At 58.1% G+C, this 57,671-nt stretch carries 51 protein-coding genes and 1 pseudogene (2 of these 52 running past the window's edge); 23 read left to right on the top strand and 29 right to left on the bottom strand.

Annotated features, from left to right (window positions below):
- The 6 genes from C8265_RS03870 to gghA all read right to left on the bottom strand — a co-directional run.
- Positions 1–802 carry the 5' portion of an ABC transporter ATP-binding protein gene (locus C8265_RS03870; RefSeq protein WP_108482670.1) on the bottom strand. 53 nt of this gene lie to the left of the window's left edge, so 802 of the gene's 855 nt are visible here — the first part of the coding sequence; its start codon is at positions 800–802; the stop codon falls past the left edge of the window.
- Positions 799–1,710, bottom strand: coding sequence for an ABC transporter permease (locus tag C8265_RS03875; RefSeq protein WP_108482671.1), 912 nt, complete (start codon positions 1,708–1,710; stop codon positions 799–801). The genes C8265_RS03870 and C8265_RS03875 overlap by 4 nt, the downstream gene beginning before the upstream one ends.
- A 9-nt stretch (positions 1,711–1,719) precedes the next feature.
- A complete protein-coding gene (locus tag C8265_RS03880) occupies positions 1,720–2,718 on the bottom strand; it encodes an ABC transporter permease (protein ID WP_108482672.1) in 999 nt (332 codons plus the stop codon).
- Between the two features lie 60 nt (positions 2,719–2,778).
- Entirely contained in the window at positions 2,779–4,377 is a 1,599-nt protein-coding gene (locus tag C8265_RS03885) for an ABC transporter substrate-binding protein (RefSeq protein ID WP_108482673.1), read from the bottom strand.
- 39 nt (positions 4,378–4,416) lie between these two features.
- Positions 4,417–5,478 (bottom strand): dipeptidase, encoded by a 1,062-nt coding sequence (locus tag C8265_RS03890; RefSeq protein WP_108482674.1) that lies wholly within the window; start codon positions 5,476–5,478, stop codon positions 4,417–4,419.
- 137 nt (positions 5,479–5,615) lie between these two features.
- Positions 5,616–7,982 (bottom strand): glucosylglycerol hydrolase, encoded by a 2,367-nt coding sequence (gene gghA, locus C8265_RS03895; protein WP_108482675.1) that lies wholly within the window; start codon positions 7,980–7,982, stop codon positions 5,616–5,618.
- A gap of 154 nt (positions 7,983–8,136) precedes the next feature.
- Here gghA and C8265_RS03900 point away from each other — a divergent pair, with 154 nt between their 5' ends.
- Positions 8,137–9,153 (top strand): hypothetical protein, encoded by a 1,017-nt coding sequence (locus tag C8265_RS03900; RefSeq protein ID WP_108482676.1) that lies wholly within the window; start codon positions 8,137–8,139, stop codon positions 9,151–9,153.
- A gap of 6 nt (positions 9,154–9,159) precedes the next feature.
- On the opposite strand, the gene C8265_RS03905 is transcribed toward C8265_RS03900, so the two are convergent.
- From C8265_RS03905 to C8265_RS03920, 4 genes are read right to left on the bottom strand one after another with little or no spacing between them, the layout of a single operon-like run.
- Entirely contained in the window at positions 9,160–9,561 is a 402-nt protein-coding gene (locus C8265_RS03905) for a DUF2177 family protein (protein WP_108482677.1), read from the bottom strand.
- A gap of 56 nt (positions 9,562–9,617) precedes the next feature.
- A complete protein-coding gene (locus C8265_RS03910) occupies positions 9,618–9,944 on the bottom strand; it encodes an arsenate reductase family protein (RefSeq protein WP_108482970.1) in 327 nt (108 codons plus the stop codon).
- 5 nt (positions 9,945–9,949) lie between these two features.
- The gene (locus C8265_RS03915) at positions 9,950–10,435 is read right to left on the bottom strand and encodes a dihydrofolate reductase (protein WP_108482678.1); all 486 of its coding nucleotides are present in this window, start codon (positions 10,433–10,435) and stop codon (positions 9,950–9,952) included.
- On the bottom strand, positions 10,432–11,223 hold the full coding sequence (locus C8265_RS03920; protein ID WP_108482679.1) for a thymidylate synthase: 792 nt from the start codon (positions 11,221–11,223) through the stop codon (positions 10,432–10,434). The genes C8265_RS03915 and C8265_RS03920 overlap by 4 nt, the downstream gene beginning before the upstream one ends.
- Positions 11,224–11,394: 171 nt before the next feature.
- Here C8265_RS03920 and C8265_RS03925 point away from each other — a divergent pair, with 171 nt between their 5' ends.
- Both C8265_RS03925 and C8265_RS03930 read left to right on the top strand, forming a co-directional pair.
- Positions 11,395–11,823, top strand: coding sequence for a VOC family protein (locus C8265_RS03925; RefSeq protein WP_108482680.1), 429 nt, complete (start codon positions 11,395–11,397; stop codon positions 11,821–11,823).
- The gene (locus C8265_RS03930) at positions 11,820–12,575 is read left to right on the top strand and encodes a DUF1194 domain-containing protein (RefSeq protein ID WP_108482681.1); all 756 of its coding nucleotides are present in this window, start codon (positions 11,820–11,822) and stop codon (positions 12,573–12,575) included. The genes C8265_RS03925 and C8265_RS03930 overlap by 4 nt, the downstream gene beginning before the upstream one ends.
- A 44-nt stretch (positions 12,576–12,619) precedes the next feature.
- Here the strand turns inward: C8265_RS03930 and C8265_RS03935 are convergent, their stop codons facing one another.
- The 3 genes from C8265_RS03935 to C8265_RS03945 form a co-directional block, all read right to left on the bottom strand.
- On the bottom strand, positions 12,620–13,117 hold the full coding sequence (locus C8265_RS03935; RefSeq protein ID WP_108482682.1) for a MarR family winged helix-turn-helix transcriptional regulator: 498 nt from the start codon (positions 13,115–13,117) through the stop codon (positions 12,620–12,622).
- Between the two features lie 82 nt (positions 13,118–13,199).
- Complete coding sequence (locus C8265_RS03940; RefSeq protein WP_206050255.1) at positions 13,200–13,478, bottom strand: FAD assembly factor SdhE; 279 nt, start codon at positions 13,476–13,478, stop codon at positions 13,200–13,202.
- Positions 13,466–13,864: a helix-turn-helix domain-containing protein gene (locus C8265_RS03945; RefSeq protein ID WP_108482971.1), complete on the bottom strand. Its 399-nt coding sequence runs from the start codon at positions 13,862–13,864 to the stop codon at positions 13,466–13,468. The genes C8265_RS03940 and C8265_RS03945 overlap by 13 nt, the downstream gene beginning before the upstream one ends.
- A gap of 97 nt (positions 13,865–13,961) precedes the next feature.
- On the opposite strand from C8265_RS03945, the gene C8265_RS03950 reads away from it, so the two are divergent.
- Both C8265_RS03950 and C8265_RS03955 read left to right on the top strand, forming a co-directional pair.
- Entirely contained in the window at positions 13,962–15,164 is a 1,203-nt protein-coding gene (locus C8265_RS03950) for a pyridoxal phosphate-dependent aminotransferase (protein ID WP_108482683.1), read from the top strand.
- The gene (locus tag C8265_RS03955) at positions 15,164–15,559 is read left to right on the top strand and encodes a hypothetical protein (RefSeq protein ID WP_108482684.1); all 396 of its coding nucleotides are present in this window, start codon (positions 15,164–15,166) and stop codon (positions 15,557–15,559) included. The genes C8265_RS03950 and C8265_RS03955 overlap by 1 nt, the downstream gene beginning before the upstream one ends.
- 178 nt (positions 15,560–15,737) lie before the next feature.
- Here the strand turns inward: C8265_RS03955 and C8265_RS03960 are convergent, their stop codons facing one another.
- A complete protein-coding gene (locus C8265_RS03960; RefSeq protein WP_108482685.1) occupies positions 15,738–16,550 on the bottom strand; it encodes a DUF4198 domain-containing protein in 813 nt (270 codons plus the stop codon).
- 118 nt (positions 16,551–16,668) lie between these two features.
- On the opposite strand from C8265_RS03960, the gene C8265_RS03965 reads away from it, so the two are divergent.
- Entirely contained in the window at positions 16,669–17,706 is a 1,038-nt protein-coding gene (locus C8265_RS03965; RefSeq protein ID WP_240610969.1) for a HupE/UreJ family protein, read from the top strand.
- Positions 17,707–17,782: 76 nt separating this feature from the next.
- On the opposite strand, the gene C8265_RS03970 is transcribed toward C8265_RS03965, so the two are convergent.
- Positions 17,783–18,907 carry a polysaccharide biosynthesis/export family protein gene (locus C8265_RS03970; protein ID WP_108482687.1) on the bottom strand — a complete coding sequence of 375 codons (1,125 nt, stop codon included), beginning with the start codon at positions 18,905–18,907 and terminating at the stop codon, positions 17,783–17,785.
- Positions 18,908–19,001: 94 nt separating this feature from the next.
- On the opposite strand from C8265_RS03970, the gene C8265_RS03975 reads away from it, so the two are divergent.
- Both C8265_RS03975 and C8265_RS03980 read left to right on the top strand, forming a co-directional pair.
- A complete protein-coding gene (locus C8265_RS03975; protein ID WP_108482688.1) occupies positions 19,002–19,871 on the top strand; it encodes an NAD-dependent epimerase/dehydratase family protein in 870 nt (289 codons plus the stop codon).
- Positions 19,868–20,479 (top strand): sugar transferase, encoded by a 612-nt coding sequence (locus tag C8265_RS03980; protein ID WP_108482973.1) that lies wholly within the window; start codon positions 19,868–19,870, stop codon positions 20,477–20,479. Before C8265_RS03975 ends, C8265_RS03980 begins: the two co-directional genes overlap by 4 nt.
- On the opposite strand, the gene C8265_RS03985 is transcribed toward C8265_RS03980, so the two are convergent.
- From C8265_RS03985 to C8265_RS04030, 9 genes are all read right to left on the bottom strand, one after another.
- Complete coding sequence (locus tag C8265_RS03985; RefSeq protein WP_108482689.1) at positions 20,457–21,227, bottom strand: YjbF family lipoprotein; 771 nt, start codon at positions 21,225–21,227, stop codon at positions 20,457–20,459. The genes C8265_RS03980 and C8265_RS03985 overlap by 23 nt on opposite strands.
- A complete protein-coding gene (locus C8265_RS03990; protein WP_108482690.1) occupies positions 21,224–23,392 on the bottom strand; it encodes a YjbH domain-containing protein in 2,169 nt (722 codons plus the stop codon). Before C8265_RS03990 ends, C8265_RS03985 begins: the two co-directional genes overlap by 4 nt.
- 131 nt (positions 23,393–23,523) lie before the next feature.
- Complete coding sequence (locus tag C8265_RS03995; RefSeq protein ID WP_108482974.1) at positions 23,524–25,416, bottom strand: polysaccharide biosynthesis protein; 1,893 nt, start codon at positions 25,414–25,416, stop codon at positions 23,524–23,526.
- Between the two features lie 644 nt (positions 25,417–26,060).
- The gene (locus tag C8265_RS04005; RefSeq protein ID WP_108482692.1) at positions 26,061–26,933 is read right to left on the bottom strand and encodes a carbohydrate kinase family protein; all 873 of its coding nucleotides are present in this window, start codon (positions 26,931–26,933) and stop codon (positions 26,061–26,063) included.
- Positions 26,933–27,979, bottom strand: a complete 1,047-nt coding sequence (locus C8265_RS04010) for an ABC transporter ATP-binding protein (RefSeq protein ID WP_108482693.1) — start codon at positions 27,977–27,979, stop codon at positions 26,933–26,935. Before C8265_RS04010 ends, C8265_RS04005 begins: the two co-directional genes overlap by 1 nt.
- A gap of 3 nt (positions 27,980–27,982) precedes the next feature.
- Positions 27,983–29,470 (bottom strand): argininosuccinate lyase, encoded by a 1,488-nt coding sequence (gene argH, locus C8265_RS04015; protein ID WP_108482694.1) that lies wholly within the window; start codon positions 29,468–29,470, stop codon positions 27,983–27,985.
- 5 nt (positions 29,471–29,475) lie between these two features.
- Positions 29,476–30,279: a carbohydrate ABC transporter permease gene (locus tag C8265_RS04020; protein WP_420818844.1), complete on the bottom strand. Its 804-nt coding sequence runs from the start codon at positions 30,277–30,279 to the stop codon at positions 29,476–29,478.
- 74 nt (positions 30,280–30,353) lie between these two features.
- The gene (locus C8265_RS04025; protein ID WP_108482696.1) at positions 30,354–31,241 is read right to left on the bottom strand and encodes a carbohydrate ABC transporter permease; all 888 of its coding nucleotides are present in this window, start codon (positions 31,239–31,241) and stop codon (positions 30,354–30,356) included.
- Positions 31,242–31,310: 69 nt separating this feature from the next.
- Positions 31,311–32,573 carry an extracellular solute-binding protein gene (locus tag C8265_RS04030; protein WP_108482697.1) on the bottom strand — a complete coding sequence of 421 codons (1,263 nt, stop codon included), beginning with the start codon at positions 32,571–32,573 and terminating at the stop codon, positions 31,311–31,313.
- A 126-nt stretch (positions 32,574–32,699) separates the two neighbouring features.
- Between C8265_RS04030 and C8265_RS04035 the strand changes: the two genes are divergently transcribed.
- From C8265_RS04035 to C8265_RS04045, 3 genes are all read left to right on the top strand, one after another.
- Positions 32,700–33,869: an ROK family transcriptional regulator gene (locus C8265_RS04035; protein ID WP_164512262.1), complete on the top strand. Its 1,170-nt coding sequence runs from the start codon at positions 32,700–32,702 to the stop codon at positions 33,867–33,869.
- An 11-nt stretch (positions 33,870–33,880) separates the two neighbouring features.
- Positions 33,881–36,244 carry a PIG-L family deacetylase gene (locus C8265_RS04040; protein ID WP_108482699.1) on the top strand — a complete coding sequence of 788 codons (2,364 nt, stop codon included), beginning with the start codon at positions 33,881–33,883 and terminating at the stop codon, positions 36,242–36,244.
- 190 nt (positions 36,245–36,434) lie between these two features.
- Complete coding sequence (locus C8265_RS04045) at positions 36,435–37,823, top strand: phosphomannomutase (RefSeq protein ID WP_108482700.1); 1,389 nt, start codon at positions 36,435–36,437, stop codon at positions 37,821–37,823.
- Here the strand turns inward: C8265_RS04045 and kdsA are convergent.
- A complete protein-coding gene (kdsA, locus tag C8265_RS04050; protein WP_206050257.1) occupies positions 37,814–38,647 on the bottom strand; it encodes a 3-deoxy-8-phosphooctulonate synthase in 834 nt (277 codons plus the stop codon). The two genes, C8265_RS04045 and kdsA, sit on opposite strands and share 10 nt — an antisense overlap.
- Complete coding sequence (locus C8265_RS04055) at positions 38,632–39,438, bottom strand: 3-deoxy-manno-octulosonate cytidylyltransferase (RefSeq protein ID WP_108482975.1); 807 nt, start codon at positions 39,436–39,438, stop codon at positions 38,632–38,634. Before C8265_RS04055 ends, kdsA begins: the two co-directional genes overlap by 16 nt.
- Positions 39,439–39,812: 374 nt before the next feature.
- Between C8265_RS04055 and dprA the strand changes: the two genes are divergently transcribed.
- From dprA to C8265_RS04105, 10 genes and pseudogenes are all read left to right on the top strand, one after another.
- Entirely contained in the window at positions 39,813–40,946 is a 1,134-nt protein-coding gene (dprA, locus tag C8265_RS04060; RefSeq protein ID WP_338065767.1) for a DNA-processing protein DprA, read from the top strand.
- A gap of 108 nt (positions 40,947–41,054) precedes the next feature.
- The gene (gene topA / locus C8265_RS04065; RefSeq protein WP_108482703.1) at positions 41,055–43,748 is read left to right on the top strand and encodes a type I DNA topoisomerase; all 2,694 of its coding nucleotides are present in this window, start codon (positions 41,055–41,057) and stop codon (positions 43,746–43,748) included.
- Between the two features lie 73 nt (positions 43,749–43,821).
- Positions 43,822–44,526 carry a CoA transferase subunit A gene (locus tag C8265_RS04070; RefSeq protein WP_108482704.1) on the top strand — a complete coding sequence of 235 codons (705 nt, stop codon included), beginning with the start codon at positions 43,822–43,824 and terminating at the stop codon, positions 44,524–44,526.
- Complete coding sequence (locus C8265_RS04075; RefSeq protein WP_108482705.1) at positions 44,526–45,149, top strand: CoA transferase subunit B; 624 nt, start codon at positions 44,526–44,528, stop codon at positions 45,147–45,149. The genes C8265_RS04070 and C8265_RS04075 overlap by 1 nt, the downstream gene beginning before the upstream one ends.
- A 119-nt stretch (positions 45,150–45,268) precedes the next feature.
- Positions 45,269–46,246, top strand: a complete 978-nt coding sequence (locus C8265_RS04080; RefSeq protein ID WP_108482706.1) for a flippase-like domain-containing protein — start codon at positions 45,269–45,271, stop codon at positions 46,244–46,246.
- A gap of 1 nt (position 46,247) precedes the next feature.
- The gene (locus C8265_RS04085) at positions 46,248–47,555 is read left to right on the top strand and encodes an FAD-binding oxidoreductase (RefSeq protein WP_108482707.1); all 1,308 of its coding nucleotides are present in this window, start codon (positions 46,248–46,250) and stop codon (positions 47,553–47,555) included.
- Position 47,556: 1 nt separating this feature from the next.
- Entirely contained in the window at positions 47,557–48,288 is a 732-nt protein-coding gene (locus C8265_RS04090) for an SDR family NAD(P)-dependent oxidoreductase (RefSeq protein WP_108482708.1), read from the top strand.
- A gap of 65 nt (positions 48,289–48,353) precedes the next feature.
- Positions 48,354–49,093 (top strand): annotated as a pseudogene (locus tag C8265_RS04095) (IS5 family transposase).
- Positions 49,094–49,168: 75 nt separating this feature from the next.
- Positions 49,169–50,431, top strand: a complete 1,263-nt coding sequence (locus tag C8265_RS04100) for a hypothetical protein (RefSeq protein ID WP_164512263.1) — start codon at positions 49,169–49,171, stop codon at positions 50,429–50,431.
- A 142-nt stretch (positions 50,432–50,573) separates the two neighbouring features.
- A complete protein-coding gene (locus C8265_RS04105; protein ID WP_108482710.1) occupies positions 50,574–51,914 on the top strand; it encodes a dicarboxylate/amino acid:cation symporter in 1,341 nt (446 codons plus the stop codon).
- A 75-nt stretch (positions 51,915–51,989) separates the two neighbouring features.
- Here the strand turns inward: C8265_RS04105 and C8265_RS04110 are convergent, their stop codons facing one another.
- From C8265_RS04110 to C8265_RS04120, 3 genes are all read right to left on the bottom strand, one after another.
- A complete protein-coding gene (locus C8265_RS04110; RefSeq protein WP_108482711.1) occupies positions 51,990–53,366 on the bottom strand; it encodes an SLC13 family permease in 1,377 nt (458 codons plus the stop codon).
- Positions 53,367–53,671: 305 nt separating this feature from the next.
- Complete coding sequence (locus C8265_RS04115; RefSeq protein ID WP_108482712.1) at positions 53,672–54,595, bottom strand: 2-hydroxyacid dehydrogenase; 924 nt, start codon at positions 54,593–54,595, stop codon at positions 53,672–53,674.
- A gap of 27 nt (positions 54,596–54,622) precedes the next feature.
- Positions 54,623–55,318: a GntR family transcriptional regulator gene (locus tag C8265_RS04120; RefSeq protein WP_164512264.1), complete on the bottom strand. Its 696-nt coding sequence runs from the start codon at positions 55,316–55,318 to the stop codon at positions 54,623–54,625.
- 138 nt (positions 55,319–55,456) lie between these two features.
- Between C8265_RS04120 and C8265_RS04125 the strand changes: the two genes are divergently transcribed.
- Both C8265_RS04125 and C8265_RS04130 read left to right on the top strand, forming a co-directional pair.
- Complete coding sequence (locus C8265_RS04125) at positions 55,457–57,019, top strand: ABC transporter substrate-binding protein (protein WP_164512265.1); 1,563 nt, start codon at positions 55,457–55,459, stop codon at positions 57,017–57,019.
- A gap of 102 nt (positions 57,020–57,121) precedes the next feature.
- Positions 57,122–57,671, top strand: the 5' portion of a protein-coding gene (locus C8265_RS04130) for an ABC transporter permease (RefSeq protein WP_108482715.1). The gene runs 413 nt beyond the window's last position; 550 of the gene's 963 nt are visible here — the first part of the coding sequence; its start codon is at positions 57,122–57,124; the stop codon falls past the right edge of the window.

The raw sequence follows: 57,671 nt of genomic DNA on the forward strand, positions 1-57,671 counted from the left end.
AGACCTCAAGTTTTTCGCGCGGTTCATTCAAACGTGGCAGAGAATTCAGCAAACCGCGGGTATAGGGGTGCTGTGCCTCGTGCAACCTGTCGGCGCGGCACACTTCGACAACGCGCCCGGCATACATGATCAGCACCCGATCACAGAAATCGGCCACCAGATTCAAATCGTGGCTGATGAAAATCAAACCCATGCCCCGCGATGTGACCAGATCATCCATGATCGACAAAACCTGCCGCTGCACGCTCACATCCAGCGCGCTGGTGGGTTCATCGGCAATCAGGATTTGTGGCGAGGGTATCAGCATCATCGCGATCATGATCCGTTGCCCCATCCCGCCTGACATTTCATGGGGATAGGCGGCCATCACCCGTCCGGGATCACGGATCGATACCGATTCCAGCGCCTCAAGCGATGCCTGTCGCGCCTCTTTGCGGCCGGATTTATTGGCCAGACGATAGGCCTCGATCAATTGTTCGCCAATGCTCATCACCGGATTAAGGGAAAATTTAGGGTCTTGCATCACCATTGAAATCTGTTGCCCACGCACGGCGCGCATGTCGCGTTCCGACAGGTCCAACAGATTGCGGTCACCCAGCCTGATATGATCGGCCTCGACAATGCCGGGGGGCCGGATCAGGCGCAAGATCGCGCGCCCGGTCATGGATTTGCCACTGCCCGATTCACCCACAATGCCCAGCCGTTCACGGCCCAGAGTGAACGAGACACCGCGCACCGCATCAAACACGCCCTGACGGGTCGGAAATTTCACCCACAGATTTTCAACATCCAAAAGCGTCATTTGCCGGCATCCTTTGGGTCAAGCACATCGCGCAGCCCGTCGCCGAGCAGGTTGAACGCAAGCGATACTGTGAAAATCGCGAGGCCCGGCATCGTAGCCACCCACCAGTGATCCAGAATAAACCGCCGCCCTTCCGATATCATTGCGCCCCATTCCGGGCTGGGCGGTTGCGCGCCAAGGCCCAAAAACCCAAGGCCCGCCGCCGCCAGAATGATACCCGCCATATCCAATGTGACCCGTACGATCAGCGATGAAATGCACAAAGGCCAAATGTGTTTGGTGATAATGCGCAACGGCCCCGCACCCTGCAGCCTGATCGCGCTGATGTAATCCGAGGCGCGAATGGTCAGGGTTTCGGCCCGCGCGATCCGCGCATAGGGCGGCCACGCGGTCAGTGAAATGGCCAAAACTGCGTTTTCGATCCCCGCGCCCAACGCGGCCACAAAAGCCAAGGCAAGAACGAGCCGTGGAAACGCCAGGAAAATATCGGTGATCCGCATCAAAATCGTATCGGTCCAACCGCCGGCAAACCCCGCCACAGTACCAATCAAAAGCCCCGCAACCGGTGCAATCAACGCCACCAGCGCCACGATATACAATGTGATCCGCGAGCCATGTATCAGCCGCGAAAGAATGTCGCGCCCCAAACTGTCGGTGCCCAAAATGTGCCCCTCGGTGCCCAAAGGCTTTAACCGATTGCCCAAATCCTGAACAAATGGATCATAGGGCGACAGCAGCGGCGCAAAGGCCGCGATCAGAAGCAAAGCAATCAGGATGCCCAGACCGATCATGGCCATGGAATTGCCCCGAAACGACAGCCAGCCTTTGTAAAACGCCGCCGCGCGGGCATGGCGGCGCGATGTTGGTGTTTCACTCAGCAACCATTGGCGCAGGGTCTGTTCGCTCATCGGGTCACCTTATTTCGCACGGGGGTCAAACACCTTATACAAAAGGTCGGAAAAGATATTCAGCAGGATAAAGATCAGGCCAACCACCACAGTGCCGCCCAATACAGCATTCATATCGGCGCTGAGCAACGCAGTGGTGATATAGCTGCCGATGCCGGGCCAGGAAAATATGATCTCGGTCAAAACCGAACCTTCCAGCAATCCGGCATAAGACAGCGCGATCACCGTGATCAATTGCACACGGATGTTGCGAAACGCATGGCGCCAGACGACATCCCATTCGCTCATCCCTTTTACACGCGCGGTGGTGACATATTCGGCACTCAGCTGTTCCAACATGAACGAACGTGTCATCCGGCTGATGTAGGCCAAGGAATAATATCCCAGCAATGAGGCGGGCAGAATCAGGTGGGAAAACGCATTTCGAAACACATCCCAATTGCCATCAATCGCCGCATCCACCAAAATCATACCGGTGATTGTCGGCACGATATCCACATAGAAGATATCCAACCGCCCCGGTCCGCCAACCCAGCCCAGAATGCCGTAAAAGATCAATAATCCGATCAATCCAAGCCAGAAAATAGGCATGGAATATCCGATAAGTGCAACAACCCGCGCAATTTGATCAATCCAGGTGCCGCGCTTTACGGCCGCCACAACACCCAAAGGCACGCCCAAAACCACGCCAAACACGACGCCAAGCGTGGCCAGTTCCAGCGTGGCGGGAAACACGCGCAAGATGTCTTCCGAGACAGGGCGCGAATTCAACGTTGAGATGCCGAAATCACCCCGCAACACATCACCGACATAGATAAAGAATTGCACGATCAGAGGCTTGTCCAATCCCAACGCCTCGTAGGTTGCGTCATAGGTCGATTGGCTGGCGCGTTCGCCGACAATGGCCAGAACCGGATCAATCGGCATGACCCGGCCAATGATGAACGTCACGAACAGCAGGCCCAACATCGTTACGGCGATGCTGGTCAGGGTGCGCAAACTGCCCATTGCGAATGCGGCGAAAGGCGCGCCAAGACGCCTTTCGCCTGTGTTGTCGCTCAGCGACACTTACTTCGTCACTTCCCAATAGGCCGCGGCGGTGATCGCCTGACCGGTTGAAAAGTTCTTCACGTTATCGCGCAGCGCCGATTGCTCGATCTGTTGAAACATGATCGCAAAGGGCGAATTTTCGCGGAAATCCGCCTGAATATCGCGATACATCTGCGCGCGTTTTTCGGTGTCGCCTTCGGTCACGGCGGCATCAACCTGCGCGCTTAACCCGCCCGTATCCCATGCGTTGCGCCAGGCCAGATATCCGGTTGCGCCTGCCTCGTCGGAATTGTCGGGGTTATAGGCGAACGTACCGGCGTTGGTCTGCGGGTCAGGATAATCAGGGCCCCATGCCCCCAGGTACATATCCAGTTCACGCGCCCGGTAACGGCCCAAAATCTGCGCCGCGGTGCCCACGGTGATGTTCATGGTGATGCCAACCTGGGCCATCGCGTTTTGCATGGTCTGGGCGATTTCAATGCGCTCTTGCGCCTCGCGCACGCCCGCCTCAATCGTCAGGCCCTCGGGCACGCCGGCCTCTTGCAACAGCGCCTTGGCTTTTTCAATGTCCAGGGTGAATGGGTTTTCCTTAACCGATCCCAGATAGGTTTGCGGCAAGAAGTTTTGGTGAATGGTGTACTGCCCGTTCAGGAAACTGTCGCGCATCCCCTCGTAATCAATCAGGTATTTCATTGCCTGGCGCACTTGCGGCTTGCTCAGCTCGGGGTGCTTTTGGTTGAACGACGCGTACATCAAACGCCCCTTCAACTCTTCAGAGATCACCACACCATCGGCATCGCGGATCCCGGCAATATCTTCGGGGTTCAGGTTGCGCGCGATGTCGATATCGCCCCGCTCAAGCAGCAACCGCTGTGAGGCGGATTCCTGCACGTGACGCACGATCACCCGCTCCATCGCGGGCGCGCCCATGTAAAAATCGGGGTTGGATGTCATCGTAACCGATTCGTTCGGTTTCCAGCTTTGAATCTGATAGGGGCCGGAACCGGCGCTGTTGGTCGACAACCAGGTGTTGCCCATATCACCGTCAACTTCGTTTTCCATTACCAGCTTTTTATCGACAATGGCGCCGATTGTGGCGGTCAGACAGTTCAGAATGAACGATGTGGCATAGCGTTTGTCGGTGGTGATGGTCAGGGTGTTGCCATCGGCCACGATGGTTTCTTCAACGTTTTCAGGGGTAAAGCCGAATTGCGTCAGAATGAAAGCGGGCGTTTTGTTCAAAATCACCGCCCGGCGCAGGGAAAATTCGGCATCTTCGGCGGTGACCGGGTTGCCCGAATGGAACGTCACGCCTTCGCGCATGGTGAAGGTGATAGTCTTGCCGTCTTCCGACACCTCCCAGCTTTCGGCCAGATCGGGCCCGTAGCCGGATTCAAGATCGGTGGCGTCGAAATTCACCAGTTTCCCATAGACATTGCGCACAACGTCGGATCCGGCAAATTCGAAACTTTGCGCCGGGTCGAGGGTGGTGATGTCATCAATCCGGTTCGCGATCACCAACATATTGGCTGGGGTTTCGGCAAAAGCGGTGCCACCGGTGACAGCCACGGCCAGGCCAATCGCAGCCCCCGAAAGCAGTTTACTGAATGCAGTCATAACATGATCCTCTCTGTTGTGTATCCGTCGCGTCGGGCGTTATTCGCCCCAGGTTTTTTCCAAAACGCGCAGCCAGTTTTCATGGCATATCTTTGCAATCAACGGCTTATCATATCCATGATCCACCATTGCCTGCCGAAGGTTGGGCAAATCGGCGACAGTGTCCAGCCCTTTTGGCACCACTGCCCCATCGTAATCCGACCCCAGGCCGACCCGATCTTCGCCCAAACGTTCGATCATATGGTCAATATGGCGCAACATTTGGGCCAAAGGCACATCGTTCAACATGCGCCCATCCTCGCGTAAAAATGCCACGGCAAAATTCACACCGACCAATCCATCGCTGTCGCGAATCGCGTCCAACTGCCGATCGGTCAGGTTGCGCGCATGGGGGCAGATGGCATGGGCGTTGGAATGTGTGGCCACCAAGGGCGCGTTGCTTTGCGCGGCCACATCCCAAAACCCGGCCTCGTTCAGATGGCTGAGATCAATCAGGATGCGCAATTCATTGCACCGTTTGACCAATCGTTTGCCCGCGTCGGTCAGCCCAGGACCAATATCAGGGGTCGCGGGATAGCGAAACGGCACACCATGGCCAAAGATCGTACTGCGGCTCCAAACCGGGCCGAGTGATCGCAGGCCCGCGTGATACAACACATCAAGATTGTGCAATTCTGGATCAATCGCTTCGGCACCTTCGATATGGAAAATCGCCGCCATTTGCCCGGCGGCCAGGGCGGCGCGAATATCGGCAGCACTGCGGCAGATGCGCAACGCGCCCTGCGCCTCAAGCGCGAACAGGATCGCGGCCTGATGCATGACCACCGGCAGGGCCTGTTCCACCGGGATCGGCGTGGGCAGCGGCAGATCATATTGCGCTTTTGACATCTCGTCGAATTTCGTCGCCAAATCCAGCGGCGACGGCACATAAAGCGCGAAAAACCCGCCACCAAACCCGCCTGCCCGCGATTTTGGCACATCAATCGCCGCATTGTACCCGTTTGAAAACTGGGCCGCGTTTGCCAACCCACCATTTTTGAACAGCTTCAAAAGCGCATCATTATGGCCATCGAAGATTGCAGGTTGTGTTGGGGTTTGCATCGGGTTCCTTTTCTTTGATTGCCGCAAGCCCACCCAAGTTCGCCGATCAGACGCGCCTTAAGTGAGCCAACTGGCGCGGGCCTTTTGCCGCAATACAACAGACCGTGGATTATCCTGCCAGTATTTAGCCATGGAAATCAACCCGTTCGGGTAAAAATCAGCCCCATGGAATCATGCAGCGCGATCGCGCCGCCCTCGTATGCCTCATCGACCAGGGGCGTTGCCAAGGCCAAGGCCCAGCCGCCGCCGGACAGGCCGGGAATATCCATCGCCAAAGGATCAATCGGATCGGTCGGTTTGCCCTCCATATGCAACAGCGCAAACACCTGTTCACCGTCCGGCCCATGGCGCAGGGCGCGGAAAGCCGTGCGCCCGGCAATCGGCGTCATATAATCAAAATGATCTTTCGCCCCAAAGGCATTGCCCAACCAGGGCCGCGCCCGGCGAAAATTACGCAACGCCAGGGTGAATTTGGTTTGCTGTGGAATCAGCGATGAAAACCGGTGGGTGACATTGCAATATTCGTGCATGTCATCCATCCAGGCACGCGCCACCTGTTTCAATGACGCAACAGACACGGGGTGCGGCCCGGCCAACGGCGGCTCGGCCGCAGTCAGCAGGCGTGCGATTTCCTCGAGATCATATTCTGTAACCTCAACCAAAGCGGGCAGAAATTCAAAAAACCGCGCCAATTCATCGCGGGTTTCAAAGCCCAGCGCCTTGAGCCGTTTGAAATTACTGCCAATGGAATAGGAATATTCATCAATCTGCCATTTCAGGCTGGTCACTTCCTCTGATACAACCTTGACGCCGTATTTATCGTCTTGGTTGCGAATAAACCCCCAATGGGCACGCGCCGTGGCGTTCAGAAAATCCATCGGCACACCGGGCAACACCCCATAGGTCAGGGCGTGTACCACCGGGTTGTCATATGCCTTTTCCAAAATCTCCATCCGGGTGGCACCAAGGCGCGTATTGATATTCATTTTCGGTGAAACTTGGGTGCCCCGGCGCAAAGTATCATGGTTGGATGTGCCAGAAATCCAGTTTTCGCCCACTTCCAACATTTCGCGGATGCGCCAGAATTTCGACAACCAATAGGTATATAAAAACGGCGTGTTATGGGCAAAGGTCAGCGGCCCCCATTGGAAGATATCGTCATCTGTCTGCCGCTCGATCACGCTGCGATAGGTGCTGGAAAGCTCCCAATCCTCGTCCGGCCAGGGGCGTCCATCCTCAAATATGAACCAGGGGCGGTATTGTGTGCCGGCCACATCTTGCACAACGTCGGCCATGGATTGCAGATAGGCATCATCATGTTCCATGGTATTCGTGGCGTGATTCCAATTCTTGAAATCCTGCGCGCCGTCCACGCGCACGCCATCGGCGCCAAAATCAACCTTGCGCCGCTGCATTTCCAACAGGATCGCGCGCACCGTCGGGTTTTGATAATCAAGGTTCTGACCATACATGTTCGGCCCGCCAAAAAACCGCGGGTTCAGCGCGTTCAATCCCTGATTGTCAGAATGGCCAAACACCACATCCAAAATCAGCTTTTTCGGCTTGGACGCGAAATTATGCAGCACACTGGCAAAATCGACCAATTCATCGGGCCGTCCGGTTTCCAACAGCACCGGGTTGACCGTGCCCATGCCGGAAATCACAATGTCATAGCCCCAGTTGGTGGTATCGGGGCGATGCAGCGTCACATCACACGCCCCCTCGCCCAAGGTATCCTGCCAGAATGACAGGCCGGTTTCATACACGGTTGTCGGCTCCACCGGCAAAAGTTGCACCGCGTCATAGCCCACGAACAACTCATCCGATGGCTCAAGAGGCAGCCCTTCGGCCACCCGATCTGACAGGCGTTTGTAATACCGTGTGAGACTGGCCAGAGTGCCGCCAGCGGTGGCCGTGGGCACGTGAATTTGCAGAATATTGACCGGTGGGCCAAATTTATGGGGCACGGCGCCCTTTACGGCGGCGAAATAGGCCGCATCGCCGCGCCCTGCCTGCATGGCCGCCACATCATACAGTTCTGCCGGGGCAAACGCGCCAAACGGCAAAGACATCGCCAAGGGGTCGTAAATCCGGTGCCAATTGCCTTCGACATCGCGCCAGATCAGGGCGTAAAAATCACCGACGCGGTCGCGCGTGCCCGCAATCGCACCGCGCACGGCGGCAAACGTGCGGGTTTCGTGACGCACCGTGGGCACCAACACCCGGTCAAACCGCACATCCTGATGGGCCAGTGTCAGATCCAGCGGTGCCTGAGGGCTGAGCAGTTCGAGAAACACGTCGCCCTCGGGGATGCGGTTTTCCAACAATTCAGGTGTCCAGAAACTGAACCGTGCGACATCGCCATCCAGGGTTGCGCCCATATCGCGGGCGATTTCCTGTTCTGCATCGAAAATTGTCGGGGCATGGGTGTAAAGATCGCTGCATTTCCCAGACAGGGTTTGGGCGGCGTCCAGATCGGGGGTGATACGGTTGGCAAGGCTCATCGATATCCCTCATGTTATTTGTTCCTAAGCTAACCGGATGACGCCGAGTGTCCAGCAGATGCCGGGCAAGCGCACCGGCACGAAACACCGACGCCGCCCTTTTCGCGCTGTCGGCGGTGCGATATACAGGCGGTATAAAAACCAAAGGCCGACCATGGCAAACACCCCCGACAGGCCCGGCAGTGCGCCACCTTTCAACATTTTCATCGTTCTGCAAAACGGGCGCATGGCCTATGAGGCGGTGCTGTTCGCCGCCTCTTTGCGCCACACAAACCCGAATTTTGCCGGGCGCCTGATCTTGGCCGAACCACAGCCCGGCCCCCTGTGGGCCGATGACCCGCGCGCATTGAACGATGATTTGCGCGCGCTTCTTACCGATCACTTCGGGGCCGAAATCGTGCCATTGCACAATCGGCATTTTGGGCAATCCTATGCCTATGGCAACAAGATCGAAGGTTTGGCATGCCTGCCCGAGGGCGAGCCATTCGTGTTTTTTGACACAGACACGCTGATCACCGGGGATTTATCACAGATCCCGTTCGATTTTTCCCGCCCCACCGCATCGATGAAACGCACCGGCACATGGCCCACGCCCGAACTTTACGGCCCGGATTACAACGGCATCTGGAAATCGCTGTATGACCGGTTCGGATTGGAGTTTGAAACGACGCTGGATCTGACCCAGCCTGATAATTATTGGCAGCGTTATCTGTATTTTAACGCGGGTTGGTTCTTTTACGACTGTCCGAAAAAATTTGGAGAGCGTTTTACAGACTATGCCGTTCGCGTGCGTAATGATCCACCGCGCGAATTGATTGGCCAATCGTTGGATCCGTGGTTGGATCAGGTGGTTCTGCCGCTGGTGATCCATTCATTCGGCGGCGGGCGCGATACCATTCCGCCCGGCATGCTGGATGGCACCCATTCGTGCCATTACCGCATGTTACCCCTCATGTATGCCCGCGAAAGTGATCATGCGATTGAGGTATTGGAAACCATCGCCGCCCCGAACAAGATAAAAAAGGCGATGAAAGGGTATCCGCCAATCTTGCGCATGGTCTATCAAAACAAGGGTGAAAAGGCCCGTGCGATGTTTGATCGTGATAATCTGCCCCGCCGCGAACAGGCCCTGCGCAACCAATTGCGCAAGGCCAATCTTTGGATGCGCTAGGCGAGATCAGGCAAAACTGCGCGCCGCCAGAACACCCGCCCAAACGCTGACACCGGTCAGAACCGTGCCCCAGATGCCGTCAACCATCACCTGTTGAAACGACCAATCGCGCATGACTGCATACGAGGTAAATTCATAGGTGCCATAGGCCATGGCGCCCAAAATTGCGCCATTGATCAATGCCTGTGTCGGATCGCCCACTTTTATCGCGGGCCACGACACCAGCCAGATCGCACCGGCAATATAGAACAGATAAAACACGGCCGCCGGGCCAAAGCGCGGCGACTCGAGCACCGCATCGCCAAGGTGTTTGACGAACAGTGGTTTCATGAAATTGGTCAACATGATCGCATCGGCAATCAGGAAAACGGCGGCGGTGACGATATAGGCGACGATGATCTGGGTCATGGGATGCTCCGAAGGTTTGCCAATGTATACGCGGCACCCCCGGTTTTGGTTGCAAATTAACCCAGCAATGCGCCTTGCACGGTATCATCCCACCCCAGATACAACACCCCATCGGCACGGATCACCGGCCGTTTCATCAGCGTTGGGTGGTTGGTCAATTGGGCATCGGCCTCTGACGCTTTCATCCAATCGGACAGCCCGCGATAGGTGGTTGATTTCTTGTTAACCAATTTGTCGCCAAATTCCGTCAACAATTCCTGCCACTGCGCGTCGCTCAGGGGATCGGCACGCATATCGTGAAATGTCACTTTATGGCCCGCAGCCTCCAGCGCCTTTGCCGCCTTTTTGCAGGTGTCGCATGTGCGAATGCCCATCAAGGTGATATCGGTCATGTCTGTGGCCCTTTTCTGAGGTATTCATGCAAAACGCAGGTCGGTTCATCCTGCAAAGGATGCCGCCCCACCAAAACCCAGTTATCCGGGTTAAAATCCGGAAAAAACGTATCGGCCCCCGGAACATCCACGGCAACCTCGGTAATCAACAGGCGATCTGCCCGGTCAATCAGCGCGCCGTAAATGTGTTCACCGCCGATACCGTAAATCCGGCGATGCCCTTCCTCAGTGGCGTGGTGCAGCGCGCCATCAACATCGCCACACACCACCGGCGCATTCAGATCCTGCGACGTCACCACGATATTAAGCCTATTTTTCAAAGGCTTGAAAGGCAGACTGTCCCAAGTGCGCCGTCCCATGATCACCGCGCCCCCCATAGTTTCGCGCTGAAAGAATTTTAAATCTTCTGGTGCGCGCCACGGGATATCCCCGTTTTTACCAATGGCCCCACCGCGCGCCCGGGCAACAATCAGGCTGATCATACCGCGACTGGCGCGCGGATCGCCGGATCAGGATCGTACCCTTCAAAGGCGAAATCGTCATAACGGAAATCGAAAATCGAATCGACATCGCGCAAAATCTTCAGCTTTGGCAGGGGTTTGGGCGTGCGCGACAATAACAAATCCACCTGCTCCACGTGGTTGGAATAAATATGCGCATCACCCATCACATGCACAAAATCCCCCGGCTCATACCCTGTCACATGGGCCAGCATGTGCAACAACAGCGCATAAGACGCGATGTTGAACGGCACGCCCAGAAACATATCCGCCGAACGTTGATAAAGCTGCAGATGCAATTTCCCATTCGAAATCCGCACCTGCCACAAGGTATGGCAGGGCGGCAACGCCATTTCGCCCACCTCGCCGGGGTTCCAGGCCGAAACAATCAAACGGCGGCTGTCGGGCGTTTTCCTGATCGCCTCAACCAGATCGGCAATCTGATCGACCGGCCCGTTTGGCCCGGGAAAACGCCGCCACTGCGCCCCGTAAACCGGCCCGAGATCGCCATTTTCATCGGCCCATTCATTCCAGATCGACACTCCGTTGTCCTGTAGGTACCGGATGTTCGTGTCACCTGACAAAAACCACAACAGTTCATGCACAATCGATTTCAGATGCAATTTCTTGGTGGTAAGCAGCGGAAATCCAGCGCCCATGGCGTACCGGCTCTGCATTCCGAAAACCGACAGCGTGCCGGTTCCGGTGCGATCACCCGACACCTCTCCGTGCTCCAGAATATGCCGAAGTGCGTCATGATATTGTTGCACGCCCTACCCCCATTTGCCCCAGAATCGGATTCAGCGGCTTATCGCACAACAGATTGACTAGTGCTAGGCGGGGCAACCTCGCCCTGCATGACGCCTGATCCGCAAGCAAAATCCCGCATTCAAACCGCCCGCACACCGTGTTAGGATGGCCCAAGCACAAGGGAGCAACCAATGAAAATCAAATATCTGCACACGATGGTTCGGGTCAAGGATCTGGAAAAATCCAAGGCGTTTTACGAGCTGCTGGGCCTGGTCGAAACCCGGCGCATGGACAATGAAAAGGGCCGTTTTTCCCTTGTTTTCATGTCTCCTCCGGGTCAGGAAGATGCCGCCGTCGAGATGACCTATAACTGGGATGGTGACGATGGGCTGCCGTCGGATAGCCGCCATTTCGGCCATCTCGCGTACCGTGTCGAAAATATCTACGACATGTGCCAGCACCTGATGGACAATGGCGTGACGATCAATCGCCCGCCGCGCGATGGCCACATGGCATTTGTGCGGTCGCCTGACAATATTTCCATCGAACTTTTGCAAGAGGGCGATCATCTGCCCCCTGCCGAGCCTTGGGCCAGCATGGAGAATACAGGACACTGGTGATCCGGGCCGCACTGGCCTTGTCTGCCATTGTTTTTGCCACACCTGGGGCCGCGACCTGTCGACAGGCGCTGGCCTTGGGTCTGGATATTTCCGGATCGGTCGATGATACCGAATATCGCCAACAGCTTGATGGGTTGGCCGCCGCGCTTATGGCACCGGCGGTGCAATCCGCGCTTTTGGCGATGCCCGGCACCTGGGTTGAAATTGCCGTATACGAATGGGCCGGGCCAGACGATCAACGCCTGCTTCTTTCGTGGTCGCCGATGACCGATGAAACAACGATCGCGCGCGCTGCCAAAACACTTACCATGATTTCTCGACGGCCCAGCGATCCGTCCACCGCCCTGGGCGCGGCCCTTGCCTTTGGCAATGGTCTGCTGGCCCAACGGCCCGATTGCTGGCGCCATGCCATCGATATATCGGGCGACGGCACATCTAATTCGGGGCCCCGGCCCCAGGACGTTCGCAAAACCTTGCCGCCGCATACCCCAACCATCAATGCGCTGATCATCGGCAGCGGCACCGCGGCCACAACAGAGCCGATGCAACCTGACATCCAAACCCTCAGCGGTTATTTTCACGCCCATGTCATTCACGGCCCCGATGCCTTTGTCGAAACGGCCAGCGGATTCAGCGAATACCGCAAGGCGATGGAACGCAAACTGCTGCGCGAATTGCAGGTGCTTGCCATTGGCCGCCTGCCCGGTTCGCAGGGGTCAGACACACCGATGCATCATGCGCCAAACAAATAATCGTGTCGCGCCAACGGCGCGCCCGTTTGGTCAGACCCCACAACCTAATAAATATAGCGGATTTGATCCGTCCAGTATCGTTCGACCCGGCGCAGCGTGGTATTGATAATCTCAACCCCGTCTGCCCCCAGAACCCCGCGCGATTGCAATCCTTCTGCGTGGCGCTCAAACAATTTGTGCACCACATCATGGACAGCCCGGCCTTTCGCAGTCAGCCGCACGCGCACGGCACGCCGATCAATACCGCAGCGCTGATGGTGCATATACCCCATCTCGACCAGTTTTTTCAGGTTATACGAAACATTCGACCCCTGATAATAGCCGCGTGATTTCAACTCGCCCGCTGTCACCTCGTTGTCACCCACGTTGAACAGCAGCAATGCTTGGACCGGGTTGATTTCCAACACGCCCACACGCTCAAACTCATCCTTCAACACGTCCAGCAAAAGGCGGTGCAAACGCTCGACCAGTGACAGGCTGTCAAGGTATTCCGCCATAAAACCGCGCTCACTGAGCCCACTCAAACGTTCATGAACACTCATCTTCTTTCTCCACCAAAGCCGCTTGTGGGGTCAGCTTTGGGGGAGAAACCCTAATTTTTTGCAAATATTTATCGAACCTGCCCTAACGGCAGCTACTAAATATCGCTATGTCATCAATCAGCGGCGCAAAATGCGCGGGGGTGGCGGTTTGGCCGGTGACCCATTGATACAAGTCATGGTCATTTTCGGACAAAAGATCATCATAAAGATCCAGCCATTCAGGCGACAGCCGTGCCAGCCCTGCATCCGCATAAGCCCCCAGAATCAAATCCATTTCCTTGATCCCACGCCGGATTGAACGCATGTACAATCGCTTGACGCGAACATCTGGCGCCTCGCCGATCGGTTTTAATTCTTCCATGATAATTTCAGCTGTTTTTCCAGCCGCCCCACTTTGTTTGCCATACGCACCAGATCACTTTGGGTCTGGCGCAATTCAGTTAGAATTTTCATGATATCTTCGGGCATTTCCACCGCGTCGCCCGGCGGGCTGAAATCTTCGCCCTCGCCGGTCAACAGCCAGCGCAGCGATACATTCAACAGGCCCGACAACATGCTTAACTTATTGGCGCGCGGTTCGGCCATGTCGTTTTCCCAATTCCTCAGGGTCGATATCTTGACCCCGACACGCCGCGCCAGATCTTCCTGGCTCATGCCCACGGCCACCCGTGCGTCGGCCAGACGGTCGCCAAAGGTGGCCGTATCGTTGGAATACCAATTGCGTTCTGTCGCCGGTTCTTCGATCATTCGCTTTCCTTTTGCCATGGGCGGCCTGCTAAAGACTTGATCCGTTTTCGCCCCGACCCTAGAACAGTCAGGCGCCTTTTTCCACCAGGAGACATCGATGGACTTTTTGTCTGCGACCTTGAACCGGGTCAAACCCAGTCCGACAATCGCCGTTACCACGAAGGCGGCAGAATTGCGCGCCGCGGGCCATGATATCATTGCTTTGGGCGCAGGCGAGCCTGATTTTGACACCCCCGACAATATCAAGGCCGCCGCCATCGCAGCCATAAACGAAGGGCACACCAAATACACGCCCGTTGACGGCATTGCGGAACTGAAATCCGCCATCGTCAAAAAGTTTCGCCGTGAAAATGGCCTGACCTATACCACCAAACAGGTCAGCGTCGGCACCGGCGGCAAGCAAATCCTGTATAACGCCCTTATGGCCACCCTGAATGAGGGCGATGAGGTGGTCATTCCCGCCCCCTATTGGGTCAGCTATCCTGATATGGTGTTGTTGGCAGGCGGCTCCCCCGTGGTGGCCGAGGCCAGCCTGCAAACCGGATTCAAATTGACCGCCGATCAGTTGGAGTCGGCGATCACACCACGCACCAAATGGTTGATTTTCAACTCACCGTCCAACCCGACCGGGGCCGGATATTCGTGGGATGAGTTGAAATCGCTCACCGATGTATTGCTGCGCCATCCCCATGTCTGGGTGATGTCGGATGATATGTACGAACACCTCACCTTTGGCGATTTCAGCTTTTGCACCCCCGCCCAGGTCGAGCCGCGCCTGTATGACCGCACCCTGACCGTGAATGGCGTATCCAAGGCTTATGCGATGACGGGATGGCGGATTGGCTATGCCGCCGGGCCGGTTAAATTGATCAACGCCATGCGCAAGGTGCAATCGCAATCCACCAGCAACCCCTGTTCCATCAGCCAATGGGCAGCAGTTGAGGCACTGAACGGCCCGCAGGAATTTCTGGCATCCAATCGCACGGTTTTTGAACGGCGCCGCGATCTGGTGGTGGCGGGGCTGAATGACTGTGCCGGCATCCGCTGCCCGGTGCCGGATGGGGCATTTTACGTCTACCCCTCCATTGCGGGGTGCATCGGCAAAACCAGCGCGGGCGGCACATTGATCGATACCGACGAAGCATTCGCCACCGCGTTGCTGGAGGAAACCGGCGTTGCGGTTGTGTTTGGCGCGGCCTTTGGCCTTTCGCCCAATTTCCGCGTCAGTTATGCCACATCCGACGCCGATCTGACCGAGGCTTGCGCGCGGATCAAATCCTTTTGCGCCGGTTTAACCTGATGGATTTACCCGATTATTATTTCCGTGTGCGCGATAATGGCGCGTTCGTGTTTCGGGTGGAAAACGATGGCCGACAGCGACGCCTGGAGTTGGATCAGATCGCGGTCGTCAATCTGAACAAGGGCGAAATCAAACCCCACGGTGATCGCGCCCTCACCGCACAAGACAGTGCCGCCATAGCCAAATGGATGGCCGAGCGCCGCGCGCTTTTGGCGCAGCGCGATCTTGATGATATTCACCGCGCCGTTGATTTTCTGAACACCACAACCCACTGGATTCAAAGCCGCGCGACCGATGAACAGGTGGATCAGGTGACCGACCGCCTGTTGTTGGCGATGCATGATTTACGCACGGTACTGGTGCGCAAACGGGCCGAACGCGGGCTGCCCGGTTAAGAGCGCCGCGCGTGCAATTTCCCAAATATTCATGGTTCCGTAACAAAACACAGGCAGATTAACCGTAAACCCGCAAAGGAGACGGTTATGAATCTACCACTCGGCCTTGATGGAATTCTTGTCGCCTGTTTGTCACTTTTTCTGATCGGCGAATTGCGCAGGGCGCTGTGGCACGCCGTTATTGCGGAACGGCGAAGGTAAGGTTGGCCCACAGGCTTTCCCAAATCGCACCGTTTTCTTTGGCCACAGGATCAATCGCCAGACGCAGCACAACCGCATCGACCATATAAGTAACACCGGGCACCACTGGCAGTATCGCGATGCCCTGCTCATCCGTTTTGTGGACTGTTATTTCGACCGTATCGTCGGGTGATTTGGCAAACAGCTCTATCTGTGTGAAACCGTGAACCGCGCCGTCGTAAAACACCTGCACAGGCAGACCCGCAGACATATCATCGGTATACGGGTTCGCCAGCGCGACAATTTCTGTCAACAGGCCATAATTCTGATCGGCCCCCGCCCCGTTGCCCACCGCAATCAAACTTTTGGTATAGCGTGAATATACTTCGCCAAAATCCGCGTTCGGGTATCCAGCCTCGGCATGGGCGGCAAGAACCCACTCGGCATCTTTATGGCGCACAAAACTGGCGAACTTTTCCAGCGTTTTATAGGTAAGGTCGTAATTCCGTGTCACATGCAGAACCACGTTCAACCCTTCGGCCAGAGGCGCCTGTTGCAACGCCGGGCGGTCGCCAAGCCGCCCCTCGACAGGCACACGGGTGTCACCCTGGGCGATTTCGAACAGGCGAAAATTGGCCGGTAAATAGGAATACGACGATCCCTTGAATGCCTCGCCCACCCGGATATCGGCCGTGATCGGCTGACCAACATCAAGAGTAAAATCAACGGGATCAATCCAAGACTCGTGGCCGTGGGCCACTGTCGTGCTAAATGCAACTGCGACAAAGCATAATTTAAGGGAATTGAACATGAAGATTGCTCCGTTGGCTGCCCCCATTAGGGGGGGCCTGTGGCACCTGGTGTCAAGCATCGTGTTACTCACGTTTCTGTGCGCCGCCCCCCTGCGCGCGCACGAGGTACAGCCAGCCGTGTCAGATGTTACAATCATTAGTGATACGTTGAGCTGGGACATCACGCTCAACCTCGAACCGCTGATTGCGGGGGCTGATCTGGACGGGCTGGAAGATACCAATGCGTCCGATCAGGCCGCCGAAATCGACCGTCTGCGCGCCCTGCCGCCGCAAGAATTGGAACAGGCGTTTCGCAATTACTGGCCTGAATTCACCCGCAATCTGACATTGAAAAGCGGCGATGCGGACCTGACTGCGCAACTTGAGGGCGTTGAAATTCCCGATGTCGGCGATGTTGACCTGGGGCGTCAATCCGTTGTGCGGATGTCGGCATCTTTGCCGGCCGGTGATGCGCCGATTATTTTGGGCTGGGTTGCCTCCTATGGTGGTCTGGTGATCCGACAGATGGACGGCGGAACCGAAGCCTATTCCGGCTACCTCACTTCAGGCGCGATGAGCGATCCGATCCCCCGGGTTGGCGTGGCAGAACAATCGCGCATGGATGTGTTTCTGGAATATATCGTGATCGGTTTTGAACACATCATTCCCAAAGGTCTGGATCATATCCTGTTCGTGCTGGGGTTGTTTTTTCTGTCGTCGGCATTGGCGCCCCTGCTGTGGCAAGTGTCGGCGTTTACCCTTGCTCACACGATTACTCTTGCTTTGGCGATCCTGGGATATGTCAGCGTACCTGCCACCATTGTCGAGCCGTTGATCGCGGCCTCTATTGTGTATGTCGGGGTTGAAAACGTGCTGTCCAAGGGGCTGTCACCGTGGCGCCCTGCGGTGGTTTTCGTGTTTGGCCTGCTGCATGGATTGGGATTTGCCAGTGTGCTGGGCGATATCGGGTTGAACCCTGCGCAATTCGTCACCGGCCTGATCGGGTTCAACATCGGCGTTGAACTGGGCCAGCTGGCCGTGATTGCGATTGCATTTCTTTTGGTTGGCCTGTGGTTTGGCAAAAAGCCGTGGTATCGCGCCTATATCGCCAATCCCGCATCCATTGCCATCGCCCTGATCGGCGCGTTCTGGGTGGTGGAACGCACGCTTCTGTGAATGTTGGATATTGAATGAAAATCGCGGGCTTTGCGCCCCAAAGCCCGCGATTATGTCAGATTTTGTAAATTCTAAATCAGTCGTTGCTGTTTGATACCGCGCCGACAAGGCCAAAGCCGGTTCCAATCAGCCCGGCAATTGTCTGAAAACGGGTGACCGCGCTTTCCGTCGCCAAAACCACATCGCCTGATTGTATCTCAAGGTTTTTGGCGCTGAACAGACCATCGGCAGATGTCATATCGATGGCAAACACCACCCGCTGGTTGCGGGGGCCCCGGGCGCCCGCAGAAAGGGCCGAGCGTGGGTATTCACGCAGAACCAGAATGCCTTTTGGATCAGCGCGGGTGTCGGCGATGCCGCCAATCATCGAAATCGCCTCAAGTGCTGTGATGTCTTCTTTATCAAACGGCACGACCGCTTCTTTCCCCGCAGCCCCGAGCGACAGGAAGAACCGTTCGTCATCTTCGACGATCACCTTGTCGCCCCCGACCAGGATCGCATCCAATCTGGGGTTGGCATACAGGCTGTCGATCGACGTGGCATAGGTTTTACCGCCACGCTGCACCTTGACCCGCGGATTGCGCATTGTCGGCGGAACGCCGCCACCCTGACTGATCAACGCCAGAACCGACAGGTTGCGATCCTCCATCGGATAACTGCCGGGGCTGGCCACGCCGCTTACCAGATCAACGGTGTTTTGCCGCCCCGCGGTCAGGGTCAGCTGGGCCTGTGCCGAGGGTGAAATCACCGACAGCCGTTCTTGCAATGCCCGGCGGGCCCTGTCCGGCCCCATTCCGGCAATCCGCACATCGCCCACATAGGGCACGAAAACCTGCCCCGAAGGCGAAACACGCATGTTGCCCAAATCGGCAACCCTCTCACCCACGGCCAAAAGCAGTGAGTTTTCCTGACTGTCCCAAATTCGGATCGTCACAGTATCACCGGCGGCAATGATCTGGCCGGTTGATCCGCTGTGCGCCGGAAACCAGCCATATGTTTGCTCGGTGTGCGTTCGCGGCCAGGTGGCGACCGTCGGCAAAAGCGCCCGGGTGACCGGATAAAACGCCACATCGCCGGCAACCGTGTTCGCCCCCTTGGTAATGTCCGAACGAAGGGCGGCACCCTGGGGCAACGTTGTACATCCGGCGATCAAGGCAAAAGCCGAAAGCGAGGCGGCCATGCAAGCGCGCGATAAGTTCATAGAATCTCCAGACACTCAGCTGTGGCGGTGGCTGCCCCACCTTGATAGATAGTTCGCAAGATGCACGATATCAGTGCCAAAGTGTTAGCCCATAATGCAAGTCATCAACAGCCGTCACACCAAAAAATGCACTGTTTTTCTTGCCGCGCGTTCGCGCGTTGCACGGCCTGTGGTGGATGAATGGCCCAAATACGCAGATATCGGCGGAAATTTGCTGACAGTCGGGCGGCAGGCCCATCCGACAATTCACACGATTTGGGATATGGCCGACCCCGCGCCAGAGTGGCACTTTGATCAGCCGCCGGTGATTGTCTGTTTTGCCGGAATCACTCCGCGCAGTGGTCAGAATCTGGATGGTAACACGGATTTGGCCTTGGCCGCACAGAGGGCTGCGGATATTTGGGGGGCGCGCCATGTGTTTCACCTGTCGTCTGCTGCGGTTTATGGCGATTGCGGCCCGGCCCCGATTTCAGAGCACCCCGATCCGACACCTCAGGGCGCCTATGGCACTGCGAAACTGGCGATGGAGCGGGCATTGATCGGCTCACACACCCCACACACGGTTTTGCGCCTTGGCAATGTCGCGGGGGCGGGCCAACCCTTTGATGCGGCGACAAACCCGACCCAGCCAAAGCTGGACCAATTTGCCGATGGCGCCGGCCCGTCGCGCAGCTATATCGGCCCGCTCAGTTTGGCGCGCGTGTTGGCGCATGTGTGTCAGGCCGCCCATGAAGGCGCGGTTTTGCCCCGGCTGTTAAACGTTGCCGCGCCGCGCCCCACGGCCATGGCTGATATTTTTTCGGCACTGGGGCGTGATTGGCAATGGATCAAGGCGCCAGACGCGGCCATTCAGATGGTGCATCTGGATACCACCCGCCTTGATGCGCTATGCCGGCTCGCGCCGGAAACCGGTTTGGCGCAAACCCTGATCAATGAAATAACGCAGGAGTGCGCGCGCCGATGACCCCCCAGAAACGTGTGTTTGACCTGGTGTTGGTCATGCTGTTGTCCGTTGTATTGACTCCGGTTCTGTTGGGTCTGATGGCTGTGATGGTTTTCACCATGGGGCGTCCGGTTTTCTATAAATCCGAACGGATGCGCGGCGTTGATCAGCCTTTCACCTTGTGGAAATTACGCACCATGCGCCAAACCACAAATCGCGAAACCGGCGTTTCGGGGGGCGATAAATCAGACCGCATTCCACCATTTGGCCGGTTCCTGCGCAAAACCCGGCTGGATGAGCTGCCGCAATTGTGGAACATCCTCAGGGGCGACATCAGCTTTGTCGGGCCACGCCCGCCCTTGCGCGAATATGTTGAACGTTTTCCCGATCTTTACGCTCAGGTCCTGAAATCCCGCCCCGGTGTGACCGGGCTGGCATCGCTCAGGTATCACCGCACCGAAGAACGTCTGTTGGCGCGATGCAGGTCTGCGCAGGAAACCGATGCCACCTATGCCCGGCGCTGCGTGCCGCGCAAGGCCGCGCTAGACCTGATATATCAGCGCAATCAGAATATCTGTTATGATGTGGTTCTGATCGTACAGACGGTCACTCGACTGATCCCGAAATAACCACCACGCCATCGCTGCCCTGAACCGATGTAACGGCCGCGGATGTTGCCGCGACCCGCGTGGTGGACGTGGTTGTGCGCGGGACAAATTCAATGATCAGCGGGCCGGTTTCGGGACCAACCCATTGGCTGGATTTAACAATCCCGCCGGAATTGTTGAACCAGTACCGGTTTTCAAATGTGTCTTTTTCGCCCGAACAGGTTTCAACCACCAAAGTGGTTGCCACCGACACCCCCACAAGGTTGATCGTGGGCGCGCCACCGGCCCGAAAATCGCAGAAATACGCAAAACGGCGGATCACTTCGTCACCGCCAAGGTAATAATGTTCGCGCAACACGTCGGTTTCGCCAGGCTGCACCGTTGGCACCCGCGCCGATGAAAGATCGTTGCCAAACCCCTTGGTGGAAATCAGCAAGCCATTGAACAATGTGATTGTCTTGCCATCGGTGGACCGCCAGATCACCGGCGCACCTTTGTCATCCTGCTTTATCAGGCCTGCCGACACCCCTTGCCGCGCCCGGGTCACTTTAAGAACCGGTTGGCCATAGGCCCGCAACCGCGCGTCGCTCAAGCTCAGGTTTTGGGCCCCCAAGACCCCCCGATCCGATCCGACACCACGCACAGCGCCCAGTGTTTTTTGGCCGATATTGAACAAACCACCGCGTTCGGCATCTGTGCCACAGCCCGCCATCAGCGCCAGCGCGCAGCACGCCGCAAGCGCGCGCCGGGGTTTGAGAAACCTGATCATTGCCACACCCGACCCCACTGATTTTCTAACGTGGGCCGCTGATAATGGCGCACCTGGTCATACAAACGCCCACTTACATTCAGGCGCGCGCCGCCATCGCGGGTGATCGGGCGAACCGTCGTTCCCATTTTATATGTATTCGGCGTTCCCAAGAACCACGACACCGGAATCTCAAGGGTGATCCCCTTGTCAAACGACCCTTCGCCAAAATCTGCGGCTGAAACATCAGTCAGCGTGGCAAAGGCACCAATTCTCCAGCCATTGGTGAACTCGCGATCAATCTTCAGGGTTGCCCCCAGATCGCCTGCCAGATACCGCCCCACATCCAATTGCGCGTGAAACCCGTTATCCATTTGATAATAGGCCGAAACATGCCCGGTTACGACATCGTAATCCTGAAACCCGAATCTAAGATCGAAATCACGTTTCTTGGCATAATTCAGCTCTGCACCCAGAGCAAAACGGCTGCCTGCCGGACGCCAAAGAACTTCGCCAGACAGCCCGCCAAACATCCGCTCTAAATAGCCACCGGTCACCCGGGCATACAGATCTTCGCCGGGTTTGAAATAATATGCCGCTGTCAGGGTTTCCAATGCCGGATCGCCCTGTTTGTCGTACAACACGCCATCGGTGCGCACATGTGGCAGAACCGAATTTGACAACCGCCTGCTGTTTTCCAGATTGCCAACCGCCGCCTTGGTGATCGATCCGGATAAAATCAAACCTGGTGTCGGCTCATAGCTGGCCTTCAACCGCGCGCCCGCCTCAAACCGGAACGGATTGTCGGGGTCGAAATAGCTTTGGCGAATATAGGGGCCAAGGCTCCATTGGAATTTTGGAAAGTAATCGGCGTTGCGCGCCGCCTCGGCGGGAATAGCGGCCGGTGCGTTGGCAAACCCGGTCACGGCCAAAAGGCGCGCAGCCCCGTTTGGTGAATGCTCCAACGCCTCAACATCCGAGCGGCGCACAGTCACCGTTGATGCCCCCACACCGCTGGCCGACGGGATGACATGAAAGGTTTCCACCGAGGCCGGCATGACCGCCGTCAACCCGCGCAATACCCGGCCAATCATCTGCGGCCCATAGTCAAATTGGTTTGTGCGCACGGTCACTTGCACGCTGTCACCCGTGGCCGCCAATGTTTCGATGATGATGCCCTGGGGTTCCATCTGTCGGTGCAAGGCCGCCAAAAGCCGGTCATTGGCTGTACTGCCCAACGCCCATTCTTCGGCCCAGGCGCCGGGGCTTTGGCTGCGCGACGGGCGCAGAACCACCGGTTGCGGCGATACGCCGCCAGTGCCACGTGCAGGCGGCGCGTTGGGGTTTAACGATATGTTCAGGTTCACACCCAAAGTATCGCCGTACATGTAATACGCGCCCAGGTTCACCGCGCTGTTGATCTTGTAATCGACACCGAAATTCAGCGGCGATTTACGATCAAACATCGGCGTTGTCGGGACATTGCTTTTGTTGGTTTCCGTCTCATAATTGTCTGAGGAATATTCCGCCAACAGCGTGATTTTATCGGTCGCCTTATAGGTGATGCTGGCAAAGGGCGCGACCGGGCCGCGAAACCACTGATCGGTATTGGCCTTGCCACCGGTGCCGACCACGACATTGGGCCGATCGCCAAAGGGCGATCCAAGGTCATTATAGCTGGCCAATCGCCCCCAGCCCAAACCACCCGAAACGGTCAGCCGATCCCCGTATGTTTTGGTCGCAACCACGTATTCGGCCGCTGACAATCCGGTGCCGATGAAATCCTGCAGCCCAATCTTCAGGGCCGGGAGATAACGGGATTCATCTAGGATACGCAGCGAGATATCGAAACTGCGGTCGTAGTAATCGTTGAAGGTCTGAAAGTTCAGATCCGCGAATTTGGTATAGCGAAAGCTGCCCTCGACGCGCGGAAATATCTGAAATGTCAGAGTGCTGCGGGTGATACCGGCAAAATGCGACACGGTCGTGGACAATTGCCCATCGGGTTGCGACAGCGCGGTGGGCGTGTCAATCGCACCGGTCACACCGTAAAAGTTCAACGTGGGGCGGTTTTCTACCGCCTCGCTCATGTCTTGCGAATGGGCGATGCTGGCCATGGCCAGCCACGACACGCCCACCCATGCCAGTGAAACTTTGCGTTGGGTCTTGTGGGGTGATCCGCGCATGTTCTGCCCTGCTTGCCTGTTGGTGGCTGAGCCCACCCTTGGATCACGTTATCTGCATCCAAGGCGCGCCTGTAAATAGCGGCGGCCCATCTATAAGGAAATGTGACCGATTTCCAACGAAGGCATAGCGATCAATTCGCATTTCCCGCAGCCAAAGCCATCGCCGGATGATATCCTTCGACGAACCGTTCGGCCACGGCCAGCGCGGCCTTTTCATTGCCGGTTGCCAATGCTTCGCGCAGCGACCGAATCGCCGATGCGACCTCAATCTCGGACAGCTTCGCCTCATGCGCGGCAAAGATTTTCTCGTGCGCTGTGGTCACGTGCCCTTCGCCGATCAACAACTCTTCATGCAGTTTCTCACCGGGTCGCAGGCCGATATCCTTGATTTCGATGTCCCCGTCGGGGTTATTTTCATCCCGCACGGTGTATCCCGCATCTTCGATCACCTGGCGGGCCATGTCCCAGATCCGCCGGGTTTTCCCCATATCCAGCACAAAGACTTCACCGCCGCGGGCAAAGGAACCGGCCATCAACACAAGGCTTACGGCCTCTTCGACGGTCATGAAAAACCGGGTTACATCGCGGTGGGTCACGGTCACCGGGCCACCGCGCAGGATCTGTTCCTGAAACAATGGCACAACCGACCCGGATGAGCCCAGAACATTCCCGAACCGCACCATCGTGAACACCGTGTGGGGCGAACGTTCGGCCAAATCCTGTACAACAAATTCGGCCAACCGTTTGGATGCGCCCATCACATTGGTCGGGCGCACGGCCTTGTCGGATGAAATAAGTACAAACCGCTCCACCCCGGCCTCGCGCGCTTCGCGCCCCAGGGTCCAGGTACCCAAAACGTTATTTGCCAACCCGACCAATGGGTTCTGCTCAACCATCGGCACATGTTTATAGGCGGCGGCATGCAAGACCAAATCAACCTTGTGATCCTGCAGGGCGCGACGCACCAATCGCGCCTCGGTGACCGACCCCAGGATCGTCACCAGTTCGGCGCCGACTTCACTGGCCAAAAGCCGCAAACTGCGCTCGGCCTCGTAAAGTGCGATCTCGCTCAGATCGAACACGACCAGCTTGGCGGGTTTGCACCCCAACACCTGACGGCACAGCTCAGATCCGATCGACCCGCCGCCACCGCTGACCATGACCGACCGGCCAACAATATGAGAACAGCCAAAATCAAGCGACCGGTCAAACGCCTTGCGGCCCAAAAATTGCGACGGCATGATCGGCACCAGTTTTTCAACCAGAGTTTTCTCTTCGCCGATCAGTTGCGCAAAGCTCGGCAGGGCCTGCACCTCAAGCCCTGATTTTTCCAACCGGCGGGCAATCTGCATCTGTTTCGGGTGCGATTGTGACGGCATCGCCAACAAGACCCGATCAACCTGTTTTTCTTTCACGATCCTGGAAATTTCGGTGGGGCGCATCACCGGCAATCCCGAAATCGTCAAACCCTGCAAGGCCGTGTTATCATCGACAAAGGCCACAGCCTCGATGGTTTCATGGGCAGAAAGGGCCTGTACCAACTGCGTTCCGGTGGTGCCGGCGCCGTAAATCAACACCCGACAGCGTGGATTGATCCGGCGGTACATCGCGCTCAGCACCTCTAACAGCACCACGCGGCTGGCGGCAGCGATCAGGAAATAAACGATGCCGAACATGACATAGCTGCCTGCGGCCAGCCCGGTACCCGCAACCTGATGCAGCGCGGCCGAAACCACCGCAAGCGCGCCAGACATCGCCGCAATCCGCCCCATACCCGAAATGTCATATGATTTCAGCCGGATATTGGGGATTTTCATCAAAGTGGAAATTGCCGCCGCAACCACCATCAACAGCGCCAAAACCAATGGCCCCGGACCAAACGACAGGTAGTCGGCCGGGGCCTCTTGTTGCACAAGCAGAGTAAATCCATAGGCAAGCGGCACAAGTGCGACATCGACGCCCAACAGGATTGCGCGCTTTTTCTGTCGGGAAAGAGAAGTGAAGTACCGAATGAGTTCTTGCATCTGCCACATCCAAATTCGGCGTAAAATAAATATACGTCTTAAAACCGCCCCGAAGGGGCATTAAAATAGCTCGAATACGAGACGTTCAATGGTCACAAGTAAAAAATCTCAGTTCTGCATATAACATAGTCGGCGTGGTTTTCATCACACAAGTCGTTTTCTCTGCGTGTGCGAAATATCGCCGAATGGGCCACTGCCCGCGCTGACCAAGGCAGATTATCACGCAAAACACCCAAGTTTTTGAGAAATATGCCCGATTTTTCCTCTGTTCGCCTCGGCCTCGCCCTTTTTTCAATCGTCATGCGGTTGGTCCGGCGGGCCGGGATGAAAGTTGTGGTTCCCATGGTTTGGGGCGAAACAGCCTGTGTTTGTCCGCTTCGGAACCGATCCGCGCGATTTCAACGAATCAGAATCGCTTGCCAGACGCATGATCACACCGGCGCGTCTTACATCCACCAGATACCAACACCAATGATTCGTGCATCTGATTAACGGGCGCAATCTATAGGAGCATTGACAAGCCGAGGTTTCAACCGCGCCGATCCGCGATACCACAATCGCCGAACGGACAGATGCCATGCCTGCGTTCCGGTCTGGCGCCGGACGGATCGCCGAAAACACCCGCCCTATTGCAAAACCGTTTCTCAAACTGTTGAAGCATTGACGCCGCGGGAAAATCCGCCCACCTGCTGCACCGCCCGCGCGCCTTGGGCATTGCCAGCGGCCAAACATTCAGGGATCGCCGCGCCGTTCAGCCAGGAGTTCAAAAACCCGGCGTTAAACGCATCGCCCGCGCCGGTGGTATCCACCACATCAACCCGCTGCGCCGCCACAGAATGGCTGCCACAGGGCGCGTGGGCGGTGGCCCCGTTTTGCCCCAATTTTACAACCGTCAGCGGGGCATACGGCGGCGCGAGGCCCAGTTGCTCCAACTGCGCCACCTCGGCCTCGTTGGGGAAAAACACATCAACCGCACGGATCAGCGGTGCCGCCTTTGCCGTGGTCGCATCATCCCAACTGCAATCAAGCGATACCGTGGCCCCAACCGCCCGCGCCAAGCCAATCAGGCCGGGCACTTCGATCAATGTGGCCAGTTCGCCAATGTGAATATGCCCGATATTCAGCGCCTTCAATTGCGCCGGTGTCAGGCGCGGCACCGCCGGGCCAACCCGGCGGGTCAGAAATGCGCGATCCGTTGCCCCTGAAATCGCCACTGTGATTTGTGGCTCATGCCCAAGGCTGGGTTGGCACAGGCTGTGGCCGATCTGCGCGCCGCTGACATCGGCGGTAATCTTACCCTCAAACGGATCGGCAGGCCAATAGGCGGCCAAATGCGCCGCCCGGCCCAGCGCCGCCAGATGCGCCGCTGTAATCACCGCGCCCCCACCCGCATGCAGGCTGAGCGCACCGGCATACACCTCTTGCCCCATGGCAGGCAGGCGCGGCACATCGCCAAACACCAGGTCGCAATACAACCGCCCGATACATAAAATGCCCGCCCCCCGCGCATCACTCATCAGATCGCCAGGCCCGTTTTGGCATCAAACAGATGCAGGTTTTCAGGCGCAGCGCGCAATGTCACCTCGGCCCCGACTTCGGGCGGGGTGCGGCCATCGGCCTTGGCAATCACCTCACCCCCCGCACCCGTATCGACATAAATCAGGGTTTCTGGCCCCAAAGGTTCGCGCACCGTGACCCGGCCCGCAATGATCGGCACACCGTCGCCGAGGCCCAGATCATCAGGGCGCACACCCACGGTTACCGGGCCATCAGTGCTCGCCATCGGCACGCCGAATCCGTTGTCCAACTGTACCGTGCCGTCCTTGGCCGTTGCGGGCAGCATATTCATCGACGGCGCCCCGATGAACCGCGCCACGAACGTGTTGGCCGGGCTGTGATAGACATCGGACGGTGTGCCAACCTGTTGAATATGGCCATCTTTCATGATCACGATCCGGTCGGCCATCGTCATTGCTTCAACCTGATCATGGGTGACAAACACAATCGTGTTGCCCACCCGTTGGTGCAGTTTCTTGATCTCAAGCCGCATTTGCGTGCGCAATTGCGCATCAAGGTTTGACAGGGGTTCATCAAACAAGAACACCGCCGGATCACGCACCATCGCCCGGCCAATCGCCACCCGTTGGCGTTGCCCCCCCGAAAGCTGGTTAGGCTTGCGATCCAACAGCGCGGTCATGTCGAGAATGCCCGCCACTTCATCAATCCGCGCCTCTTTGTCGGCTTTGCTCATCTTGGCGGTGCGCAGGCCAAAGCCGATGTTTTTACGCACCGACATATGCGGATAAATCGCATAGTTCTGAAACACCATGGCGATGTCGCGCTCTTTTGGCTCTAGGTTGTTCACCACCCGCCCACCGATTTCGATTGTGCCGCCGGTCACTTCCTCAAGCCCGGCAATCATCCGCAGGGTGGTGGATTTTCCGCATCCCGACGGGCCGACAAACACCACAAATTCGCCATCCCCCACGTCCAGGTTGATGCCGTGCAACACCTCGACTTTGCCATAAGCTTTCACCAGATCGCGAAGGGTCAGGGTGGCCAAGGTTTAATCCTCCAACAGGGCGGCAAAGGCCGTATTCAGGGTGTCGGCAGCGGCGGCAACCCGCTCTTGGCGGTGGGCAACTGCGGGGCGCAGATGATTGGCCAATGTCGCCTCGGCGTCAGACAGGGCCGCGTCCAGCGCCCCAGGGGCCGGGCCGCCGAACCGATCGCGCCGCGCAACAAAGGTTTCGGGCGCGACCGCATCGCAAAACGCAGCGCGGCCCAACGGTTCCGCCCCACCCTGCCCGGCGCGAAAGGCTGTGGCGAACCCGTCATAACCGGCCGACAATGGCACGCCGCGCGCAATCACATCGCGGGCGGTGGCGGCGGCAATTTCGTGGGCTTGGCGAAATGTCAGCCCCGCGTCGCGCACCAAAGTATCGGCCAATTCGGTGATCGTGATACAGGCCGCATCGGTATTGGCGCGCACGCGATCGCGGTTGATTGACGTGGCAGGCAGGAAGGCGGTCAGCAGGTCAATCATCCGCCCGCCGCTGTCAAAGGCGGCATATCCGGCCTGCTGCACTTCGCCCTCGCTGTCGTTCATATCGGTGAAGGGCGTGTTATGCATGGTGTTGATGATGGTATCGCAACGGCCCAATGTCACGCTGGCCAAATGGCGCATATGTTCAATCGGCACCGGATTGCGTTTTTGCGGCATGATGCTGGACACTTGCACAAAACTGTTGGGCACATACAGTTGCCCGACTTCAAACGCCGACCAGAATTGAAAATCCTGGATCAGCCGGCCAAGGTGCAAAAACACCAGTTTAATGGCCGAATATAGCCCGGTAATATAATCGACACTGGCAATGCAGCCATAGGAGTTTTGCAGCGGCGCGCGAAACCCCAACAGATCGGCCATGCGGTGACGATCAATCGGAAACCCGCTGGTGGTGATCGCCGCCGCGCCCATCGGGCACATTTCCACCGTTTCCAGCGCACTGATCAAACGCTGGCAATCGCGGCTGGCCACCTCAATCGCGGCGGCCAGATAATGACCATAGGTGGTGGGCTGTGCCGGTTGGCCATGGGTATAGGCCACGATCAACGTGTCGGATTCGCGGCGTGCCGTTTCAATCATCGCGCCAATCAGCGCGACCATCTGATGGGCAAGGGCGGTACCGCGCGCCATCAATTGCAGTTTGAACAGCGTGTGATCCATATCGTTGCGCGACCGGGCCGTGTGCAGCGCCCCACCCAAATCGCCCAACCGCTGTTTCAACGCGGCCTCGACGAAAAAGAAGTAATCCTCATGTTCGCCGGTATAGTGGAGGCTGGCGATGTCGGTTTCCGCCTCGATATCGCGCAGGGTGCGGGCGATGGTGCGGGCATCATCGCGCCCCAGAATGCCGGTTTCATGCAGCATCACCAGATGGGCGCGGTTGATCCGGGCCATATCAGCGGCATGGTGGGTTTTCACGCCTTCAAACAGCGGCGCCAGCACCGTGTCATGATAGGCCGGATCGGGAAAAACCGAGGTGTCGTTCATATCATTCATCCCTTCAACCCCGCCATCACCACGCCGCGAATGATGAAACGTTGGAAAATCAGGAACACGACAAGCGTGGGAATGGTGGAAATCGCCGCCCCTGTCATGATCAATTCCCACGCCACATCGGCCTCGTCCCCGAACGACGACAGGCCCACGGGCAGAGTGTACATTTCAACCGAATTGGTCACGATCAGCGGCCAGATGAACGCGGTCCAATTGCCCAGGAATACGAATATCGCCAGCGCCGCCAGCGCGGGTTTGACCAATGGCATCGCCACAGTCCACCAAATTTGCAGCTCGTTCAGCCCATCAATCCGCGCCGCTTCGATGAAATCATCGGGCACGGTTTCAAAGAATTGCTTCATCAAAAACGTGCCAAAGGCGGTCATCAGGCCGGGAAACATGATGCCCCAATAACTGTCGAGCCAGCCGAATTGTTGGCTCATCAGATACCACGGAATCACCAGCATTTCGGTAGGAATCATCAGCGTGCTCAGGATCGCGATGAAAATGATATAGCGGCCTGGAAAGCGGAATTTGCACAGGGTATAGCCAACCAGACTGTCAAACAGCAGATTACAGATCGTGGTGATCGTGGCGATGATGATCGAGTTGACGAACCACAGATAAAACCGCCCATCTTCAAGAACATAGGTGTAATTCTCAATCGTTGGCTCATCCGGGATCAGGTTGACGTTATACACCTCGTGGGGCCATTTCAGCGATGTCGAGATCATATAGGCAATCGGCATCACCATCAAAACGCCGCCCAGAAACAACACCGTCCAACGGATGATCTGCCCCATATTCGCGGGCTTTTTCGGCGCGGTGTTTTTCAACAACGCGTCACTGCTGGGGCGGATGGGTTCGACCACGGCCATCAGCGATCCCTCAGAATACGCAGCTGTAGCAGGCTGACCGTCAGCAAAACCAAAAACAGAACCACGGTTTGCGCCGCCGCATAACCCATATCATAGCCGGTGAATGCGGTGTCATAAATCATCAGTACCAAAGGTTTGGTCGAATTCAGCGGCCCGCCGGGGTTATTCGTGGTCATGTTGAACACATGATCGAAGATGCGCAAAAATCCGATGCTGCTGAATACGACGATGAATACGATGGTGGGTTTCAACAGTGGCAGGGTGATTTCCCACAGGATGGTCCACCAGCCGACGCCATCAATGCGCGCCGCCTCGTAATATGATTTCGGGATCGCGCGCAGCCCGGCCATGAAGATGATGATCTGAAATCCAAGCCCCGCCCAAACCGCCGGGGCCAAAACCGCGGGCAAGGCATTGGTGGTTGAGTTCAGGAAATTGATTTGTGAAACGCCCATTTGTGCGAGGAAATTGTTAAACAGCCCCGTCGGCACCGGTTGGTAAAACCACCGCCAGACCCAGGCCATGGCAACCGCGCTGGTCATGAACGGCAGGAAATACAGCATCCGCAAAAACCCGTGCAGGAAGCGCAATTGATCCAGGTGGTAGGCAATGATGAACGAGAGCACCAAAGAGATCGGCGTGCCCAGCAGCAGGTAAATAAAGGTGTTGGCGAACACCTTCCAAAATACCGGATCGTTCCAAAGCTTGATATAGTTTTCCAAACCGGCCCAGGTACGATCTCCCAAAAGATTCCAGTTTTGAAACGAGATCAGGATCGCATTGCCCGTGGGGTAAAACCGGATGATCCCGTAAAACAAAAGCGGCAGCGCCAAAAAACCATAGGCCCAGACGATCTGTTTTTGGCGGATGGAAAGAGTGCGATACATACGGCCCCGTTTCGCGCCCACCCCCGGTTTGGGGGGTGGGAGTTGTGTCAGATATGTGCCCCAAACGGGTTACTTTTTGTAATACTCATCCAGTATTTTCTGTTCGGCCTCGGCGGCGATGGTCAGGCTTTCGGCCAGGGGCATGTCTTGCAATGCCATACGTTCCACCGCTTCAACCATAAGTTGGCGCTGTGCGCTTTCGTTGACGAATTTGGTGGTGTGGGCATATTCCAGGCCACGAATGAACGGGCCGAACACCGGATCCTGGGCATTCGTCTCGGTCATGCCGACGCTGGGTTTGGCGGGCAATTCACCAACCACGTCCAGCCAAAGCTGCATCGCCTCATCGCTGGTGATATATTCCATGAATTTCACGGCGGCATCGTATTTTTCGCCCTGCGCCTTGGAGGTGATCGCATTCACCCAATAAGACGCATAGTTTGAGCGCACACCGTCAATCCCGGCGGGCAGTTCCGTCACCCCCCATTTCAAACCCCGCGTCCCTTCAAGCGCGCCGATACGGAACGATCCGTCAATATGCAGCCCCGCGCGCCCGGCCTTGAACGCGGCCTGGGGTTCATCCATGAACCCGATGGCCGATACCGCGTCATCGCCCGAAAACAGACCCGCATAATATTCAAGTGCGGCCCGTCCGGCATCGGTGTTGTAATTCACCGTCTTGTAGTCATCCAGATAGGGTTCGCCACCGAATTGGCGCACCAGACCTTCGCGCCACCAATGGTGGTCTTGCGCGGTCATGCCCGCTGTCATGCCAACCTGGGTGATGTTGCCCGCGCCGTCGCGCTTGGTCATGGCGCGGGCGGCTTCCATCAATTCATCCAAGGTTTCGGGCGGGCTGTCCACTCCGGCCTCTTCCATCAGGCGTTCGTTGTAAAACAGCGCCAGCGAACGCACGGCCGTGGGCAACGCCCAATACTGATCGCCCTCACGCATGGCGGCAACCATGGGGAAAAACTCGGCCTCAATCTTATCGGCCGGGAATGTTTCGGCAGGCAGAGGTTGGATCAACTGTGCCTCTTTATAGTCATTCAACCAGCCGTAAAACAGTTGCACCACATCCGGCCCCGCCCCCGCAGGAATGGCGGCTGCCACCTTGGTGCGGTAATCGGCATAGGGGAAATGGGTCATCTTGACGGTGATATCGGGATTGGCCGCCTCGAATTTCTCGATCAACTGGCCCATCGCATCGACACGGGCATCAAAGAAATACTGCCAATATTCGATTTCAACCGCATAGGCCGCGCTGCCCATCAGGGTGGCAATGCCTGTCACACTGGCCAGGGCAAAACCCCGGATTGCTTTGATATCCATAGTATTCTCCCGGTTGGCCCGCTGTTGCGCGGATAGAGTTGAAATGCAGGTCTGTGCCCGACTTATCCCCCATTAACTCAATTCAGTTGAATTAACAAGGATTTTAGGTTAGGTCAGGCTATGGTTGTGAAATTCGATCAAATAATCGGCGCCAATGCCGAACGTTCGCGCACCCACAACCGCCAGCTGGTTCTGGGCCAGGTGCGCCGTGGCGGCACCATGGGGCGGGCCGAAGTGGCGCGCGCCTCGGGGCTGAGCATTCAGGCGGTGTCAAACATCATTGCCGATCTTGAACGCGATGGATTGCTTGAAGAGCAGGGAAAATCCAGCGGAGGGCGCGGCCTTCCTGCGATTCAATATGCAATCAACCCGGCAGGTGGATTTGCCTTTGGCGTTGAAATCCGCCCCGGCGCAGTGTTTGCCATCATGCTGGATCTGGCCGGACGCGCGGTGTTTTCCTGCCGCTGCACGCTTGAGCGCAGCGATCCGTTGACCGCAACCGCCAGGGTTCTGGCCCTGCGCGACCGGGCCGTGGCCGATTTGGGCATACCGAAAACGCGAATCATGGGGGCGGGCGTGGTGGTGCCCGGCCCGTTCGGGCCAACCGGGCTGTCCAATTCCGCCACCGAATTGCCCAACTGGGATGGCATCGACCGCGCCGCATGGTTCAGCGAGGCATTTGGCGTCCCGACCATGGTTGAAAACGACGCCAACGCCGCCGCCATGGCCGAACACGTATCGGGCCGCGCGCGCGAATTGCAACATTACGCCTTCCTGTATTTCGGCACCGGTCTTGGTCTGGGGCTGATTTCAGAAGGTCGGTTGGTGCGGGGGGCCTTTGGCAACGCCGGAGAAATCGGCCACATTGCCGTACCTGGCCCCGATGGGCCAGTCCTGCTGGAACAGGCGGTCAGCCGGTTATCGGTCGAACATTATCTGACAAAACATGGAATCACCGCCCCCAACAGCAGCGCCCTGGCCGATCTTTATGCCGCGCAAAATACCGCACTGGGCGATTGGCTGAACGGGTCTCTCGTGCCTCTGGCCCATGCAATCACCCTGATCGAAAATATTTTCGATCCACAGGCAATCATTCTGGGCGGTGCAATGCCCGATACGATCATCGACCATCTGATCGCCCATGTGCCGTTGAACCAACGCTCGGTCGCGCACCGGCCCGACCGCACAGGCCCGCGCCTGATCCGTGGCGCATCGGGGCGGATGACGGCGGCTTTGGGCGCGGCATCCCTTGTCATCAACAACTCATTCACACCGCAACTGGCCGTTGTGGTGTAAGGAACCCTGCCATGCCCCTGTCCGATCGCGCCCGCATCGCCGCCCAACACCCCCATATCCTGCAATTGCATACGGCACTTTTGCCTTTGGGCAGTATTGTCAGTTTCATGAACACCGGCGCGCACCCCGATGACGAAACATCGGCGATGCTGGCCGCGCTGCGCGCACGCGGGCTTGATTTGTCCTATGCGTGCTCGACCCGGGGCGAAGGCGGGCAAAACGACATCGGAACGGAAAGCGGCGCCGATCTGGGCGCCCTGCGCACCGCCGAGATGGAGCGCGCGGCACAGGCCCTGTCGCTGCGCCTGTATTGGCTGGGCGACAGTGCCGATGACCCGATTACCGATTTCGGGTTTTCAAAATCCGGCGTCGAAACCCTGGGCAAATGGGGGCGGGAGCGTACATTGTCACGGTTCGTTCATATCTTGCGGCGCGAGCGGCCCGATATCATTTGTCCCACCTTTTTGGATATTCCCGGTCAACATGGCCATCATCGCGCCATGACCGAGGCGGCGCATCTGGTGATGGATCTGGCCGCCGATCCGGCGTTTTCGGGGTGCGATCTGCCCCCTTGGCAGGTGAAAAAACTGTTTCTGCCGGCCTGGTCGGGGGCCGGACAGGCGTATGACGATGATCTGCCGCCGCCCCCCGCCACCACGGTGGTGCCCGCAAAAGGCCGCGATCCGATCACCGGCTGGAGTTTTGAGCAGATCGGCCAACAGTCGCGCGTCTTTCATGCGACCCAGGCGATGGGGCGATGGGTGCCGCCGGGGGCCGAGCGGGATTGGCCGCTGCACCTGGCCGACAGCCGCATTGCCAACGATGATGGGTCGCTCACATATGGGTTGGCGACAACACTGGCCGATCTGGCGGCTTGGGCCGATGCGCCCGAACTGACCGTTGATCTGGCCGCGGCCCAGCGCGAAATCACATCGGTTCTGGCCGCATTTCCGGCCACCGATGCCCAGACACCGCACCGTTTGGCCCGTGCATTGCACCACATCCGGCAGGCGCAGTCCAAATGCCCCGACCCCGCCAAGCCCGAGGTTTTGCACCGTCTGGCGCGCAAGGAACAGCAGTTGGCGCAGGCGCTCCGCCTTGCCTGTCACGTCACCGCCGAGGGATATCTTGGCGCTGATTTCCTGCGCCCTGGCGACAGGGTGGCGGCCAGTATCGAACATCAACAGGGGGCGGCCGACAACCTGATCATCGAATGGGCGCTGCCGGTTGGATGGCACCACAGCGGCGATCACATAACCGTGGCCGCCGATGCACCGCCCCACGATCCCTATCGTGATACCTGGCTGGCCGACGCGCCGGATCTGCCGGCATTGCGGGTCACCACCACGGTGGGGGATGTGTCGGGCACGGTGATGTTGCCGCTGTTGGTGCCGCCGGTTGTTTTGCCGCCGCTGTCTTGTGATCTGACGCCCGACCGGGCCATCATCATCAACCGCCGCATGGCGGGGCGCGACGTGGCGCTGACCCTGGCCAATACGCACCCCCAGGGCGCGCGGCCCGATCTGACCTTGCCTGATGGTTGGACGGCCCGGCGCACCGATGCCGGGTTTGACGTGACCGCACCCCGGGATGTCGCGCCGGGGGCCTATGACATCGCGCTCACCCTAAACGGCGCGTCGGCCATGTCCGTACACCGGATCACCCAGCCCCATATCGCCCCCACTGCCCGCGCAACCCCGGCGGCGGCGATGGTGCGGGTTGTCGATGTGGCGCTGCCCGATGTGCGCCTTGGCTATATCGGCGGCGGTCATGACCGGGTTGATCATTGGTTGGGCGCGCTGGGTTTTGATGTGGCAACACCCGACCCCGAAACCATATCCGACGCTGAATTGGCCGGGCTTGATACCATCGTGATTGGCATCTTTGCGTTGAAATTTCGCGCCGGGCTGGCCGCGCTGATGCCACGACTGCATGAATGGGTTGCCCATGGCGGCACATTGCTGACCCTGTATCACCGCCCATGGGATGACTGGAATCCGGAACAGACGCCGCCAAGACGGTTGGAAATCGGCCAACCCTCGCTGCGCTGGCGGGTGACCGATGAAACCGCCCGGGTGACGCATCTGCATCCCGATCATCCGCTGTTGAACACCCCCAACCGGATCGGGCCTGACACCTGGGCCGATTGGCACAAGGAACGCGGCCTGTATTTTGCCAAAAGCTGGGATGGCGCATATATTCCGCTACTGGAAATGGCCGATCCGGGCGAGGCCTCGTTGCAAGGCGCCCTTTTGGCCGCCGATATCGGCAAGGGGCGGCACATTCACACATCGCTGATCCTGCACCACCAGATGGCCCATCTGACGCCCGGTGCCTTTGCCCTGATGGCCAATCTTTGTGCCAAACGCGGCTGACCCCTTGCCGCCTCGCGACGATTCGATGCTTGGCTGTCTTTCGCTGATTTTTCGGGCTGGTCGGGTATTTCGTGTCTGACGAAACGGCGGCGCCCGCCTTTGCGCTTGGGGCCGCTGTGGTTGTTGCTGCAGCGTTAAGCGTGGGGTACGGTGCACGGCGCCCGCCCACCCCCGCTAAGGAGAATTCGCAATGGCCCCCAAATTCGGCACCAGCGGCCTGCGCGGTCTGGTGGCAGAGCTGACCGATACGCTGTGCGCGCGCTATACCTTGGCATTCCTCGGTGGCACCGCCCCTTCCGGCACGGTGTTGTTAGGCGGCGATCTGCGCCCGTCGACCCGGCAACATCTGCGCGCCGTCGCGGCGGGGGCCCGCGCGGCAGGGGTGACACCGGTTGATTGCGGCGCCGTTCCCACACCGGCCCTTGCCCTTGAGGCACTGCGCCAGGGCGCACCGGCCATCATGATAACCGGCAGCCACATTCCCGCAGATCGCAACGGTTTGAAATTCTACACGAAAACCGGAGAGATCACCAAGGCCGATGAAACCGCGATCAATGATCGACTGGCCGACTGGCACGGGCCGCTTGACCTGTCCGAACCTGCGCCGATTGACGGTGTGGCCGACAGATACATCGCGCGGTTTACCGATTTTTTCGGCCCGCACGCGTTGCAAGATCGCCGTATTGGTGTGTACGAACATTCGGCCGTGGGGCGCGATCATCTGGGCACGGTATTGCGCGCCTTGGGGGCAACGGTAACATCGCTGGGCCGGTCCGATCACTTTATTCCCGTCGATACCGAAGCCGTGGACGATGCCACGCGATGCCAGTTGCGCGCATGGGCAAAGGCCGACGATCTGGACGCCATCGTGTCACTGGATGGCGATTCCGACCGACCCTTGGTAAGTGATGCAAATGGCCGGGTGATCGTGGGTGATGTGATCGGCGCGCTGAGCGCGCGATATCTGGGCGCACGGGTGATTGTGACCCCAGTTTCATCGAACACGATGATCGAGACGATGGATTTTGACCGGATCATCCGCACGCGCATCGGATCGCCCTTTGTGATCGAAGGGATCGAACAGGCGCTTGCCGATGACGCCGCCACACGCGTGGTCGGGTATGAGGCAAATGGCGGGTTTCTGACCGGCACACCGATTGACGGCGCAAATCGCAGGCTGTCGCCCCTGATGACCCGAGATGCATTTTTGCCAATAATCTGTGCCTTGGCGGGGATTGGCGACCATGGGCCACTGGCCGATCAACTGGTCGCCCTGCCCGCCCGCCGCACCGCCGCCGACCGCCTGGTCGGGCTGCCCACCGAAACCTCGGCGGCTTTGGTCGCGGGATTGGTTGAAAACCCTGAAAAACGGGCAACCCTTTTCGCGCACTTGGGCGCGGAAACTGAACTGGACCTTACCGATGGGGTGCGGGTGCGTTTTGCATCGGGCGATATCGTGCATCTGCGCCCGTCGGGCAATGCCCCCGAACTGCGCTGTTACGCCGAGGCGACGACCCAGCAGCGCGCCGACGATATCGTGCGCACCATCCTGGGCGATATCGCCGCGCGCTATGCCTGATCGGGGCCCGATTTGCGCAGATCGTCATAACGGCGCAGATCGGCCAGCAGCGCGCCCAATTGCGCAAGGGGAATCATGTTTGGCCCATCGCTGGGCGCTGTATCCGGATCCTCGTGGGTTTCGATGAACAAACCGTCAATCCCGACCGCACAGGCGGCACGCGCCAGCGTTGGCACGAACTGACGCTGGCCACCGCTGGTCGCGCCGTGCCCGCCCGGCTGTTGCACCGAATGGGTGGCGTCAAACACCACCGGATATCCGGTTTGCGCCATCACCGGCAGGCCGCGAAAATCACTGACCAAGGTGTTATATCCAAAGGATGTGCCACGTTCGCACAGCATGATGTTTTCATTGCCGGTGCTTGCCACTTTTGCGGCCACATGGGCCATATCCCAAGGCGCCAGAAACTGACCCTTCTTTATGTTTATGGCCCGCCCCGTGGCCCCGGCCGCCAGCAACAAATCAGTCTGTCGGCACAAGAACGCAGGAATCTGCAGCACATCCAACACATCGCCCGCCGCACCCGCCTGTGCCACATCATGCACATCCGACAACACCGGACAGCCAAATTCACCACGCACCCGCGCCAGAATCTCTAACCCCTCGTGCATCCCCACACCCCGGGCCGAACCCAGGGATGACCTGTTGGCCTTGTCAAAACTGGCCTTGAAAATGAAAGGATGTTCACCGCTGGCCCGGGCAATCCCCTGGGCCATGAACAGCGCGTGATCCAGCGATTCAAGCTGGCACGGACCCGCGATCAGGGCAAACGGCCCCCCGCCGCCCACCGCCACATCGCCAATCCGGATCATCCGACCGGGCATGCCAGCTCTTGCAAAACCTGTTCAACACGCGCCACGTCTTCGGGGTTGTTGACCTCCCAGAATACACGGCCCTTGGCATCGACGATGACACAGCGCACCGCGTGACCGTTTTCCAAAAACCGCAACTGTTCCAGTCCCTCCAACCGCTCTAAACGGCCTGTTGGCCAGCGGGTATAAGCCGCCAACGCCGACGGGCGATAGGCATAAACCCCCACGTGGTGATACACCGGAACGTCGCGCACAAATGTCTTTTTCGGATCGATATAGGGCAACACCTCTTTGCTGAAATACAGCGCGTGCTGCCGGGCATCAAATACCGCTGTGGTGCCGCCCACACGCCCCGCCTGCCGATCCGCCATGAAATGCCCATAGGTCAGCGGATCGCACTGAACCACCGGCGTTGCCACCTGCGCCGCCGCATCATCCCGCATTGCCGCAATCAGATCTTCGACAAACCATGGCGGCGTGAGCGGGGCATCGCCCTGCACATTCACGATAAGATCGGCATCAATCCCGTGGCGCGCCACCGCCTCGGCGCAGCGCGCGGTGCCGTTTTCACAGTCATGCGATGTCATCAACACCGACGCGCCAAATTCTGCCGCGGCATCCGCGATCCGGGTGTCATCCGTCACCACATGCACAGCATCGACACCGCGCACCTGCATCGCTGCCTCCCATGTCAGATGGATCAGGCTTTTGTGTCCACCACCCGGCACCCGGAGCGGCGCCAGAGGTTTGCCAACAAACCGTGTCGACGCATGCCGCGCCGGGATCATCACCACGGTATTCAACTTCTGAGCAGACCGGGCGCGCACATTGGTGAGGGCATTCATTCCAAACATCCTTGCATCAAGATGGGCCCACCACACCAGAAAACCATGCCATTTTTACGGCATTGCGATGATTTTGCGGCCCGCGCCCCAAATCTGTCAACCTTATCATCTGGTTTTGATGCCCGCGATCTTTGGGGCCAAGGCACCATTTGCGGCAGATGATTCTCGTATCTGCGCCCATAGCGGCACTGCTCCAATCGTCGGGGAAGAGCTTATATCCTATTCAAAACAAGGGCTTGAAATAAACCGACGAATGACTGGAATTCATTCACACACTCTTAACCATTCTGCCTGCATCTTGTTGGTGTAAGCAGATGAAGACAGGTTGACCGGTGGATCTTTTCCCTTCCCTCACCCCCCTCACCCCACCCCACTCCGAGGAAGCTCGGTTAAGCTGGCTTCGTCTCTTACGCTCTCGGCGGGTTGGTGTGGCCACGTTTTTCCGCCTGATGGCCGAACATGGCTGCGCCGATGCAGCCCTTGATGAATTGCCAAAAATCGCCGCTGCTGCGGGTGTATCAGATTACAAACCCTGCCCCGTTGGCGTGGCACAGGCGGAACTGAAGGCCGGGCGTCTTGCGGGCGCAAGATTGATCGCCCATGGTGAACCGGACTATCCGCTGCCACTTTATGATCTGGCCGACGCGCCCCCATTGCTTTGGGTCTTGGGCGACATAAAGCTTTTATCGCGGCCGTCGATTGCGATCGTGGGCGCGCGCAATGCCTCATCCCTGGGCACGCGGATGGCGCGCAAACTGGCCGATGATCTGGGCCAGGCCGGCCATGTGATCGTGTCGGGTCTGGCGCGGGGCATTGATACGGCGGCCCATGTCGCCGCACTTCCCCATGGCACGGTGGCGGTGATGGCCGGGGGTGTTGATATTGTATATCCCGCCGAAAACGCAGTTTTGGCGCAGGAAATCGGTGAAAAGGGGCTTCGCGTCTCAGAGCAGCCCATGGGTTTGCAACCACAGGCGCGCCACTTTCCCCGCCGCAACCGGATCATTTCGGGTTTGGTGCGCGGTGTTGTCGTGGTCGAAGCCGCGGCGCGATCGGGCAGTTTGATCACGGCGCGCGATGCCTTGGATCAGGGGCGCGATGTGTTGGCGGTGCCGGGCCATCCGTTTGATGCCCGCGCTTCGGGCTGCAACATGTTGTTGCGCGATGGCGCGACACTGGTGCGCAATGCCGAAGATGTCATTGCCGCGCTTGGCCCTGCGGTGGAAGACCACGCACCCCCGGACCCCCCCGCGGCACCGGCACCCACATCGCCAAAACGCGGGTTGCGTGAAACACATACACTTCACCAGCAGATTCTTGATCGTCTGGGGCCAAGCCCTCTGGCCGAAGATCAGTTGATCCGCGATCTTTCACTTTCGGCTGGGGAAATCGCGCCACAATTGATCAGCCTGGAACTGGACGGGAGAATCACCCGTCAACCCGGTGGTTTGGTGGCCAAAATCTGATCCTGGCCTATATTCGCCCAACCGACTTGGCCGGCCCCGATTGACAAGCCCGCCCGCAACCCCACATCTAACGGCGGTGCCGCCAAGGCCCGAGTCGGAAGGAAGCGTATGCCCGTCGTTGTTGTTGAATCGCCCGCCAAGGCCAAGACAATCAATAAGTATCTTGGTTCAGATTATGTCGTTCTGGCATCTTATGGACATGTGCGTGATTTGCCCGCCAAGAACGGTTCGGTCGATCCCGACAATGATTTCGACATGTCCTGGGAGGTTGCCAGCGACAGCAAAAAACACGTCAAGGCAATTGCCGATGCTCTGGCCAAGGACAATGCGCTGATCCTCGCCACTGACCCCGACCGCGAAGGCGAGGCGATTTCATGGCACCTTGAGGAAACCCTGCGCAAACGCAAATCAATCAAGAAAGACACGCCTGTCAGCCGTGTGGTATTCAACGCGATCACCAAATCCGCCGTCACCGAGGCAATGAAAAATCCCCGTCAGGTGGATGGCCCGTTGGTTGAGGCCTATCTGGCGCGCCGGGCGTTGGATTATCTGGTTGGTTTCAACCTGTCACCGGTCTTGTGGCGCAAATTGCCCGGGGCGCGGTCGGCCGGGCGGGTGCAATCGGTCTGCCTGCGCCTGATTGTTGAGCGTGAGATGGAGATCGAAGCGTTTCGCGCCCGGGAATATTGGACGGTCAAGGCCGTATTGCAAACGCCGGGCGGCCAGACCTATGAGGCGCGGCTGACGGTTCTGGGCGGTGACAAGCTGGATAAATTCAGCATTGAAAATCAGGCCGCGGCGGATCTGGCTGTCAAAGCCATCGAAACCCGCGATCTGCATGTCGCATCGGTTGAGGCAAAACCAGGCAGCCGCAACCCCAGCCCGCCCTTCATGACCTCGACATTGCAGCAAGAGGCCAGTCGCAAATTCGGCATGGGCGCGCGCCAGACCATGAGCAACGCACAGCGTCTGTATGAGGCGGGGCATATTACCTATATGCGGACCGACGGCATCGACATGGCGCCCGAGGCAGTAACCGCCGCGCGCGACGCGATCAAAGACCGCTACGGCAGCGAATATGTGCCAAAAAGCCCGCGCATTTATAAAAACAAGGCGAAAAACGCCCAAGAGGCGCACGAATGTATCCGCCCCACCGAAATGGCGATGGATGCCGCCGCGCTGCGCATCACCGATCCGGATCAGCGCAAATTATACGATCTGATCTGGAAACGCACCCTGGCCAGCCAGATGGAGGCGGCCCGGCTTGAGCGTACAACCGTGGAAATCGCCAGCAAAGATGGCCAGGTGGGCTTGCGCGCGACGGGTCAGGTGATGCTGTTTGACGGTTTCATGAAGATATACGAAGAAGGTCGTGATGACGCCGTTGTCGATGAGGACGACAAGCGTTTGCCACAGATCAGCCAGGGCGAAGCGGCGAAAAAGGATTCTGTCACACCGGAACAGCATTTCACCCAGCCCCCGCCGCGCTATACCGAAGCGACATTGGTAAAACGGATGGAGGAATTGGGCATCGGGCGCCCCTCGACCTATGCCAGCATCGTCACCACGATTCAGGATCGTGAATATGTGCGCAAAGATGGCAACCGCCTGTTCCCCGAGGATAAAGGCCGGTTGGTCACCGCATTCCTGACCAATTATTTTCAGCGATATATAGAGTATGATTTCACCGCCGATCTTGAGGGGCAGTTGGATGATGTGTCGGCCGGTGAGCGGGACTATAAAGAAGTGCTCAGCCGGTTCTGGAAGGATTTTTCCGCCGCCATCGCCGAAACCGCCGATTTGCGGATTGGTGAAGTTCTGGACAAGATCAACGAGGTGCTTGAGCCTCATCTGTTTCCAGCCAAGGAAGACGGCAGCGATCCGCGCCTGTGCCCCCATTGTGGCGCCGGACGGCTTTCGATGCGCACGGCCCGGTCGGGCGGTGCCTTCATTGGCTGTTCGAACTATCCCGATTGTAAATACACCCGCGCGTTTGGCCCCCCTTCCGAAGATGGCGAAGACCTCAGCGGGATACCGCCCGAGGGCAAAGAACTGGGCCTTGACGCGGGCGACAAGATTTTCGCATTCAAGGGCCGGTTTGGCCCCTATGTGCAGCGCGGCGAAGTGACCGAAGACAATAAAAAACCGCCGCGCCAATCCATCCCCAAGGAATGGCCCCCCGAAGAGGTGGATCTGCCTCAGGCGTTGAAATTATTGTCTTTGCCGCGCCAGATTGGCGAACATCCCGAAGATGGGATCATGGTTTGGGCCAATATCGGGCGCTATGGCCCGTATATCAAACACGCCCCCTCGACCAGTGATCGGGGCGGCACCAACGCCAATCTGGAAAGCATAGATGAGGTGTTCACAGTCGGCATGAACCGCGCGGTGCAATTGCTGGCCGAAAAGGTGGCCAGCCGGGGCGCGCGGCGCGGCGTCGCCAAAATCCTGCGCGCAGTCGGAGAGCACCCTGATGGCGGCGCAATCGATATCATGGAGGGGAAATATGGCCCCTATGTGAAATGGGAAAAGGTAAACGCCACACTGCCCAAAGACAGCGATGTCGAGCAGGTTACGATTGAGCAGGCACTGGAGCTGATCAACGAAAAGGCCGCGAAAAAAGGCACGCGTCGCAAAGCCGCGCCCAAAAAGGCAACGACCAAAGCCACGACGGCGAAGAAACCAGCGGCAAAAAAACCGGCAGCGAAAAAAACCACAGCCAAGAAACCCGCCGCGAAAAAGAAACCGGCGGCAAAGTCGGCGGCAAAAGACACGGATACCGATGGCGACGTGATCGAATGATTGCGCCACCATCGTTGACACCGCGCACGACGCGGCCCAGAACCAACGTAACGGTAATTGCGGGGACGTACCCATGAAAAAAATCTATGGCTCAGCTGCGGAAGCGTTGGATGGCCTGTTATTCGACGGAATGTTCATTGCTGCGGGGGGATTTGGCCTGTGCGGGATTCCGGAATTGTTGCTTGAGGCCATCAAGAACGCCGGCACAAAGGATCTGACCTTTGCGTCCAATAACGCGGGTGTCGATGATTTTGGCATTGGTATCCTTTTGCAAACCCGGCAAGTGAAAAAGATGATCAGCTCATATGTGGGCGAAAATGCCGAATTCATGCGCCAATATCTGTCGGGCGAGTTGGAGTTGGAGTTCAACCCCCAAGGCACCTTGGCCGAACGGATGCGCGCCGGTGGGGCCGGCATTCCCGGATTTTACACCAAAACCGGCGTTGGCACGGTGATTGCCGAGGGCAAGGAGGTGAAGAATTTCGATGGTCAGGATTACATCCTGGAACGGGGAATTGTTGCCGATCTGGCCATCGTCAAAGCGTGGAAAGCCGATGAAACCGGCAATCTGATGTTCCGCAAAACGGCGCGCAATTTCAATCCGCCCGCCGCCATGTGTGGCAAGGTTTGCGTTGTCGAAGTAGAAGAAATCGTTCCAACCGGCAGCCTTGATCCCGACGCCATTCACCTGCCCGGTATTTACGTGCATCGCATCGTGCAAGGCACCCACGAAAAACGCATCGAACAGCGCACGACGCGCAAAAAGGAGGCCGTGTAATGCCCTGGGATCGCAATCAGATGGCCGCACGCGCGGCTGAAGAACTGGAAGACGGCATGTATGTCAACCTCGGCATCGGCATCCCGACGCTTGTGGCGAACTATGTCGGCGACAAGGATATCACGCTGCAATCGGAAAACGGCATGTTGGGCATGGGCCCTTTCCCGTTTGAGGGCGAAGAAGACCCCGATTTGATCAATGCCGGCAAACAAACCATCACAGAACTGAAACGCACCGCTTATTTCGATTCGGCCACATCGTTCGGAATGATACGCGGCGGCAAGATTGCCGCAGCGATCCTGGGCGCGATGGAAGTGGCCGAAAACGGTGATTTGGCCAACTGGATGATTCCAGGCAAATTGGTCAAAGGCATGGGCGGCGCCATGGATCTGGTGGCCGGGGTGGGCCGCGTGATCGTGGTGATGGATCACACCAACAAACATGGTGAATCCAAGGTGTTGAAAGCCTGCACCCTGCCTCTGACCGGCAAAAATGTGGTGGATCGGATTATCACCAACCTGGGTGTTCTGGATGTGGTCGAGGGCGGCCTGAAGATTGTGGAATGCGCCGACGGCGTCACCGAAGATGAGCTGCGCGCCGCCACGGAAGCAAAAATCGTCTGATTTCGAAAGGCGGGCGCCATTGGCCCCGCCTTTTCATTTCGTTGAAAATTTCATGAATCTGTTCCGAATTGGGAAACAACACCATAGTGTTGCCCCATTCCGTTGCTAATCAGCGGGCAATGAGCATGATCAGCCCCCCCCAAGCGCATCGCGCCCCCCTTACCCGAGATCGCCTGATCTTTGGTGGTTTTCTGGCGCTTCTTGTTATGGGTCTTGTCGGGCTGGTGGCCGGCACCGGATGGGATGAGATTAAGTCGCAAATCGCCCGTATCGCCGTTTGGCAAATTGCCGTGCTTCTGGCGCTGAGCTTGGTGAACTATCTGTTTCGCGCTTTGCGCTGGCACATTTTTGCCCGCCGATTGGGGTTGGGCACCACGTTTGATCGCAATATTCTGCATTTTTTGGGCGGTTTTGCCATGTCGGTCACCCCCGGGCGTGTGGGTGAATTGGTGCGCATGCGGTGGTTGCATCGTGAAACCGGTTGGCAATTTGAACGCACCGCGCCCTTGGCCCTGATTGACCGCGCCTCGGATCTGGCCGCCATGGGGGTTTTGTTGGCGATTGCCCTGTCCCTGTCCACAACGGGTATTGCCGGGGGGCTGCCGGTGACGCTTTTGGCCCTGATTGTCGCATTTGTCGCCACGCGCCCAGTGCTTTTGTCGGGTTTTGCCACCTATGTGCACCGCGCGACCGGTCTGTGGCCCCGTCTGTTTGCACGCATCCGGCGCGCCGCGCGGTCCCTGGCACAGTTTTCAAACCCCACCGTGATCGCCGCTGCCATGGGTCTGGGGCTGATCGGTTGGGTGGCCGAAGGTGTTTCGTTTCATTTGCTTCTGATCTGGATGGGCCATGACATTGGCCTCGCCACGGCGATCGGGATTTTTCTGTTTTCAACCTTGGCTGGCGGGCTGACCGGCGCACCGGGCGGGTTGGGCGGCGCCGAGGCGGCGATGATCGCGCTTTTGACATTGGAAGGCGTGCCTTTGGCGGTATCTGTCCCGGCCACCGCAATCATCCGGTTAACTACCCTTTGGTTTGCCATCGCGCTGGGCCTGATCGCGTTTCCCTTGGCCGAACGCAGATCGCGAAAGGACTGATATGCGCTGGAAAACCGCGAATTATGCCGGATGGGGCCGGGCATTGCGCGCAACAGGCCAATTGGCCCGCCCCGAGCGTTTGTCGACACTGACCGCGCTTATGGCTGACGAACCCGCACCCGCCATTGGCAATTGCCGGTCTTATGGCGATGCCTGCCTGAATCATGGGCGGCAGGCGGTGCAAATGCTGCGGATGGATCGGATTGCGGCGTTTGACCCCACGACCGGGATTGCAACGGTCGAAGCTGGTGTGCAACTGGGCGAACTGGCGCGCGTTTTTGCGCCGCGCGGATGGCTTCCTGCGGTAATGCCCGGCACCGGATTTGCCACCGTGGGCGGCGCGATTGCCCATGATGTGCACGGCAAAAACCACCATGTGGCCGGATCATTCGGTCAACATGTACGCGCGATTACCCTGATCGGTATCGATGGCACCAGCCGCCGCATTACCCCCGATGATCCGCTATTTGCCGCCACTGTCGGGGGGCTGGGCCAGACCGGCATCATTGCCAGCGCCGAATTGCAGCTTTTGAAATGCAAGGGTGACGTGATTGTCGTTACTGAACGGCGCATTGCCGGCTGGGATGATTTTTTGGCCCATTTCGATGCCTCAGACGCAAGTTACAGCGTGGGTTGGATTGATGCCACCGCGCAGGGCGATTCCCTGGGCCGTGGCATATTGGAAGAAGCCGAAACCGGTTCGGGCCTTGTCACCCAAAAGGGCGGGGCAAAGGCAGTGCCATTTGATGCCCCCGGCTTTGCGCTGTCGCCTGCTGTGGTGCGGCTGTTTAACGCCGCGTATTTTCGCCGGGTGCCAGACAAGGGGCGCACGGTTGTCAAACCGATTCAGGATTTCTTTTTCCCGCTGGACCGGATCCGTGATTGGAACCGGCTTTATGGCAAAGAAGGGTTTCATCAATTCCAATGCGTGGTGCCGGTGGCACAGGCCCCCGCCCTGCGCGCGATGCTGGGGCGGATCGCGAAATCCGGCCTCGCCTCGCCCTTGGCGGTGCTCAAACGCATGGGGCCAGGGCGCGCGGGCCTGATGTCATTCCCGATGGAGGGGTACACATTGGCGATTGATTTCCCGAACCGCGCCAAGGCGACCCGCCTGATTGGCGAACTTGAGGCCGACACCCTGGCCGCGGGGGGCCGCATCTATCTGGCCAAGGATTCATTGGCCAAGGGCAGCAGCCTGCGCGCCATGTACCCCGAACACGCCACATGGGCCGCTGCGGCCAACGCCGCCGATCCCGATGGCGTTTTGGCCACGGATTTGATCCGCCGCCTTGATCTGAGGACGATTTGAGATGTCAGAGCTTTGGATTCTCGTCGGGGCAACATCCTCTATGGCGCGGGCGATGGCGCGGATGTTGGCGACGCGCGGCGATGCCCTGATCCTGGCGGGGCGCGACATGCAAGACATGGCCACCACCGCCGCCGATTGTGAACTGCGCGGCGCGCCCTTCGCCCGGGTGATGGCATTCGACGCGCGCCAGCCTGACACATTTCAGCCAATTATCGACGCGCTGGATGATCGCATCGTCAACGCCGCCGTCTTCGTCGGCTCCATGCCGGATCAGGCAGAGATCGACGCCGATCCCGGTTTGATCGACGGCACGGTGATCGACAGTTTTTCCGGCCCCGCGCGGTTTTTACAACTGCTCGCCCCCGAAATCGAGGCGCGCGGCGCAGGCGTGGTTGTTGGTGTCGGATCGGTTGCCGGGGATCGGGGCCGCGTGGGCAATTACGTCTACGGCGCCGCGAAGGCCGGATTTCACACCTACCTGTCGGGTCTGCGCAATCGGCTGACCCGGTCAGGCGGCCATGTGGTAACGGTAAAACCCGGCTTTGCAGACACCGCAATGACCTGGGGGATTGAAGGCATGTTTCTGGTCGCCCCTCCCGAAAAGGTGGCCGCCGATATCCTGAAAGCCGTCGAAAAAAAGCGCGACGTGATTTATACACCGTTTTTCTGGCGATATATCATGTTGATCATCCGTGCGATTCCAGAACGTATATTCAAGAAGATGTCGATCTAGGGTCGGGACCCATTGAATTCGAGGTGGTGGCGTGATTCACAGTTTAAAAAAAGCGGTGAACATGTCTGACCACTGATGCGGAGACGGTGCGTCTTGAGCCCTTTTCCCCAAGTCCCACGGCAAGCCGCGCGTTGATGATAGGCGTGGCCTGAGCGGTGTTATCTTCGTTAATCGTAACCGCTTACGTTGGCGTGATGCACCCAGAGAATATGGACCTCATAAGACCGTCTACAACCGTTGGAAGCGGTGGAGCGACAAGGGCATTTTCCCTCGGATGATGGTTGGCCTAGCCGCCAAACATCGCGAAGAGGAAACCGTGATGATCGACGCGACCTACCTCAAGGCAGACCGTACAGCGATCAGCTTGGGCGTTGAAAAAGGGGCGCGGACGCCTGATTGGCCGGACCAAAGGCGGAATGAATACCAAACTGCACACATCTGCGACAGCCAAGGCCGACCGCTCAACCTGTTCGTCACCGCCGGTCAGGTCAGCGATTACATCGGCGCACGGGCGCTCGTGAGCAGCCTGCCCAAGGTTAACTAGCTGCTCGGTGACCGTGGTTATGACGCCGATTGGTTCAGAGAAGCGTTGAAGGACAAAGGGATACGCGCATGTATCCTTGGTCGGAAACCGCGGAAGAAAACAGTGAAGTATGACAAGCGCCGTTGCAAACACCGAAACCGGATCGAAATCATGTTCGGCAGGCTGAATGATTGGCGACGCGTTGCGACAAGATACGACGGATGCCCAAAGGTATTCTTGTCTGCAATCGCCCTCGCGGCACTCGTTATTTTATACCTATGAGTTTTGAACCCACCGCTGGCGTTTTATCTTACCGCAATCCCGGTATGGATCGCGCGGCTGACCGGGCTTGCGCCGATGGCAACCTTCAAAGGCTTCGTGCTGGTGCTTGCGGCGGGTTCGCTGATCCTGTCCCAGCGGCTGCTTGCCTGTGAAACACGCCTTTCCTCGACATCACGGCGCGCCGTGCTTGCGGTGGCGGCGGTTGGGCTATTGCTCTTGCCAATCGGGGATTTCGGACAGCGCGACCACCTGTTCACCATCATGTTCCTGCCGTTTCTTGTGATGAACCTGCGCTCCGCACCCGCGTCCGGGCCGATGCGCGCCGGAGTTGCAGTCTGGGCAACCTTCGGAATCGCGCTCAAGCATTATTTCCTGCTGCTTCCACTCGCGATCCTGATCTGCCAAATGATTGCCGCGCGCAGTCTGCGGCCGGCGCTCAGGGTCGAATACCTGGTGATTTCGGCCCTGCTGATGCTTTATGTGACAGCCTCGGCAATCCTGCATCCGGCGTATTTCGAAAATGTCGTGCCGCTTACGATGCAGGTTTATGGCGCATTTGACGTGCCGCTTCTTTTTACCCTTTCTCGCGCTTGGGTCCTGATCCTGTTGCTTTTCATCGCGCTGGTGCTTCTTGTACTGAACAGGGCGCGGCCTTGGTCAAACACCGTGGCAGTGGCGACCGGGGCGGCGGCCATTGCGATATTTCTGATCCAGTCGAAAGGCTGGAATTATCACCGGATTCCTGCAAACCTTTATGTGGTGTTTGCCGTAACATGGGCGGCGGCAACGCTGTCACAAACCCGGGCGCAGTGGTGGCCAATCGCCATTGCCGCCGTGTCTGTCATGCTTCTTGGTGTTCCGGCAGTGCGCAATGGCCCGTATCAAAGCCCTTTCGCCCACGCCGTCGCGCCTTATTTTACCTGCCCACCGGGCGAGCGCAGCTTTCAGGTATTCAGCGCGAATGTGTGGACGGGATTCCCATTGGCGAACCTCGTCAATGCCACGTCGGCCAACCGAGCTCCGTCACTTTGGCTCTTTCCCGGGGCAAGTTACCGACTGAGCCTCACCAAGAATCCGGCTGAGCAGGCCGTCTATCGCGCCACACTGGAAAATGCACGTGCGCGGGTGTTGGCGGATTTTTTCCGCACCGCACCGCAGGTCGTTATCGTTGATGAAAACCCGCACAAGCAATATTTCAATGGCGCGTCCTTCGATTATCTCGACTACTTCAGCGAAGATACAAAATTCGCCCTGGCCTGGCGCGACTATGCCCTCAAGGGTCATGTGGGGCCGTTTGCGATCTATGCGCGGGAAGGATGTGACCTGCCGGACAGGTAAGCCTTGATTGCGAAAGACTTTGGCGTGGCCGCGATGCCATTCTTGTCGCATTGTTTACCGGTGCCACGACGGGTGGTGCCGGGGCCGTTGCAAGTGAAAATGTCGGTTTATTTCTCGCGCCTGGTCCTGTTATGGCCTTGGCATGGCAAACGACACACAAGATACGACAATGCGGATCGGGCAACAGCGTTTCAAGCTGCGGGTCTGGATCACATCCAGACTCTGGGCGCAGGTGATGATCGGGATGGTCTTGGGTTTTGGCCTTGGTTTATTGCTGAGCGAACCAACAGGGCTGATGCCACCGGATACGGCCAAATGGGTCGGGCATTGGTTGGCGCTGCCGGGGCAGATATTTCTGGCATTGATCGCCATGGTGCTGATCCCGCTGATCTTTTCTTCGATTGTCGGGGGTCTTTCCGGCGCCGGGTCTGGCAACGAACTGCGTTCGGTCGGATTGCGGTTGGCCGCTTTCATTCTGGCCACCACGACGGCGGCGGCGGCAATCGGTGTGATGCTTGCCCAATGGCTGAGCCCCGGCAAGGGCCTTGTCGGTTTTTCGCCAGAGCCTGCCGGATCCGGCATGCCGCCCGAAACCGGCGAACTTGCCGATCTGCCCGCCCCCGACGCCCAGGCAACCGTGCCGGATCTGATTGTCGATATTTTGCCCACAAACCCGACCGCCTCGATCGTGCAGGGGGATATGTTGGCGGTTGTTGTGCTGGCTCTGCTTGTGGGGGTGTCCGTCACCCAGGTTCAGCCCAAGCGCGCCGCGCCCTTTCTTGCATTGATGGATGCGCTGCTTTCGATTTCGATGAACATTGTCAAATGGGCGATGTTTCTGGCCCCTTTCGCGGTTTTCGGGCTGATGGCGCAACTGGTGATGCGCATGGGGTTTGAAACCATGGTCGGCATTTCCGGGTATGTCGGCACCGTGCTGTTGGGTTTGGTGATGCTGTTTTGCCTTTACCTTGTGATTGCATTTCTGTTCGCACGGATCACCCCGCCGCGATTTATAAAAGCTGCCGGAAGTAATCTTTTGCTGGCCTTCTCCACGTCCAGCTCTTCTGCGGTGATGCCGGTTACAATCCAATCCGCGCGCCAGCTTGGCGTGCCCGAAAATATCGCCAATCTGGTTGTTCCGCTGGGGGCGACGATGAACATGGCAGGCACCGCGCTTTATCAGGCGGTGGCCATTCTGTTTCTGGCACAGCTTGCCGGTGTTGATCTGACCTTGGGTCAGATCGCCGTGGTGGTTGGAACGCTTGTCGCCTCAAGCATCGGCGCCCCTGGAACGCCGGGCGTCAGCATCGCGATCCTGATCAATGTCGCAACAAGCATGGGCATCCCTGTTGAGGGAATGGTGATCATTCTGGGCGTTGATCGCCTGCTTGACATGTGCCGCACGGCCGTGAATGTCACCGGCGATCTGGTGGCGGCGGTGCTTTTGCGCGCGGTCGGGCGCGACGCTGCGCAAACCTTGTAAGGCTGCGTGTCGGGGGCCAGTTTCGCCCGCAATCACGCGGCGATCACACCACATCCCTGTATGCGTTTGCATGTTTCAAATCGTGCCCAACAGTTTCCACCACAAGAAATCGATCGGCAACAAAACCAACACGGTGATCGCAAAAAGCGACAGCATGATCTTCAGCAGGGGGCGCGTGCTTTCCTTGGCCAGGCCCATGGCCACAATCAACGGCCCCACCTGATAGGGGAAAACCACTGTGGAAAAACCGATCACCTGCGTCATCAACACCGCGTTCAGCGAAAATCCGGTGGTCTCGGCCAATTCCTGAGCAAGGGGGGTAAGCACCGCAGGCATGCCCGCAACGGTCGTGAAAATCGATGTTCCCGCCCCCAAAAGCGACAGTGACATGAAGTTCAACAAATCATTTCCCTGCTGAAACGGCAGAACTGTCAAAACCTTGCCTGCGATGATCTCGCCCAGCCCGCTTGTATTGACCACAACTCCAAGGCTCAGCGCCCCGGCAACGAACAACAGCATCGAAAAATCCACCGCCGATTTGAAAACCGGTGGCGGGACAAAGCCGAACTGTGGGATCATCAGCACCAAAGAAGTGCCAAGCCCGATCCACGCCGCATTGATCCCGTGGATCTGATCGGTTGACCAAAGGCCCAGCGTGACCAGCAGAATGGCCAGCAATACCGCCTGACGACGGCCCGCCCCGGCACGTTCCGGCGCCGTCGGTTGCGCGATTTCCCTGACCCGGGCAGGAAAAAGGATCAGCACAAGCGCAACAATCACCGCAGATTTCAACAGCCCCAAAACCGGATAATGCAGCAGCAGATATTTTGTATAGCTGAATTGAACATTCAACGACTGTTCTGCCAACCCTGCCAGAATGACATTGGGAATGTTCGACGGCAGGATTGCAAAGCTGGGCATGTTGGTTCCGATCGCAATGATGACCGCCACGCCGGTGCGCCCCGTTGACCCCTTTTCCAACCCCAAGGCATCGGCCAACGCCATGCCCACAGGCACCAGAACCGCCGCACGCCCCAGCGACGATGGCATCACGAATCCCAGCACCATTCCGATCAGCATCAGCCCGACAATGAGTGTGCCATAGCTTTTCGAAACATGGGGCCGTGCCACGGCACCCAGTTGCGCACCCAACCCCGAATGGGTGATCGCCGCGCCAATGACAAAGCCCGCAACCACCAGCCAAATCGCCGAAGATGAAAAGCTCGCGAAAACCTCTTGCGGTGGGGCCAGCCCACCAAGGATCAGCGCGACAAACAGGAACATCGACGCCACATAGCCCGGCACAAGGCCCGTTCCCCACAACGACAGGGTAATCACCATCACCCCAAAGGTAAGCCCCTGCGCGGGCGTCATTCCTGCGGGAAGCGCGATGGCGCTCCATATGGCCAGCATCACTGCCACGGCAAAGATGCTCTCTTTCATCCGGATCATGATTGTCTTTCCAACTGTGTATTCTTGTCTGCTCAAATCTTTCTCTGCCGTTCAATCCACTGATTGCACGGCTTTTCCGGCCGACTTACAGCACAACATCGCCCCGCTTGGTGACTTTGTTACCAACTTCGCCAGAAGTGGAAAATTTGCGCACAAACGGTTCGCCCTTGCGGCGAAAAATCGGGTTTTCTGCATGTCCCCGCTCGATAGCAATACCCCAAGGCACGGCCTGCCCGGACTGCGCCACTCACGTCGGCCCGATGGGGTGTGACGTGTTGAATATCGGCAATTCGATCAGCCAACCATCACCGATCCGACAACGCCTTCAGATCGTCGCGCAGCAAGGTGAAACCGGTTGAGAGCAATCGCGCCATGGCTTCGCGGGTCTTATAGGCCGAATGCGCCGTGAGGGTAACATTTTCCAGCCGCGTCAGCGGATGATCCTTTGGCAACGGCTCTTGTTCAAACACATCCAGCGCGGCATGGGCGATGCGCCCGTTTTCAAGCACGTCGATCAGGGCGGGTTCGTCAATGACTGCACCCCGCGCCACATTCACCAGAATGGCGTCAGAGCGCAACATCGCCAACTTTTCCGCGTTCATCAAATGACGGGTCGCATCCGTCAGCGCCAGATGAAGTGACACCACATGCGCCGTTTTCAGCAGATCATCCAGCGGCACAGACCGGCACGGCAGGTGATCGGGCACACCGCTGCGGTTCCAGGCGATCACCTCCATCCCGAACCCATGGGCCAAACGGATCAGTTCGCTGCCTATTCCGCCGGTGCCCACCACCCCAAGCCGCTTACCGGCCAGTTCAACACCCACCGGCATCGTCCAGCGGCCACTGCGGATATCACGATCCATTGCGGCAATGGCGCGCGCCCCGGCCATGATCAGGGCAAATGCGTGTTCGGCAATGGTGCGATCACCATAATTGCGCACGGTGCGCACCTGGATGCCCAGTTTTTCCGCCGCCGCGGTATCAATATAGGTCGAGGCGCCCGTGCCCAGAAACACGATGCTGCGCAGGGTCGGATACCGCGCCAGAAAAGCGGCATCCATCTGTGTGCGACCGTTGATCACGCCCACCGCACCCGACATCAACCTGTCCAGCGTTTCAGGGTCGGGATCGCCGGTGTATATTTCCAGATCCGGCAGTGTCGAAAGCACCTCGGGCGTCAGAACAGAATGACCGAATTCGGTGCAGTCGATGTAAACATGTTTCATGGCATTTTCCTGTTGAATATCGGCGCGTCAGTCCATCGCAAACGGGCGTTGCGGCAACCCAAGGTGCAGCCTGACCGCGCTGTTGATGTGGTAACGCATTTCCGCCTCGGCGACGGCGACATTGCGCCGCTCAAGCGCGCTGATGATGCGCAGATGTTCCACCACAACCTGATCCATCCAACCCGCGCGGCTGCCTTCGCGCCCGCGCACAAGGCGCAGTTTGTCATGAACCTTGGTCAGTTGCGCCAGAAGATAGGCGTTTTGCGACAGCTCGCCGATACACAGGTGAAACGCGCTATCAAGCCGGAAGAATTCGGCCTGTTCGCCCGCCAAAAGTGCGGCCTTTTGCGCCTCCAGAATGGTGGAAAGGCCGCTTGTGTCACTGGCTTCGGTGCGCTCGATGCACAACCGCACCGCCATTGTCTCCAGCGCCTCGCGCACTTCGTACAGATCGCGGATATCGTTGATCGAAAGCTCGATCACCTGGTAAAATCGGCCACTGCGCTGAACCAACCCTTCATCAAGCAGCTTGCGCAAGGCTTCGCGCACTGGCGTGCGGCTGACCCCGCAGCGCGCGGCAAGTGTATCTTCCTGAAGGATGGATTTCGGCGCCAGCACGAGGCGCAGAATATCGTCTTTCAATCGCTCATACACCGTTCCCGACAGTGCCGCGCGATCGCCCTCTTCTGCTGTGGCTTGATTGTCCAAGGTCGCAAACTCCAATTTCAGTATCCTGAAAATCATCACAAACTGCAAATTGCAAGGGTTATTGTCCATTGACCCAAGGGAAAATGTCGCGTTAGGTATATCGAACGGGCTTTCCGCTTCGGGGCTCTCAAGGGGGAGAAAGAGATGACAGGCATGGGAAATCGTTTGATCACGGCCACAGGCGGCATCAGCCGCCGCAAGTTCGGCCTGATCCTTGGTGCGGGTGCGGGTGCAAGCGCACTGGGGTTGGGAACGTCGGTTCGCGCGGCAACACCCACACGCGGCGGTGTGTTGCGGATCGGCATTGCATCACAAAGCACGAATGACACGTTCGATTCCGCAAAGGCGCTGTATCACGGTGATTTCATCCGCTGCACCAGCCTGTACAACCACCTGACCCGCCTTGATGAACAATTAAAGGCACAGCCTGAACTTGCCGTATCCTTTGAGCCCAGCGCCGATGTCACCGAGTGGACATTCACCCTGCGCAAGGGCGTGGAATTTCACGACGGATCACCCCTGACCGCCGAAGATGTGGCGTTTTCGATCCTGCGCCACAAGGAAGAGCGCGTGGCGTCAAGCGTGCGTCGGTTGGTACAGAACATCACCGATGTGGTTGTGGATGGCCCCGATACGGTTGTCGTCAAACTGGCCGAGCCTGATGGCGATGTGCCGGTGATGTTCGGCATATTTCAATTCGCAATCGTCAAGGCCGGCACCTATGATTTCGCCAAACCAAACGGCACCGGCCCGTTCACCGTCAGTGAATTTGCGCCGGGCGTGCGCACCATCTGTACCCGAAATGACAATTACTGGAAAAACGGCCAGCCTTATATCGACGGGTTTGAAATGTTTTCAATCACCGATCCGGTTGCGCGCGCCAACGCCCTGTTGTCGGGCGATGCCGATGTGGTGGTGGATCTGAAAGGCCCCAGCATTGACGAAGTTGCAAAATCCGACGTGGCGCAGCCGTTTATCACCAATGCGGCGCGGTTCACGTCATTTCAGGCGGCGGTCGACATTCCGCCCGGTGACAGGGAAAATCTGGGCCTGGCGCTGTCTTATCTGATTGACCGTGAACGCGTTTTGAAAACCGTTCTGCGCGGCAACGGTGTGATCGCAAATGATGTTCCGGTGATGCCCGGCACGCCCTATTTCAACGATGCGCTGCCGCAACGCACCCTGGATCATGACAAGGCAAAGTTCCACCTTGCCAAGGCCGGAATCGGCAACAGCCAGATTGATCTGCACGTCAGCGATGCTTCGGTGTTCAGCACCGATATCGGACAGCTTTTGCAGCGCGAGGCCGTCAATGCCGGGCTGAACCTTAATCTGCGCCGCGAACCGGCTGACAGTTATTGGAGCGCGGTGGCCGGAAAACGCGCCCTGTTCGCGACCACGTTCAACCCTTGGGCCACCGTGAACATGTTTCTCAACCTGACATGGAAATCCGGCGCGGCATGGAATTTCTCGCATTACAACAACCCCGATCTGGACAAGATGATCGATGCCGCCCGCGCCACGGTCGACGAGGCGCAGCGCGTTGAGATTTACGCGGACATCCAGGAGACGCTTCACAATACCGGTGCGCAGGTTCTTCCTGCGTTCATCAGCTATGTGGATGGCGTTTCAACCCGGGTCGAAGGGCTGACGCCGGTTCCGATTGGCGGTTTGGGCGGGTTCAACTTTACCGATCGCGTTTGGTTCAAAAGTTAACCTTGAATGGGTCACGGACCTTGCAATCCGCCGGGGCAACACCCCGGCGGCGTGTGATTTCAACCGCACCTGCCATTTCATCCATACGGAGCCGCGCCTGAAATGATTGGCTATCTGATCAAACGTCTGTTGTTGGCGGTACTGGTGTTGTGGCTGGTATCGCTGCTGGTGTTTGTCGGCACCGAAATCCTGCCCGGTGATGTTGCGCAACTGGCGCTGGGTCAGTTCGCAACACCCGAAAGCGTGGCAACCCTGCGCACGGAACTGGGGCTCGATCAACCGGCGGCCCTGCGGTATCTCGATTGGCTGTTTGGCATCCTTCAGGGCGATTGGGGGCAATCGATCACCACCAAAACCCCGGTGGCCGACATGCTGTCGCAGCGGATCGGAAACACGGTGCTTCTGGCCGGGACAACCACGCTGATTGCAACACCGCTCGCCATCTGTATCGGGCTTTTGCTAAGCCTTGGCACCGGCGGTTGGTTGGATCGGTTGGGGTCGATCACCATTCTGGGTTTGTCGGCCACACCCGAATTTCTGATCGCGACACTGGCCGTGTTGCTGTTTGCTGTCAAACTGTACTGGTTTCCGGCGGTTGCCTATCTGTCGCCCGGCGCCAGTTGGCAGGACACTGCGCGCGCGCTGTTTCTGC

Origin of the sequence: Oceaniglobus ichthyenteri, from assembly GCF_003057885.1 — a bacterium.
Taxonomy (GTDB): domain Bacteria; phylum Pseudomonadota; class Alphaproteobacteria; order Rhodobacterales; family Rhodobacteraceae; genus Oceaniglobus; species Oceaniglobus ichthyenteri.

What these genes read in the sequence shown, in the direction of transcription:
- C8265_RS03905 (WP_108482677.1), bottom strand. Translation starts at nt 9,561, where the DNA reads ATGACCCAGATCATCGTCGCCTATATCGTCACCGCCGCCGTTTTCCTG.
- C8265_RS03970 (WP_108482687.1), bottom strand. Translation starts at nt 18,907, where the DNA reads ATGAACTTATCGCGCGCTTGCATGGCCGCCTCGCTTTCGGCTTTTGCC.
- C8265_RS04110 (WP_108482711.1), bottom strand. Translation starts at nt 53,366, where the DNA reads ATGATCCGGATGAAAGAGAGCATCTTTGCCGTGGCAGTGATGCTGGCC.
- C8265_RS04040 (WP_108482699.1), top strand. Translation starts at nt 33,881, where the DNA reads ATGCCCCTGTCCGATCGCGCCCGCATCGCCGCCCAACACCCCCATATC.
- C8265_RS04070 (WP_108482704.1), top strand. Translation starts at nt 43,822, where the DNA reads ATGAAAAAAATCTATGGCTCAGCTGCGGAAGCGTTGGATGGCCTGTTA.
- C8265_RS03980 (WP_108482973.1), top strand. Translation starts at nt 19,868, where the DNA reads ATGACCCCCCAGAAACGTGTGTTTGACCTGGTGTTGGTCATGCTGTTG.
- C8265_RS04005 (WP_108482692.1), bottom strand. Translation starts at nt 26,933, where the DNA reads ATGAGTGATGCGCGGGGGGCGGGCATTTTATGTATCGGGCGGTTGTAT.
- C8265_RS03925 (WP_108482680.1), top strand. Translation starts at nt 11,395, where the DNA reads ATGAAAATCAAATATCTGCACACGATGGTTCGGGTCAAGGATCTGGAA.
- argH (WP_108482694.1), bottom strand. Translation starts at nt 29,470, where the DNA reads ATGAACGACACCTCGGTTTTTCCCGATCCGGCCTATCATGACACGGTG.
- C8265_RS03885 (WP_108482673.1), bottom strand. Translation starts at nt 4,377, where the DNA reads ATGACTGCATTCAGTAAACTGCTTTCGGGGGCTGCGATTGGCCTGGCC.
- C8265_RS03995 (WP_108482974.1), bottom strand. Translation starts at nt 25,416, where the DNA reads ATGCAAGAACTCATTCGGTACTTCACTTCTCTTTCCCGACAGAAAAAG.
- C8265_RS04075 (WP_108482705.1), top strand. Translation starts at nt 44,526, where the DNA reads ATGCCCTGGGATCGCAATCAGATGGCCGCACGCGCGGCTGAAGAACTG.
- C8265_RS04085 (WP_108482707.1), top strand. Translation starts at nt 46,248, where the DNA reads ATGCGCTGGAAAACCGCGAATTATGCCGGATGGGGCCGGGCATTGCGC.
- C8265_RS04030 (WP_108482697.1), bottom strand. Translation starts at nt 32,573, where the DNA reads ATGGATATCAAAGCAATCCGGGGTTTTGCCCTGGCCAGTGTGACAGGC.
- C8265_RS03890 (WP_108482674.1), bottom strand. Translation starts at nt 5,478, where the DNA reads ATGCAAACCCCAACACAACCTGCAATCTTCGATGGCCATAATGATGCG.
- C8265_RS03975 (WP_108482688.1), top strand. Translation starts at nt 19,002, where the DNA reads ATGCAAGTCATCAACAGCCGTCACACCAAAAAATGCACTGTTTTTCTT.
- C8265_RS03950 (WP_108482683.1), top strand. Translation starts at nt 13,962, where the DNA reads ATGGACTTTTTGTCTGCGACCTTGAACCGGGTCAAACCCAGTCCGACA.
- C8265_RS03915 (WP_108482678.1), bottom strand. Translation starts at nt 10,435, where the DNA reads ATGATCAGCCTGATTGTTGCCCGGGCGCGCGGTGGGGCCATTGGTAAA.
- gghA (WP_108482675.1), bottom strand. Translation starts at nt 7,982, where the DNA reads ATGAGCCTTGCCAACCGTATCACCCCCGATCTGGACGCCGCCCAAACC.
- C8265_RS03960 (WP_108482685.1), bottom strand. Translation starts at nt 16,550, where the DNA reads ATGTTCAATTCCCTTAAATTATGCTTTGTCGCAGTTGCATTTAGCACG.
- C8265_RS04105 (WP_108482710.1), top strand. Translation starts at nt 50,574, where the DNA reads ATGGCAAACGACACACAAGATACGACAATGCGGATCGGGCAACAGCGT.
- C8265_RS04115 (WP_108482712.1), bottom strand. Translation starts at nt 54,595, where the DNA reads ATGAAACATGTTTACATCGACTGCACCGAATTCGGTCATTCTGTTCTG.
- kdsA (WP_206050257.1), bottom strand. Translation starts at nt 38,647, where the DNA reads ATGCCCGGTCGGATGATCCGGATTGGCGATGTGGCGGTGGGCGGCGGG.
- C8265_RS04045 (WP_108482700.1), top strand. Translation starts at nt 36,435, where the DNA reads ATGGCCCCCAAATTCGGCACCAGCGGCCTGCGCGGTCTGGTGGCAGAG.
- C8265_RS04100 (WP_164512263.1), top strand. Translation starts at nt 49,169, where the DNA reads ATGGCAACCTTCAAAGGCTTCGTGCTGGTGCTTGCGGCGGGTTCGCTG.
- C8265_RS04025 (WP_108482696.1), bottom strand. Translation starts at nt 31,241, where the DNA reads ATGTATCGCACTCTTTCCATCCGCCAAAAACAGATCGTCTGGGCCTAT.
- C8265_RS03935 (WP_108482682.1), bottom strand. Translation starts at nt 13,117, where the DNA reads ATGAGTGTTCATGAACGTTTGAGTGGGCTCAGTGAGCGCGGTTTTATG.
- C8265_RS04080 (WP_108482706.1), top strand. Translation starts at nt 45,269, where the DNA reads ATGAGCATGATCAGCCCCCCCCAAGCGCATCGCGCCCCCCTTACCCGA.
- C8265_RS03985 (WP_108482689.1), bottom strand. Translation starts at nt 21,227, where the DNA reads ATGATCAGGTTTCTCAAACCCCGGCGCGCGCTTGCGGCGTGCTGCGCG.
- topA (WP_108482703.1), top strand. Translation starts at nt 41,055, where the DNA reads ATGCCCGTCGTTGTTGTTGAATCGCCCGCCAAGGCCAAGACAATCAAT.
- C8265_RS03875 (WP_108482671.1), bottom strand. Translation starts at nt 1,710, where the DNA reads ATGAGCGAACAGACCCTGCGCCAATGGTTGCTGAGTGAAACACCAACA.
- C8265_RS03900 (WP_108482676.1), top strand. Translation starts at nt 8,137, where the DNA reads ATGGCAAACACCCCCGACAGGCCCGGCAGTGCGCCACCTTTCAACATT.
- C8265_RS03990 (WP_108482690.1), bottom strand. Translation starts at nt 23,392, where the DNA reads ATGCGCGGATCACCCCACAAGACCCAACGCAAAGTTTCACTGGCATGG.
- C8265_RS03955 (WP_108482684.1), top strand. Translation starts at nt 15,164, where the DNA reads ATGGATTTACCCGATTATTATTTCCGTGTGCGCGATAATGGCGCGTTC.
- C8265_RS03880 (WP_108482672.1), bottom strand. Translation starts at nt 2,718, where the DNA reads ATGGGCAGTTTGCGCACCCTGACCAGCATCGCCGTAACGATGTTGGGC.
- C8265_RS04125 (WP_164512265.1), top strand. Translation starts at nt 55,457, where the DNA reads ATGGGAAATCGTTTGATCACGGCCACAGGCGGCATCAGCCGCCGCAAG.
- C8265_RS04020 (WP_420818844.1), bottom strand. Translation starts at nt 30,279, where the DNA reads ATGGGGCAGATCATCCGTTGGACGGTGTTGTTTCTGGGCGGCGTTTTG.
- C8265_RS03940 (WP_206050255.1), bottom strand. Translation starts at nt 13,478, where the DNA reads ATGGAAGAATTAAAACCGATCGGCGAGGCGCCAGATGTTCGCGTCAAG.
- C8265_RS04090 (WP_108482708.1), top strand. Translation starts at nt 47,557, where the DNA reads ATGTCAGAGCTTTGGATTCTCGTCGGGGCAACATCCTCTATGGCGCGG.
- C8265_RS03945 (WP_108482971.1), bottom strand. Translation starts at nt 13,864, where the DNA reads ATGATCGAAGAACCGGCGACAGAACGCAATTGGTATTCCAACGATACG.